Origin of the sequence: Joostella sp. (assembly GCF_048266025.1) — a bacterium.
Taxonomy (GTDB): domain Bacteria; phylum Bacteroidota; class Bacteroidia; order Flavobacteriales; family Flavobacteriaceae; genus Galbibacter; species Galbibacter atrarenae.
On sequence record NZ_JBLXAF010000001.1, the window covers coordinates 1239365 to 1297035 of the forward strand.

Genomic DNA, 57671 nt, shown 5'->3' on the forward strand with positions numbered 1-57671 from the left:
TTAGTAACGGGCAAGAATTAACTTCTAAACAGTTTAGTATTACTCCAAGAATAAGTACAACTTTTAATTATTTGGAACTGATAGAAATTGAGCCAGGGTATGATATTTCATATAACAATACTAAGTATAATATCGATAGGTTAGATGATGTTGAGTTTATATCTCATACAGCTACCTTTAGAACTACAACATATTGGCCAGAAAATGTAGTATGGGGTAATGATATAAACTATAATTACAATGGGAATGTTTCAGATGAGTTTGATAAAGATGCATTGTTTTGGAACATGAGTTTAGGGTATCAATTCTTTAAAAAGAAAGCAACATTCAAGGTGTTAGCTTACGATTTACTGAATCAGAATAATAATGTTAGGCGTACAACGGGAGCAGATTATATTCAAGATTACCAGAGTACTGTACTTACACAATACTTTATGGCTAGTCTGAGCTTTAAGTTTGATCAGTTTGGAGGTAAGCCAGGGCCAGGTGGTGGACGAGGAGGAAGACATATTAGAATGTAGAGTGTGAATTCTAACAAAAAATAAATCCCGAAGACTCAATGAATCTTCGGGATTTATTTTTTTTGAGTTAAGGTAGTTTTACCAGCTTCCGCCAGCACCGCCACCACTAAAGCCGCCTCCGCCGAAGCCACCTCCAAAACCACCGCCGCCGAAGCCACCTCCAGAGGAACTACCGCCTCCAAAGCTTCCGCCACCGCGGCCAAGGTTACTTAGTATTATCATATCCATAAGATCAAAGCCACCGCCTCTACGTCCGCCATTACGACCTCCGCCACGATTGTTTTTTGATAGAATAATCATAATTACAATGAAGATGATGAACAAGAAAATAAAGCCACCGCCACCACCAGAAGAATTGCTTTTTCTTTGTTGCGGTGTTCCTGTATATGTGCCGTTAAAGAGATCTATGAGTTTGTCAGTTCCTTTGTCTAGGCCACTGTAGTAATCTCCTTTTTTAAATTCTGGAAGAATAACATTTCTTATAATTTCTCCATTAATACCAGCTGTTAACTTCTGTTCGAGTCCATAACCTGGAGAAATCCAAATCTTGCGCTCTTGTTCTGCTAATAAGATAAAAACCCCATTATCTTCTTTGCTTTGTCCTATTTTCCACTCATGAGCCCATTTAGGGGTAAGTGTACCAATGTATTCACCATTAATAGTAGGAACGGTAGCTATTACAATTTGAGTGCTTGTTGTGTCTGCATAATTAATGAGTTTCTGCTCTAAAGCAGCTTTCTCTGAGGTAGAAAGTACTTTAGCATAATCATATACACTAGTTTGTACTGCTGGCTTCGCAGGAATATCAAACTGTGCATGTACAGATTGTAACAATATACATCCGAAGAAAAATAGTAGGAATGCTAATTTTTGTTTTTGCATTAAGATTTAGCTTTTGGAGATTTGATCAGAAAGTTCGTTTACATCATCGTGTTGCCAAGGGAAGTGTTTTTGTAATTCTACACCTGCCTTTAATATTCCTTCAACAAGTCCTTCTTTAAAACGGTTGTTTCTAAAGTGAGCTTGTATAATATCTTTTGTGCTGTTCCAAAAACCTTCAGGAACAGCTCTATCAATTCCTTTATCCCCATAAATGGCAAAAGTTTTATCGTCTGTTGCGACATAAAATAAAACTCCATTTTCATCTTTAGTATTGTCCATTTTTAACATGTGAAAAACTTCATTCGCTCTTTTTAAAGGATCTTTTTTGCTAGACGCTTCAATATGAACACGAATTTCTCCTGAAGTTTCTTTTTCAGCTTTACGGATGGCATTTACAATTTCTTTTTCCTCTTCAGGAGAAAGAAAAGCCTCTACTTTAGATGATTTCATGAGATGAGTAACTTAAAGGATTATTAGAAAAAAAGGTGCTGTAATTAAACAGCACCTAATTATTTTATTTGTCAAAATCGAATTCAACATCAACAGGATTTTCAGCTCCTGCTTCAGCATCGAAATAAGGTTTTCCTTCAAAACCAAACCAACCTGCTAATATAGAATTAGGGAATGTTTTTACGTGGTTATTGTAAGGCTTAATAGCTTCATTGAAACGAACTCTAGCAGTCTGGATACTATTTTCAGTGCTGGTAAGTTCATCTTGTAATTTCAAAAAGTTCTGATTAGCTTTTAATTCAGGATAACGCTCCACACTCACTAAAAGTTTACTTAAAGCACCGCTTAATCCACCTTGAACTTGATTGAATTGTGACAGCTGCTCTGGAGTGATATTTTCAGGATTAATATTTACAGAAGTAGCTTTTGCTCTAGCTTCAATAACATCGGTTAGCGTATTTCTCTCGAAATCTGCAGCACCTTTTACCGTATTTACTAAATTTCCGATTAGGTCATTTCTACGTTGATAAGCAGTTTGTACATTACCCCATGCTTCAGAAACATTTTCATTTAAATTGATGGCTTTGTTATTAAAGCCAACAGCCCAATTATAGATTCCGAAACCTAGAACGGCTAATACAATTAAACCAATGATCCACTTTTTCATTTTTAAAATAATTTATTGAGTTGTTAATTTTTATGTTGTAGTCGGGGAATTTATTCTATTAGAATAAAGGATTCAAAATTCATCATTTTAATTGAAATAATGAAATAAATTATAACTGATCTTTAATTTTAATAAGTTCAGCTTTAACTCCTTCTAATTTACGAATAATATCATAATTAGAAAGGGCTTTTTGCTTTTGCTCTTTTAGGTGAAGCTTGGCTCCTTCTAATGTAAATCCGCGTTCTTTTACAAGGTGATAAATAAGACTTAAATTCTTTAAATCTTCTTGTGTAAATTTTCTATTTCCCTTCGCATTTTTTTTTGGTTTAAGGATGTCAAATTCCTTGTCCCAAAATCTAATGAGGGATGCGTTGACGTCAAAAGCTTTAGCGACTTCGCCAATACTATAATATAATTTATCTGGAAGATTTATATGCATTAGTCAAGCGATTGGTTTTCTTGTGATGCTGCATGAAGTAAAGCTTCGTATTCTTCAGCAGATAAACTTCCGTAATAGAAATTTAATGGATTTATTCTGTTGCCATCTTTCCATACTTCGTAATGGCAGTGTGGAGCTTGAGATCTACCTGTGCTTCCAACAAGACCAATAAGGTCACCGCGTTTTACTTTCTGTCCAGGTCTCACCTTATATTTACTAAGGTGTGCATAAAGACTCATATATCCAAAGTCGTGATCTATTCTTATGTGCTCACCATAACCTGAAGAGCGATTGTCTGCTCTGGTAACAATTCCATCTCCAGTTGCATAAACGGGAGTACCGCGAGGGGCGGTAAAATCCATTCCGTAATGCATTTTTCTTGCTTTTGTAAACGGATCAGAACGCCAACCATAACCAGAAGCCATGCGAGTTAAATCTTCATTACTTACAGGTTGTATTGCTGGAATTGCTGCAAGAAGTTTTTCTTTCTCTTTTGCAAGTTCTGTAATTTCATCTAGCGATTTAGATTGTATAACTAATCTTTTCTGAAGCTTTTCTAATTTTTTTGTGGCGTCAATAATCAAATCAGAATTATTAAAACCTTCTAATTTAGTATATCTATTTACACCACCAAAACCCGCAGTTCTCTGTTCTGACGGAATAGGACTAGCCTCAAAATAGAGTCTGTAAATGTTGTTATCTCGATCTTCTATATTTGCAAGAACCTCTTCTATTTGGTTCATTTTATTGTTTAGAATCTCAAATTGAAATTCATAATTTTTTAATTCTCGAGCTTGAGAAAGTTCTTTTGGAGTGTTTACTAAATTTGTATTTAATAAAATAAGCAAGCAAATACCGCCAAAAAGAAAGGCAGCAAATACAAATAAACTAATATTAACAACCTTTTTACCTTTTTTAGGTTCAATCCTTCTATAAGATAAAGTTTCAGAATCGTAATAATATTTTACCTTCGTCATTAGTTTAAAAATTCTATTTTTGCCATGTATATGGACGTGTCGCTCATTTGTGTAACAAACAAATATATAAATTGTTTTATCAGTTAGTGTAATTTTTAGAAAAAGTTAAGAGTTTATGATGAATTCCAGAGAGATAAGAAAGCAGTTTCTGCAGTTTTTTGAAGATAAGAATCATGAGATCGTTTCCTCAGCACCAATGGTAGTTAAGGATGATCCAACACTTATGTTTACGAATGCCGGAATGAATCAGTTTAAAGAATATTTTTTAGGTAATAAAGTGCCAAAAAATAAGCGAGCTACTGATACTCAAAAATGCCTTCGTGTAAGTGGAAAACATAACGATTTGGAGGAAGTAGGTAAAGATACTTACCACCATACTATGTTTGAAATGTTGGGGAATTGGAGTTTTGGAGATTATTTCAAAAAAGAAGCCATTAACTGGGCATGGGAATTACTTACGGAAGTATATAAAATTGATAAAGATATTCTTTATATCACCGTTTTTGAGGGTGCTGAAGCAGAAGGGCTACCAATAGATCAAGAAGCATATGACCTTTGGAAAGAGATTGTGCCAGAAGACAGAATTATTCTTGGTAATAAAAAGGATAATTTTTGGGAAATGGGAGATCAAGGGCCTTGTGGACCTTCATCAGAAATTCATGTTGATATTCGCTCTGCAGAAGATAAGGCAAAGACTCCTGGTGCAGATTTAGTAAACCAAGATCATCCACAAGTGGTTGAAATCTGGAATCTGGTTTTTATGGAATTTAACCGAAAAGCTAATGGATCTCTAGAAAAATTGCCAGCACAACACGTAGATACTGGATTAGGATTTGAGCGTTTGTGTATGGTGTTGCAAGATAAAAAGAGTAACTATGATACGGATGTATTTACACCTCTGATTAGAGAAATAGAAACAATTACCAATTCTAAATATGGTAAGACTGAAGAAATAGATATTGCAATTCGCGTGATTGCAGATCATGTTCGTGCAGTAGCCTTTTCAATAGCAGACGGTCAATTACCTAGTAATACAGGAGCTGGATATGTAATTCGTAGAATTTTACGAAGAGCAATTCGCTACGGATTTACTTTTTTAGATCAGAAGGAACCATTTATCTATAAACTAGTAGATACTTTAATTAAGCAATTACAAGAATTTTTCCCTGAATTGCAGAAAGAGAAGAATATTATTATCAATGTAATAAGAGAAGAAGAAAATTCTTTCTTGAGAACATTAGCACAAGGTTTAGTGCTATTGGATAATATTATAGCTTCTAATTCTGATAAGACGATTTCGGGAAGTAAAGCTTTTGAGTTATACGATACTTATGGTTTTCCAATCGATTTAACAGCACTTATTCTTCAAGAGAAAGGATTTAAGTTGGATGAAAAAGGATTTCAAGAGGAATTAGAAAAACAAAAGAATAGATCTAGAGCCGCTACAAAAATAGAAACTGGAGATTGGGAAGTTTTAATTGATGATCCAGTTGAAGAATTTGTAGGCTACGACACACTAGAAACACAAGTACGAATTACACGCTACCGAAAAGTAGAAAGTAAAAAAGACGGAGAACTTTATCAATTGGTCTTTAATATTACACCTTTTTATGCTGAAGGAGGAGGTCAAGTTGGAGATAAAGGATATTTAGAATCTGCTAACGGCGATGTTATTTATATTATTGATACTAAAAAGGAGAATAATCTAATTATACATTTCTCTAAGAATTTACCTAAGAATATAAACGATCCTTTTAGAGCGGTTGTAGATGAAAAGCAACGTAGTCGATCTGCTGCTAATCATACAGCAACGCATTTGTTACACCAAGCATTGCGTAGTGTATTAGGAGCTCATGTGGAGCAAAAAGGGAGTATGGTTCATAGTGGTTACTTGCGTTTTGATTTTTCCCACTTTGCAAAAGTTACTTCTGAAGAGCTCACACATATTGAAGATTTTGTAAATGCAAGAATTCGCGAACAATTGCCATTGCAAGAAAATAGACATATGCCGTACCAAGAAGCTATAGATCAAGGAGCTGTTGCTTTGTTTGGAGAGAAATATGGAGACTTAGTTCGTGCTGTAAAGTTTGGAGAAAGCATGGAGCTTTGTGGAGGTACGCATGTAGCCAATACCAGTGATATTTGGCACTTTATAATTACAAATGAAAGTGCCGTTGCAGCAGGTGTTCGAAGAATAGAAGCAATTACTTTTGATGCCGCAAAAGAATATTTTGCAAATCAAACAGAAGCTTTCAAGCAAGTAAAAGCATTATTAAAAAATAATAGTGCAGATCCTATAAAGGCTGTAACAGTGCTTCAAGAGGAAAATGCTGCAATGAAAAAGCAAATTGAACAGCTGTTAAAAGATAAAGCAAAAGGTCTTAAAGGGGAGCTGAAAGCTGAGTTAGAGGAGATAAATGGTGTTCGGTTCTTAGCTAAGAAAGTAGATTTAGATCAGGGGAGTATTAAAGACCTCTCTTTTGAGCTTGGGAGTGAGTTTAAAAACTTATTTTTATTATTTGCTTCAGAAAATGAAGGAAAAGTAATGCTTACATGCTATGTTTCTAAAGAGATTGTAAAAGAAAAAGATTTAAATGCAGGACAAGTAGTTCGTGAGCTTGGAAAACTTATTCAAGGTGGTGGCGGTGGTCAGCCTTTCTTTGCAACTGCAGGAGGTAAAAACCCTGCAGGAATTCCTGAGGCATTATTAAAAGCAAAAGATTTTATAGGATAATTTAAGAATAAATTTTAATTAAAAACTCCCAAGCAACAATGTTTGGGAGTTTTTTTATGGTATATTCTGGTGCTTTTTTTATTACTGAGTTTAGTTAAAATATTCATAACAATTAAACCTTATTTCTGTAATGAAGTCTTAGTAGTATAATAATTTTAAAAATTAATAAAATGAAAAAGACAATAGGTTTATTAGCGCTAGTATTAATTACAGCAACTTCATTTGCACAAGAAAGAGGAGGAAGAGAAAATAGAAATGAGGATAGAAAAGAGAAAAGAGAAGATTTTAAAGATATGTATAAAGATTTAACCCCTGATCAAATTGCGGAGTTAAAAACTAAAAAAATGGCATTAGAATTAGATCTTTCAGATGCACAACAAAAGGATATCTTCAGTTTAAATAAAGATATGGCTACGAAGCATAAAGCTAAGATGGAGACTTTTAAAGATAAAAAAGAGAAAGGTGAGAAGCCAAGTTCAGAAGAGCGTTATGAGATGATGAAAAATAGATTGGATGAGCAATTAGCTGTTCAAACTAAAATGAAAAATATCTTAAATGAAGATCAATATAAAATGTGGAAAAGAAGTCAGCATAACAAACACGGTAAACGTGAACATAGAATGGCTGCTAGAAAATAATAAGTTGGTTGGTTAAGTTTATAGCTAAAATCCCCGAGAATTTCGATATGAATTCTCGGGGATTTTTTATTGTAATGATTTTGTGTTCACCACTATTTATATAAGGACACTTTAATTTAGAGTGTTTTAACTACTTTGGCTGCAGCTTCAATAGTTTTATCTAAATCTTCATATGTAAGAGCGTCGTTTAAGAACCAACTTTCAAAAGCACTTGGAGGTAAATAAATTCCCTCTTTTAGCATTCCGTGGAAAAACTTTTTAAAGTAATCGTTATTTCCTTTTACAGAAGTTTTAAAATCATAAACTTCATCTGTAAAATGAACAGAAATCATAGATCCTAGCCTGTTTATAGTATAAGTAAGATCTGTTTCTTCAAGAGCTTTTTCAAGACCGATATGTAAATAAGCTGTCTTATCTGCTAGTTTTTTATAGATGTCTTCATGCTCAAATAATGTTTGAAGCATTGTTAATCCAGCGGCCATTGCAAGTGGATTTCCGCTTAAAGTTCCCGCTTGATAAACTGGACCAATTGGCGCTAGATGATTCATAATTTCATTTCTAGCGGCAAAAGCACCAACAGGAAGTCCGCCACCAATTACTTTTCCAAAAGTAACAATGTCTGCTCTTACGCTTAGTAACTCTTGTGCTCCTCCTTGGGCAAGGCGGAAACCAGTCATTACTTCATCAAAAATTAATAATATTTTATTGTCGTCACATAGTTTTCTTAAGCCTTCTAAGAATCCTTTTTTAGGAACAATACATCCCATGTTTCCGGCAACAGGTTCAATAATGATTGCTGAAATTTCATTTTTATTAGCATCGATAAGAGCTTTTACGCTCTCTAAGTCGTTGTAATTGGCAAGTAGAGTATCTTTTGCAGTTCCTTGGGTAACACCAGGGCTATTTGGACTTCCAAATGTTACAGCACCACTTCCTGCTTGTATCAGAAAAGAATCTGAATGCCCATGGTAACAACCTGCAAATTTGATGATTTTGTCTTTTCCAGTAAAACCTCTTGCAAGTCTAACAGCACTCATACAAGCTTCTGTACCACTATTTACAAATCGAATTTTATCAACATTAGGAACCATAGAAACAGCTAGTTTAGCAATTTCAGTTTCTATTTGTGTTGGCATCCCAAAAGAAGTTCCTAATTTTGTTTTTCTAATAACAGCATTTACAACTGGTTGAAAAGCATGACCTAAAATCATTGGTCCCCAAGATGCTATATAATCAATTAATTTATTTCCATCCGCATCATATAGATATGCTCCTTTCGCCTGCTTAACAAATATTGGATCTCCACCTACAGCATTAAAGGCTCTAACAGGAGAATTTACTCCACCAGGAATATATTTTTTAGCTTCCGTAAAAAGTGCACTACTTCTTTTATATAACATGTTTTCTATTTTAATTTAGATATAATATTTGTCCTATTTTAATATTATTATCTCTTAATCCATTTTTTCGTTTTATAGCATCAACAGAAACATTATAACGTTTCGATATTGAATACAAGGTATCTCCCTTTTTTACTTTGTAGGTCATTTCTGCAACTTGCTTCATCTTTGCAGGATTTGTTCCTAAAACTACCGCATCATATTTATAAAGACCATATTTATCTATCAAACTGATTAGTTTTTCAGGATATCTTCTGTCTGTTGCATAGCCAGCTTTACGGAGTCCTTTTGCCCAAGCACGATAATCGTCTTTATCTAAATCGAACAAAAACGCATACCGACTTCGGGTGGTAAGAAATTCAGAGTGATCTTGATATGAAAGCTCGGGGTACTTATATTTTCTAAAACATTCTCCTCTTGCATCATCATCATGATAAGCTCTCTCTCCTGTCCATCCACTGTGGCATTTTATGCCGAAATGGTTGTTGGCTTTTCGTACCAATTCTCCTTTTCCGGCACCACTTTCTAAAATTCCTTGCGCTAAAATTATACTAGCCGGAATTCCATAGTTCCGCATTTGGCGCTCAGCAATCGGACTAAAAACATCGATATACTCATCTACAGTGGCCGTGTAAACCGTAGTTCTCGATGTTGATTGTAACGTTTCCGTATCTGTGGCATTGTAGCTTCCGTTGGTATTATTCTGGGTATTGGTTGTAGGTTGTTTTCTAGGGTCTTTTTTGCTGGCTGCTGCTTTTTTTTTAGCTCCGCAACTCACTAAAAAGACAATAAGAAATGCAAAAATGAGGCGTTTTATAATCATTTTATTAGGGGTAAATTCTTTTGTTTTAAGCGTTCGTTCATTCCTGAAATACCTTGCAATCCTCCAGTATGAATGGCTAATATTTTTGTGTGCTCCTTAAAATAACCTTCTTTAATTAAGTTTAGTATTCCAAACATCATTTTTCCTGTATAAACAGGATCGAGAGGAATGCCAGTCTCATCTTTAAATTCATTTATAAAATGAATCAACTCCTGATTAATTTTAGCATATCCGCCAAAATGATAATCAGTTTGTAGGTTCCAGTTATCTTGATTCGCAAATTTACGAATTTCTGTTTGTAAAAAGTTGCCTTTCAGCGCAGGAAACCCCAAAACTTGTTGACGAACTTGTGAACAATTAATGAGTCCAGAAATAGTACCTCCAGTTCCTACAGCTGTACAGATATAGTCGAAGTTAAAATCTTCGCCTTCTAGAATTTCTTCACACCCCTTTACGGCCAAGTTATTTGTTCCTCCTTCGGGGACTAAAAAAAAGTCTCCAAACTCCTCTTTTAATTTATTTATAAAAATGGGGTCTTCTTTTTCTCTATAATCAGAACGACTTACATATTTGAATATCATGCCGTGTTTTTCAGCAAAAGTAAGGGTAGTATTTTTTTCGGTTTTATCAGCGAGTTCTTCACCTCTAATAACACCAATCGTTTTTAATCCATTTTCAAATCCTGCATAGGCAGTAGCAGCAATATGATTAGAAAAAGCACCTCCAAAAGTTAAAAGCGTATGGTGCTTTAATTTTTCTGCTTCTGAAATATTATATTTTAATTTCCGGAATTTATTTCCTGAGATAAAAGGATGAATCAAGTCTTCGCGTTTGATGAATAATCGAACGGAAGCTTTTATAGTGTCTTTTAAAACAATCTCTTGATTATGCAAAATAGCATGTTTATTTGTGGTGCTGCAAAGATAAAAATAACAATTACTTTAGGTAATGTAAAAAGCCCCAAATAGAGCGCTTGTTTAGATAGTTTAGGTTTCGCTCGTTTTGATAGGCCTCTTTTTCAAAGCTTATGTTTCTATAAGCTTCATTGAAATTTCTAAACTTTATAATACCAATAATCCATTCAAAAGTATACCAGATATAGAAAGGGATAATCAGTAATTCTAATTGTTGCTTTAAATGAATCCGTTCGTGGTTAATCAATACTTCGTCTTGGCGTAGGTTGTTTTCCTTTAAAATAATTATCGGCCAGAGCGTAAGGCCAACATATCTTTTTGGAAAAATGTATTTAAAAATTAGAATCATAAATCAGCTTTTAGTAGAGCCGTAGTTTTCTGTTATCTTTGTAAAGATATAAGGATTTATAGTTATAAAAGTTTATTAGCCTAGTTTTTAAGCTGATTTATAAAAAAGAACTCCTTAGAAGCAGATATAAAAATGAAAAAAATATTAAAGCCTGAAGAAGGCGATTATTATTTGTCTCCTGAAGGCTATCGCGTTTTTACAGAACAATATCATTTAAAGCGAGGGTATTGTTGCGAAAATGGTTGCAGACATTGCCCATATGGATTTAATAAGAAAAGAAAATAGCGAATTGGCTAAAGTCAATTTTATAAAAAAATAATTTGATGATTGATACACAGAATACTTTTGAAAATCAGATCTTAGAAGGGATTCCAGCGAGTCTTCCTATTAAAAAGGAATATGATGAGCATGTAAATCATGCTCCAAAGCGAAAAGATATTTTAACTGCTGAAGAGAAGAAATTAGCACTTAAGAATGCTTTACGATATTTTGATAAGAGTTTTCATGCAGAGTTGATTGAAGAATTTAAAGAGGAGTTGGATTTATATGGACGGATTTATATGTATCGTTTTCGTCCTGATTACGAAATGTATGCTAGGCCAATAAATCAATATCCTGCAAAGTCTAAGCATGCTGCCGCAATTATGTTGATGATTATGAATAATCTCGACCCAAAAGTAGCACAGCATCCACATGAATTGATTACTTACGGAGGGAATGGAGCTGTTTTTCAGAATTGGGCGCAATATCGCCTAACTATGAAATATCTCGCTGAAATGAATGATGAGCAAACCCTGGTTATGTACAGCGGACACCCAATGGGGCTATTTCCTTCAAACAGAAATGCGCCTAGAGTTGTTGTTACGAATGGAATGATGATTCCTAATTATTCCAGTCAAGACGATTGGGAAAAATTCAATGCACTTGGTGTTACTCAATATGGACAGATGACAGCGGGAAGTTATATGTATATCGGTCCGCAGGGAATTGTTCATGGAACAACTATAACAGTGTTAAATGGTTTCCGTAAGATTAAAAAATCTCCAGAGGGAGGTGTTTTTGTAACTTCAGGATTAGGAGGTATGAGTGGAGCGCAGCCAAAAGCGGGGAATATAGCGGGTTGTATTACTGTTTGTGCTGAAGTAAATCCAAAAGCTATTGCAACAAGACATTCCCAAGGTTGGGTTGATGAGGTTGTTTCTGATTTGGGGGAGTTAACTGCAAGAGTAAAGAAGGCGCAAGCAGCTAAAGAGACTGTTTCTATAGCATATGAAGGAAATGTAGTAGAGGTTTGGGAGAAATTTGATGTCGAGAATATACATGTAGATTTAGGTTCCGATCAGACTTCGTTGCATAATCCGTGGGCAGGGGGATATTATCCTGTGGGATTAACGTTGGGAGAATCGCAAGCGCTAATGGCAAACAATGCTGAAGCTTTTAAAGAAAAAGTACAAGAAAGTTTACGTCGTCATGCGGCGGCAGTAAATAAACATACGGACAAAGGGACATACTTTTTTGATTATGGAAACGCATTTTTATTAGAGGCTTCTCGTGCAGGAGCAGATGTAATGGCTTCTAATGGAATTGATTTTAAGTATCCTAGTTATGTCCAAGATATTATGGGACCTATGTGTTTTGATTATGGTTTTGGTCCTTTTAGATGGGTTTGCGCTAGTGGAGATCCTGAAGATTTAAAGAAGACAGACGCTATTGCTTGTCAAGTTTTAGAAGAGATTAAAGAAACAGCGCCAGAAGAAATTCAGAAACAATTAGAAGATAATATCCAATGGATTAAATCTGCACAAGAAAATAAACTTGTAGTAGGTTCTCAGGCTAGGATTTTATATGCCGATGCAGAGGGTAGGATTAAAATTGCAAAAGCTTTTAATAAGGCGATTGAAGAAAATAAAATTGGTTTTGTAATATTAGGAAGAGATCATCATGATGTTAGTGGAACAGATTCTCCATATCGAGAAACTTCTAATATTTATGATGGATCGAGCTTTACCACAGACATGGCTATACATAATGTTATTGGAGATAGTTTTAGAGGTGCTAGTTGGGTAAGTATCCATAATGGCGGCGGTGTTGGCTGGGGTGAAGTTATTAATGGAGGTTTTGGTATGGTTCTTGATGGTAGTATAGAAGCGGATAAACGTTTGCAGTCCATGCTGTTTTGGGATGTGAATAATGGTATTGCAAGAAGAAGCTGGGCAAGAAATGAAGAAGCAGTATTTGCCATAAAAAGAGCCATGCAAGTAGAGCCAGATTTAAAAGTGACTTTACCGAATTTTGTAGACGAAGATTTGCTATAATAGTTAAATGATATTACTCCACTTAGTAGTCGGAGGAATTTATAATAAACGATAAACTTTAAAGCGAAATAAAATGAAAACAATTAAACTCTTCTCTGGAATGTTACTGGTTGCCTTACTAATGGGGGCTTGCTCTTCAGTGAGCGTAGCAACTGATTATGATAGGCATGTAGATTTTTCGAAATACAAAACTTTTGCATTTTATAAACCTGGAATCGATAAGGCAGGAATCTCTGACTTGGATAAAAAAAGAATTTTACGCTCTATTCAATATGAATTACAGAATAGGGGTTATGTATTATCTGCAAATCCAGATGTACTTGTAAGTATCTTTACCAAAGAAGTTGACCGTGTAAGCGTATACAACAATGTTGGTTGGGGATGGGGTTATTACGGATACCCTTATTGGGGAGGAGGATATAACTCTGTTTCTACAGAAACTGAAGGTTCTCTTTATATAGATATGATTGATGCAGAAAAGAAAGAACTTGTTTGGCAAGGTAAAGGAACTGGAAGCCTAGTAACAAGCGGAGATATGGCTAAAAAGGAAGAGCGTATCACTATGTTTGTAAAAGAGATTCTAGAGCAATTTCCTCCAATTACTACTCAAGTAGCTGCTGTAGATAACGGACAATAAAAACACACCAGATATTATTTAAAAGCCACATTTATGTGGCTTTTTTTATGTTTAAAATTTATAGAATGAGCTTAATCGTTAAACTTTAAAATAATTTAAGATAACGGTTATCGCTAGGTTTTGTATTTTTAAATCATAAAATTTAAGCCTATGCAAACCGGTTATCAAAGCAATCCTTTATTAGATCGTTTACCAAAACATCTAAAGCAATTCATAAAGCCTCAAAACTATGATGATTATACTCCAATTAATCAAGCGGTGTGGCGATATGTAATGCGAAAAAATGTAGACTACTTGAGTAAGGTAGCACATAGATCGTATGTTGAGGGATTGCAGAAAACTGGAATTTCCATAGATCAGATTCCTAGTATGTATGGTATGAATCGTATCCTTCAAGACATTGGATGGGCAGCAGTTGCCGTAGATGGATTTATACCGCCAAATGCTTTTATGGAATTTCAGGCTTATAATGTGCTGGTAATCGCATCAGATATTCGTCAATTAGACAATATAGAATATACACCTGCGCCAGATATTATCCATGAAGGAGCTGGACATGCTCCCATTATTGCAAATCCAGAGTATGCAGAATATTTAAGACGTTTTGGAGAAATTGGTTGTAAAGCCATTTCTAGCGCTAAAGATTACGAAATGTATGAGGCTATTCGTCATTTATCAATAGTAAAAGAAGCCGATGGAGTTCCCATTGCCGAAATTGAGGAAGCTGAAAAACGTGTGGAAGAACTTCAGCAGGATATGGGAGAGCCAAGCGAAATGTCTTTGATTAGAAATTTACACTGGTGGACAGTAGAATATGGTTTAATAGGAACTTTTGATGCACCAAAAATCTATGGAGCTGGATTATTGTCTTCCATTGGAGAAAGTAAATGGTGTATGACAAATGAAGTAAAAAAAGTGCCTTATAATATTCAAGCTACATATCAAGATTTTGATATTACAAAGCCACAGCCACAACTTTTTATTACTCCTGATTTTGCTTATTTAAGTTTGATTTTAGAAGAATTTGCTAATAAAATGGCGCTTCGAAAAGGAGGTTTATCAGGATTCGAAAAGCTTATAAACTCTAATGCATTAGGAACTGTGGAACTGAGTACTGGAATTCAAATCTCTGGTGTTTTTTCTGAGGTGATTGAGTATGAAGGAAAACCAATTTACTTTCAAACAAGTAGTGAAACCGCGCTTTCTTATCGTGATAAAGAGCTGGTGGGGCACGGAATAAAGCAACATCCTCAAGGTTTTGGAAGCCCTATTGGTAAATTAAAAGGGATCAATTTGGCTATAGAAGATATGAGTCCTCGCGACCTAAAGGCTTATAATATTTATGAAGGGCATAATGTGGTTTTAGAGTTTGAAGGTGGTGTTACCGTTTCTGGAACTATTATTACTGGAACTCGAAATCTAATGGGTAAAATTATACTCATCAGTTTTGATAATTGTACTGTTAAATATGAAGATGAGGTTTTATTTGAACCTTCATGGGGTGTTTATAATCTTGCTGTAGGAAAGGAAGCGATTTCTGCCTATAGTGGGCCAGCTGATATAAATAGTTTCGATTTAATAACTCATCGTCAGACGGAGGAAACTAAGAAGCAGGTTAAAAGTGAGGAGACTAAGAAGCTTGAGGCTTTATATCTTCAGGTTAGAGAATATAGAGATGGGAAAAATAAAACAATCTCGAGACATAAAGTGTTCGAACAATTACAAGGGTTTTATCCTGAAGATTGGTTACTTTCTGTAGAACTTTATGAGCTCGCTAAGACAAATGGGGATGATGATTTTGCTACGGAAATTCTTCAGCATTTAGAAAAAGTAAAAAGAGATCGTCCTAAAGTAGGGCATCTTATTGATGATGGTATTTCTTTAGTGGATGAAGCCTTAGTGAAGTAATATAATAATGGACGCTGTAAAAAAGATTTTATATTTTTACCCAAATTCAATTGTCATTTAGTTTGAAAAAATACTTATTTATTCTCGGATTTATCTTTCTATTAGCAAATGTTGCTTGTAAAGATGATGATACACATAAGACGAGGCTTACTACGGAAGCAGACTCTCTAAGACTTTCTCAAAAGCGTCAGCGTGTAATTTCTGATGAGCAACGTATAAAAGATATGTTGAGGGTAAAGAATAATAATCTTTCTACTGAAGATTCTATTTATTATAAAGCGAAAATAAAGAGACCAATAGATTCCGTTTTTTTGGTGATGAATCTTTATGGGAAGGCAAAAAAATCTGGTAAACTTGAAGAGTTTAAGCAAACAGCTGTTATAAAAGATAATAAAACAATAACTTCTAGAATTGATGGAAGCGTTTTTAGGATTGATAAAACAGCAGATAATAGCTATAAAATTTATACTCACAACGTAACTAATAATAGCTTTAGTGCTTATGATATTGATTTTAAATCTACACCAGTATCCATAAGAAAAGCTACACGAACAGCAAATTTCTATTTTGATTTATTGCCGAAGAAAACATTTAATTTCAATATCGATGATGCAGATAAGTTTTTTACCATCAGAAAAGATCGATTGATAAAGGGCGACTCTATCTTGGATACTTTAGCGAGAGGCGCAAATATATATCGTTCTAATGGTTTGCTAGATTTACAAGATGCTACCGCTCTTAATACGTTTTATTTTGTGGATAGTACGCGCATTCTTGAAAAATTGATAATAAGAAACCCTAAAAGGGTGCTTACTAATATCACTTTAAGTGGAGAAGAGAAGGTAGATGGGAAACATAAAAAATATAGCAGCGTTTTTGTAAACGATTCTGTTTTTAAAGCATATGAAATTTCAGAAGAACAAGATAAAAATTCTGAGCATGTGGTGGCTTATAAAGTAGATTCAGTAATAAAAAATTATAGCTATAATAAAGACTTTAGCTTCTCTTTAAAAACGATAGATTCTTTTGACCTTGAATATAGTTATCCTCAGTATTATGAGTCTTTAATAGACACTACTTTTTTTGTGTATAGCAAGCCTTTTGAAATAAACCAGATGCATGCAAAATGGCGTTATTCAGTTAGGTATACAAGAAAGACAAATGCCAATCCTACTAAAGTGGAGGTATCTGTCTCTAAAAGAGATATGATTAGAATAGAAGATACCACTTTTGTTTTCGAAGCTCCTCTTTCTCCGATTAAAAAGCCAATGAATATTGGGAGTTTATCTGAGCAAAATTACGATGTAGCAGATTTTGATATTAATTTTGATGGTTATACAGACCTTAGTTTTCCAGAAGGTTTTGATCTTAATAGAAATACAACCTATGCTGTTTATCTATATCAGCCGGAAACAAATACTTTTATTAAGACTCCTGCTTTTACAGGCCCTTCAATGGCGCCATATATATTAATAGATAAAGATAACAGATCTGCTATTTATACTTCTAGTACAGGAAATAATAATTACAGTGCACGAATTATAAGAATAGGGGACAAAGGTGAGATTTTGTACAAAGAAACTTATTGGAGTACAAATTCAAATGATAAAATTTCTATCCATTATCAGAAAACACAGAATAGTGCCGTCGTTAAAAAAAGTGATGATATTGCAAAAGGTAAAGTGTGGAATAAGGACGACTTTAAGAACGAATTTTTAAGCTGGATTAGAGAGCAAATTATAAAATAAAATGCTTGCCATATTAATAGCTAATATGACAAGCATTAACACAAAACAGCTTATATTCACATTTATTATAGACCCTATAAATGGAGTTTCATAAAAGAAACTATTATTAATTTCTTCTGATTTTTATTTTAAGCTATTAGCAATAATATAAGACGCTAGCGTCCAACCAAAAACCTTATCTTTTCCGTCGCTAATAGGAGTTCCAGTTTCAATATTATACGAAAACGCTATAATTTCACTCTTATGGAATGCTGTTTCAATCATTTTATTCCATTTTTCTGATTCTTTTTCTAATAGACTTCGATATGCAAAGTTTTTAAGTCCTAATAGATAAATAATCTGCTCAGGAGCTTTTACAATAAAGCTATTAAGATCATAATGCAATCCGTTTTTACTAAGATGCTCTTTTTCTAATTTCTTAACAATTACATCAGCACGATTCTCATCTACAGCTTTTGCCCATAAAGCATAAATATTATCTGCCCTTCCAGGATTCAAATATTCATTCTTATATTCATCATAATCACAATAAGATTGTTTTTCATCGTTCCATAGATAACGATCCATTTCTTCTTTTCTCTGTCTAGCTTTAGCTCTCCATTTTTCTGGCGTATGTTCAATATCTTCAACTGTAACCAATCCTTTTTCGGTATGAGCTTCTATAAAATGGGCTATATCCATTTCTGTTTTATATAACATCATATTTAGGCGTACTTCAATAACATGCGGTAATTGAAGTGAGAAACTTAACGATTGCTTGTCTGCAGAATCAATATTAGGGTAAGTGTTTAAGTGGCTAGTTTCACATAAGCATTCAATAGTTTGCCACCTACGGTCATATTCTAAAATAGAACGTTGGATATGAATTTTCAGGAAGTTTCTGCGTTCTTCTTCACTTTCCATACGTTCTGCAATAGCTCTTACCATAGAAGTGTAAAGAGGCAAAGCAGGAATGTGTTGGTGGTAGCTTCTATTGGTTGCTTTTAGTGTATGTACATGTCCAATCATGTAAGAAATATTGCTCAATATTTGCTTAGCAAGTGTGAAGTTCCCTTCTTCAACTAATGCTAGGATATGAAAATATGAAGCCGATACATCAAGCTCTGTGTAAGGGCCACCAAGAGAAATATATGGAGTTCCGCTAACACCTTTATCATTATTAACTAATACAGAACCTACAATACCTGGTTTGTTTTTAACCGAAGCTACAAATGAAGCTGTAGGATTGATAGGCATTTTTTCAACATGAAAGTTCAATTCTGTCTCTTGAGATTCTTTTTTATAGAAATCATAGGCAAAATTGTCATTTTCTTCTATATATATAGTATTGGTTTTGTCTTTTACTTTCGTGTCTTTAAACAGATTTAAATACCCATTTTTATCCGTAGTAACTGTTAATTCGTTCCAAAGGGATGCTATTATCTTTTTTGAAATTCCCGAGCTTTTTTCCATTTCTTATTATTGAATTAAATTCGATGTAAAATAGAAAATAAACTCTTTATAAAAAAGTTAGTTGAGTTAAATTAAAATGTGGGATAGTATTTATCTGAATAAAATGGTAATAAAGAATACAACAAAATTATTGAATGAGTGAAAAAGGACGCTATACCAAAATCCATTTTTAATACGAATATATCCTAAAACTATTCCGTCTAAGAATTGAGGAAAAACAATAAGTGGGATGAAAAATAGATCGGAGTTCGATAATTCATAATTAAAAACATGAAGGAATGCAAACAGTACTACAGAGGCGTAATAAATCCATTTAAAGTGTAGCTTCCAATATTTTTCAATAGCTGTTTTACGGATAATAAAATAGAATATAACTCCAATAATAAGACTTATCCCAATGGAAATGTATATAGAATTGCTATCATCTATAAAGGAGATTTTAGAGCGTAATACTCTTAAAATATAATAAGAGAAAAAGCTTATGGAGGTTGATAAAAATAATGGATTGTATCTTAACGATAATCTAAAAATAAGCTCTTCAACCAAAGGGCCAAATAGAACGATAAGAAAAAATATTTCTGTTTTAGAATGCGTTGCTATTAATTCCTGAATGGAATCATTTTTTATAGTGAGAACAAGACTTAAAAAGATTAAAACTGTAAAAGCTAAAATCATTTTAATAGCATACAATGCTGCTAATTCTTTTATTATTACAAAAAAGCTCTTTCCGTGTTCTTTTTTAAGATTAGGATCTTTAATAAAATTCCAAAGATTAAGAAATAAACTTTCTGAAGCGATAGAATCTGAGACTTCCGTATTGTTTTCCATTTAGAAATCTTCTATTTAATTCTTTATCGTCTGTAATTCTTCGGGAGTATTTATCACCTCTTTATTATAAACTAACTTCCAACCCAATGTATTTGTTAGCACATAAAACCTCGATAATTCGCTCATCAATCGGTTTTCTGCATTGCTTTTTAGATTAGAATTATCAACTCTTTTTCCGATAGCTATATTCACCTGATTTTTAATTTTATTAAAATCGTTCGCATTAAACGGATTTAAATAATCTCCAGAAATGTCGTAGTATTTTAAATCTGGATTAATTTTAATTTCAGGCTCAGGAATGTCAGTAATAAAAAGGGTTTTATTTTCTTGATCTACATTGAAATTTATCTTGCTAAGATCGTAGGCAACCGTTACATCTGCGTTTACTACAACCAATGCTTTTTTTTCAGTAGTTAATAAATTAGCAAATATTTTTTCTGACTGTTTGTAATTAAAAACTTGAGAGAAATGTCCTTCCGTAACAACCAACTTGCTTACATTTTTTATCTCTTGCTGAATTAAAGCAGTGTTCTCTTTTAGGTACTTAGAGCGTTCGTCATACCTTTTGTAAAGTTGATACGTCCATAAAATGAGTAAGGTGATGATAATTCCGAAAAGAACCTTTCGCATATTAGAATTTTATATGTGGATGTTTTTCTGAAAGATACATAATTTTCTGTTGAAGCTTTTCCTGAAACTTTTTAAATTCTTCACTTTCAGGATTAAAAGGACGATGCGATAATCCACTTTGAATTTTTTCAACTTCTTTCATTGTGCTTTCAGAAGCATTAGAAATCCAAGTCTGCTGAAACTTATTCCAAATATAGTTAATCGCTGTATTGTTGGGGTGAATCATGTCTTCCGCATAAAAGCGATAATCGCGTAGTTCGTCCATCATAATCTCGTAAGACGGAAAGTAGGCAATAGAATTCTCTCGCGCTATTGTTTGATGAATTGCAGTTATTAAGTGCGATTTGCTTCGCTGATTCTCTATAAAACCATCTTTTAAATGCCGAACAGGGGAGACCGTAAATACAACTGTTGCTTTGGTGTTTAACTCTTTCAAAAGACTAATAATTCTTTCTAGGCTATCTTCAATTTCAGTTACTCCAAGAAGTTCTTTAGTAAAGTTTTTTTGAGGAACTTTATGGCAATTGGCAACTAATTTTTTTGATTTTTCATAGCGATACCCCCAAGCAGTTCCAAGCGTGAAAATAATATGCGATGCTTGTTTAAGAAATGTATGAGTATTCTTTAAAAGGGAGTTGAGGTCGTTTAATATATTCTCTTTGGAAGGGTTGCTTAATATAGAATGTACTTCAAAGCAATGCCAACGCTCATTAAAGAAAAATATGTCTTCTTCTGTAAATTTGTTATTGCTAACAACTCTAGTAATTAAATTTTCTATCGCTTTCGGATGAAAAATTATTCCAAATGGATTTATAAGCGATTCGAATTTATAATAATCGAGTTTACTTCCTATGTTTTCCACAAAACAAGACCCCATTAAAAACACTTTAGCCTTATAATCTATAGCGTCTTTCTGTGGCTTTAATGGGATCTGAGTTTGTAGTTTCATGTAATTATTTCTTTTCAATAAGTCCAGCTCTCCTTAAAAGCGCATCTGGTTGTGGCTCTTTTCCTCTAAAGCGTTTGTATAATTCCATAGGATTGTCTGTTCCTCCTTGAGAAAGTACATTGTCTTTAAACTTACGCGCTACTTCTTTGCTAAAAATTCCTTTTTCTTTAAAGAACTCAAAAGCATCGGCATCTAAAACTTCTGCCCATTTATAGCTGTAATATCCTGCAGAATATCCTCCTTGGAAAATATGAGAAAATGCGGTGCTCATACATGTTTCTGGAGTCTCTGGATACAGGCTTGTAATCTCAAAAACTTTATTTTCATGAGTTTTTACATCCTCAATATTGCTAGGGTCAATACCGTGCCAGCTCATATCTAGCATTCCGAAACTTAATTGGCGTAGGGTTTGCATCCCCTCCATAAAAGTGGCAGATTCTTTTATTTTTTCTACATATTCCATCGGAATCACTTCATTAGTTTCGTAGTGTCTAGCAAAAATTTCAAGCGCTTCTTTTTCATAACACCAGTTTTCTAACACCTGACTCGGTAATTCTACAAAATCCCAATACACACTCGTTCCGCTCAAGCTTGGATATGTTGTATTAGCTAGCATGCCATGTAATGCATGTCCAAATTCATGGAATAACGTGGTCACCTCGTTAAAAGTTAATAAAGATGGTTTTGATCCAGTTGGTTTGGTGAAGTTACATACAATAGAAATATGTGGTCTAGAATTGTCTCCATTTCTCTGCCATTGCGATTTGTAAACAGTCATCCAAGCGCCATTTCTTTTTCCTGGGCGAGGGTGGAAATCGGCATAAAAAATAGCAGTTAATTCACCATTTTCATCCAATACTTTATACGTTTTTACATCTTTATGGTATTTATCGATCTCTTGAGTTTCTTCGAATTGTAAACCATATAATCTTTCTGCAATAGTAAAAACACCACCGATAACATTCTCCAATTTAAAGTATGGTTTTAGCTTTTCATCATCTAAGTTAAAAAGCTTTTGCTTTAATTTTTCAGTATAAAAAGCACTATCCCATTTTTGAAGTTTATCAAGGTTATTTTCTTCTTTAGCAAAACTTTCTAGTTGCTTAAATTCTCTTTCAGCAGCAGGCTTTGCTTTCTCTAAAAGTTCTTCTAAAAAGGAATTTACTTTTTCTGGTGTTTTTGCCATGCGCTCTTCCAAAATAAAATGAGCATGAGTTTTATAGCCTAATAATTCTGCTCTCTGTTGGCGCAAACGAACAATTTGTTTTACATGCTCACGATTGTCGTGTTCATTTCCTTGAAAAGCTCTACTTCCAAAGGCAAGCGACATTTTTTTACGCAACTCACGGTTTTCTGCATAAGTCATTAAAGGAATGTAACTAGGATAATTTAATGTAAAAACCCACCCTTCTTTTTCACGAGATTTTGCTTCATCGGCAGCAGCTTCTAAAGCACTTTCTGGAAGCCCTTTTAATTCTTCTTTGTCCGTTATATGAAGTTCAAACGCATTAGTCTCTGCAAGAACATTCTCTCCAAATTTTAAGCTCAGTTGCGATAATTTCTTATCGATATCTCTTAAAATTTCTTTTTTATCTTCAGGGAGATTAGCTCCATTTCTAGAAAAACTTTTGTAGTTTTTCTCTAAAAGCATTTTCTGTTCTTTATTTAGCGAAAGATTTTCTCTATTGTCCCAAACTGATTTTACTCTTTTAAAAAGAGCTTCGTTTAAACGGATGTCATTTCCAAATTCTGATAATAGCGGAGATATTTCTTGTGCTAATTTCTGAATCTCATCATTAGTTTCTGCGCTATTAAGATTAAAAAAGATTGATGTAATTCTGTCCAATTGAGCTCCCGAAAATTCCAAAGCTTCAATTGTATTTTGAAAATCAGGAGCATTTTTATCTGCTGTTATAGCATCAATTTCTTCTTTTGTTTTTTTTATCTCCTCTTTAATTGCAGGAAGGAAATCTTCATTTTTAATAGAAGAAAAGGGTGCTGTTTGATAAGGGGTATTAAATGTATGTGTAAGCAAATTTGCCATGTTTTATTTTTTATAATGTAATTGAATTACAAAGTAAGAAACTTTCTCTAGAATAGAGAAAGCGCTTAAAGAATGATTAACATTTTTAAGCGCTTTTTATAATGTAGTGTTTTTATTAGTGCTTTATTGTTTTACACTTTCTGCACCTTTAATAACTTTCTCTTTTAAAGATTCTTTATAAGCGACAATCTTATCTTGAATAGATAAATCTGCGGATCCTATAATCTGAGCAGCTAAAATACCTGCATTCTTTGCGCCATTTAATGCAACCGTAGCTACAGGAACACCGCCAGGCATTTGCAAGATGGAAAGCACAGAATCCCATCCGTCGATAGAATTACTACTTTTTACAGGAACTCCAATTACAGGAAGAGGCGATAGAGAAGCCACCATTCCTGGAAGATGTGCAGCACCACCAGCACCTGCAATAATTGCAGAAATACCATTTTTATGTGCATTTTTTCCAAATTCGTACATTTTTTCTGGCGTACGGTGCGCAGAAACAATATCTACAGTTACTTCAACTCCTAATTCTTTTAAAACGTCTATTGCGTCTTGCATTACTGGGAGGTCGCTTGTGCTTCCCATAATAACTGCTACTTTTGCCATGCTTTTGTTATATGAAATTATTAAAAATACTCTTGATTTCTGTTTTAATATTATAATTAGCTAAACTAAAAGTAGCTAGATTATAAAGTTTAAACAGGGTATCAAAAATATATTATTCGCTTATTACCTTAATACTTTTCTTTACTTCTTCCGCAATAACTCTTGCTTTAGCCACATCTTCATTTACAATAGTTACGTGTCCCATTTTTCGGAATGGACGTGTTTCACGTTTCCCGTAAATATGTGGTGTTACGCCTTCCATCGCCATTATTTTTTCAATATTCTTATAGACAACGGCACCAGTATAATTTTCATCACCAACTAAATTTACCATTATTCCAGCAACCTTACTTTCTGTATTTCCTAAAGGAAGACCTAGAATAGCACGGATTTGTTGTTCAAATTGATTGGTGTAGCTGGCTTCAATGCTATAATGACCGCTATTGTGTGGTCTTGGAGCTACTTCGTTTACAAGAATTTTGTCATCCTCAGTTTGGAACATCTCTACTGCAAGAAGTCCAACATGTTCGTATGCTTCAGAAACTTTTAAAGCAATTTCTTGAGCTTTATCAGCTACCTTTTTATCAATTCTTGCTGGGCAGATTACATATTCAACCTGATTGGCTTCTGGATGAAATTCCATCTCTACAACTGGATATGTTTTTACATTTCCATGAGGATCACGAGCAACAATAACAGCCAACTCATTTTTAAAAGGAATCATCTTTTCGGCAATGCATTCACCATTTGGTAATCCTTCTATATCAGCAAAAGATCGAATTACTTTTACCCCTTGTCCGTCATAACCAAAACGAGCACTTTTCCATACAAAAGGAAAGGATAACGACTCATTTTTTATAGCATTCTCCATTTCATCAGAATAAGCAAAGCGAGCAAATTCTGCGGTTGGAATATTGTGATCTATATAAAATAATTTTTGCGTTGCCTTATTGTTTATAGTCTTAAGGGTTTTTGCAGATGGATAAACAGTAATCCCTTCTTTTTCTAACTGCTGAAGGGCATCAACGTTTACATTTTCAATTTCAAAAGTAAGCACATCAACTTTTTTACCGAATTCATAAACGGTATCATAATCCATTAAATCCCCTTGAAAAAACTCATTACATGCAATTTTACATGGAGCTTCATTACTTGGGTCGAGCACAAGAGTTTGAATATCGTACTTACGAGTTTCATAAAGCATCATTTTACCAAGTTGACCTCCGCCTAAAATACCGAGTTTAAAATCAGATGAAAAATAGTTCATGTTGTAATTTTTTTAAAACTGAATGTTTCTGCTTCCAATTGCAAATACTACAATTTGATTTTGCAAAAGTATGGCTAAATATGAAATCTACATAATAAATCAAAGTTGAGGATGACTATTTATCTATTCAAAAGGAAATCAATTGGAATACTTTTAGCCTTCAGCATAAATAGATTCAAAATTAATAATTAGTTTAAAGGGAGGTTGCCTTGTTTGTAGCGTAAAAATTAGAGCAATTTGAAACTAACTATTTGTTTGTTAACGTACAAAAGGAGGTTTTTTTTGTGAAAATTGCTTATTTATTGCCGAAAACGACTAAATTTAAAGGAAAACAAAAATCTAAATGGTATCTTTGCCTCTTTAAAATTTTTTAGAATTGATTAAGCTTCACGATAAATATTTTGAACCTTTTATTTCTGCTGAAGAAATAGATGCAGCCATTAAAAAAATGGTAGAAAAGGTAAAGGCGGACTTTAAGGATGAGACACCTATTTTTATATGTGTTCTTAATGGAGCTTTTATGTTTGCTTCTGATTTTATTAAGAAATACGACCAAGACTGTGAGATTTCATTTGTGAAAATGAGTTCTTATCAAGGGATGTCTTCAACAGGAATTGTGAAAACACTTATTGATGTTCCTGATACAGTAGAAAATCGTAGTGTTGTAATTTTAGAGGACGTTATCGATACAGGAAATACGGTGAAAGAATTAGTGTCGATATTTTCAAGAATAAATGTGAAGAGGTTTAAAATTGCATCAATGTTTTACAAGCCAGAAATATATAGTGGTGAGTATAATATTGATTATGTTGGAATTGAAATTCCAGACAAGTTTATTGTGGGTTATGGGCTTGATTATGATGAATTAGGAAGAAATTTACCAGAAGTATATAAAATAAAAGAATAACTATATGATCAATTTAGTGCTGTTCGGAAAACCAGGAGCAGGTAAGGGTACACAAGCTAATTTTTTAAAAGAGAAATACAACTTAAAGCATATATCTACCGGCGATGTTTTCAGATTCAACATCAAAAATGGTACTGAATTAGGTACATTGGCAAAATCTTATATTGACAAAGGGGAATTGGTTCCCGATGAAGTAACCATTAATATGCTTAAAGCTGAAGTGGAGAAAAACCCAGAAGCTAGTGGTTTTATTTTTGATGGCTTTCCTAGAACAAATGCTCAAGCAGAAGCTTTGGATCATTTGATGGAAGAGAAAGACATGAAAATACATGCTACTATTGCTTTAGAAGCAGATGATGAAGTGCTTATAAAACGTTTATTAGAGCGTGGGAAAGTAAGCGGAAGAAGCGATGATCAAGACGAGAGTAAAATTAGAAATCGTTTTGATGAGTACAATGAAAAAACAGCTCCTTTAATGGAGTATTATAAAGAACAAAATAAGTTTCATAGCGTAAACGGAATTGGAACTATTGAAGACATAACAGAGCGATTGAGTAAAGTTATTGCAACTCTTTAAGCGGGTTGATTTGTTTTTAAATAATTTATTACATCAAAAATAAACTCTAATTGGGTTTATAAAGCTTTATAAATAATAAGCGCTCTCTGAATTTAAGAATGATGGGAGCGTATTTTTTTGAAAAAGAATGTTGGAGGATTTTCAGAGAATAATTATTCAACAATAAAAAACATATTTAAATGACAGAAGGAAATTTTACAGACTATGTAAAGATTAAGGTGACATCTGGAAAAGGAGGGCAAGGTTCTGCTCACCTACGCAGGGAAAAATATGTAGCCTTTGGAGGGCCAGATGGAGGAGATGGAGGCCGTGGAGGTCACGTTATTATTATTGGTGATAAAAACCTATGGACTCTTTTTCATTTTAAATTTAAAAGACATTATCAAGCTGGTCATGGCGAGCATGGTAGTAAGCAAACAAGTACAGGAGCAGATGGTGCAGATGTTTATATGCGCGTGCCTCTAGGAACTCAGGTTAAAGACCCTGAAACAAATGAAGTATTGTTTGAAATTACCGAAGATGGAGAAGAAAAAGTTGTAGCCAAAGGAGGTAAAGGAGGTTTAGGAAATTCACACTTTAAATCTTCTACCAATCAGACGCCACGTTATGCTCAACCTGGAATGCCAGGGGAGGAAGTAGAGGTTCTATTAGAATTAAAACTTCTTGCTGATGTTGGTTTAGTAGGATTTCCTAATGCTGGGAAATCTACACTACTTTCTGTAATTACTTCAGCAAAACCAAAAATTGCTAACTACGAGTTTACAACATTAAAACCTAATCTGGGGATTGTAGAATATCGAGACTACAGAACCTTTGTAATGGCAGATATTCCTGGTATTATTGAAGGAGCTGCGGAAGGAAAAGGTTTGGGGCATTATTTTTTACGTCATATAGAACGTAATTCTACATTGCTTTTTCTAATTCCTGCGGATGCAAAAGATATTTATAAGGAGTATGAAATCCTTTTAAATGAATTGCAGAAGTATAATCCAGAACTGCTAGATAAAGAGCGACTTGTTGCGATTTCTAAGTCTGATATGTTGGATGAGGAGTTAAAAGCGGAAATGAAAGTTGAGCTTGATAAAATATTCGTAGATGTTGAGTATATGTTTATCTCTTCGGTAGCCCAACAGGGAATCCAACCGCTTAAAGATAAACTTTGGGATATGTTGAATAAAAATGAGGATGCTTAATAATGATTTATTTTGCTTAATTTTAGCAAAAAATAAACATTATGTATCCCAAATATATAGGCCTTCTTTGTTGTTTACTTCTTTTTTCTTGTACAAGCGTGCAGGTTGCTTATGATTACGACAAGAAGGTTGATTTCTCTCAATTTAAAAGTTATGACTATTTTCCAAATATGGAAAGTGGCTTAAGTGATTTAGATACCAAAAGATTGTTTCGTAACATAGATAGTTTGTTGCAATCTCGTGGTTATAAATATTCTTCAACACCAGATATTTATATCAATATAAAAACTTCAAATAGACCGAAACCAAGCAATAGCTCTGTAGGTATAGGAATTGGGGGAACTGGCAGGAATATTGGCGGAGGTGTTTCTGTTGGGGTTCCTTTAGGAGGAAACGAATCGTATCGTGAAATAATTTTTGATATTGTAGATGCCGATGAAGATGAATTGGTGTGGCAAGCGGTAAGTGAAGGTACAGTCTCAGAGCAAATGACTCCAGAAATGCGTAATGCAAAGCTAAAAGAGGTTGTGGAAAAAGTATTTTCTAGCTATCCTCCGAAACAGAAATAATCAGTTTTAATGAATGCTTTTTGTAAACCTATTATTGCTATTTTAATGTTGATTGGTTATTGCCTTTCAGCACAGAATGTAGCTTTAGAGCAGGCAAATACTTTCATCAAAGAAAATAAGATTACAGAAGCGGAACAAGTTCTTCTTTCAGCCTATAAAAAAAATCCTACTCCAATTATTACAGAACGTTTAGGAGATGTTTATGGAATAGAAAAGAAATGGGATGATGCTGCTACCTATTATAAGATACTTGTAGATGAGTATCCTAAAAAGGCAAATTACCATTATAAGTATGGGGGAGTGCTCGGAATGATTTCCTTAGAAAATAAAATAAGAGCATTGTCTCTTTTGGGAGATGTTAAAAAGCATTTCGAAATTGCTGCTAATTTAGATGATGAGCATCTTGGTGTCCGTTGGGCATCGATCGATTTATATTTAAAGCTTCCAGGGATTTTGGGTGGCAGTAACGATAAAGCCTATAAATACTCCAAAGAATTGGAAGCTATTGCGCCTATAGAAGGATATCTTTCTCGAGGGTTTATAGAAGAAGAACGCAATAATAAAGAGCTCGCTGCAACTTATTATAAAAGAGGCTTGGATGTTGTTTCTCAAAATACGTATCCTGATAAAAATTACAGGAGACAAGATATCCATTATCAAATCGGAAAATTAGCTGCTCAATATAACTACAAAGTGAATAGTGGAATCTCACATTTATTAATCTTTGAGAATTTATATACACCAGAGAGTACGATTCCTTTGGAGGATGTATATTATCAGTTGGCAGTTTTATATAGATATCAGAAAAATAAAGAGAAGGCAAATTATTATATCGACAAAGCCATTAAAATACATCCAAATTCAAAAGATTTTAATTCAGAAAAGGAAAACATTAATGGCCTTTAGTTCTTTTATTTACGATTGATGGTTCAATTAATATATTCCTAAGAAGGTTTGTCTATAGCAAATTGTCCTTTTATCTTTACAGTCTGAATACGTTTTAAAAATTACAACATTGAAAATACATTTCATTGCCATTGGCGGAAGTGCGATGCACAACCTGGCACTTGCTTTACATAATAAAGGATATATCATTACAGGAAGTGACGATGTTATATTTGAGCCTTCTAAATCGCGATTAGAAGCTAAAAATATCGCTCCTGAAACTTTTGGGTGGTTTCCAGAAAAGATAACAGCAGATTTAGATGCCGTTATTTTGGGAATGCATGCAAAGGCAGATAACCCTGAGTTGGTAAAAGCAAAAGAAATGGGCTTAAAAATATATTCTTATCCTGAGTTTATTTTTGAGCAAAGTAAATATAAAACCAGAGTTGTAATTGGAGGAAGTCATGGGAAAACAACCATAACTTCTATGATTCTTCATGTTTTGCATTATCATGATATTGATGTAGATTATATGGTGGGCGCACAACTTGAAGGTTTTGATACGATGGTGAAGCTGACTGAAGAGAATGATTTTATTGTCTTAGAAGGCGATGAATATTTATCTTCTCCAATTGATAGACGTCCTAAATTTCATTTATATCAGCCAAATATTGCATTATTAAGTGGGATAGCTTGGGATCATATTAATGTATTTCCAACGTTCGAAAACTATGTAGAACAGTTTAAGATTTTTATTGATTCTATCGTTGAAGGCGGAAGCGTAACCTATAATGAAGAAGATGTAGAGGTGGTAAAAGTTGTAGAAGCTTCTGAAAATCAGATTCGTAAAATCCCGTATGCAACACCTGAATATACGGTTGAAGACGGTCAAACTTATCTGGAAACTCCAGAGGGAGCAATGCCGATTGAAGTATTTGGAAAACATAATTTAAACAACTTAGCGGGAGCAAAATGGATTTGCCAACATATGGGAGTCGATGAAGATGATTTCTACGAAGCTATTGCAAGTTTTAAAGGAGCTTCAAAGCGCTTAGATAAGTTGGCAGAAAATGGTAACCGTGTTATTTATAAAGATTTTGCGCATGCGCCAAGTAAGGTTGGAGCTACATTAACAGCGGTTAGAGAACAATTTCCAACCCGTAAAGTTATTGCTTGCCTTGAGCTACATACTTACAGTAGTTTAAATGCTACTTTTTTGAAGGAATATAAAGGGACTTTAGATAATGCAGATGAAGCCGTGGTTTTTTTCTCTCCAGAGGCAGTAAAAATCAAGCAGCTAGAAGCGGTATCTGCTTCTCAAATCGAAGACGCTTTTAATCGTGAAGATCTTATTGTTTACACCAATCCAGATGAGTTTAAAGAGTATTTATTTAAGCTGAAGTTAGATAATTCTGCATTGCTATTAATGAGTAGTGGGAATTATGGTGGTCTTGACTTTGAGGAAGTTAAAAGTTTAGTGGATTAGAGGTTTTTTATTTCTGAACTTCTTAAGTTCGTTTTTTATTATAATTTCTTTTCTGTAGCGTTCTAATTTGCTAAATGTAACGTTGTCTATTATAATTCGTTATATTTAGATGATGAAAGAAAAATCTACTTCATTTTCGATTAAAAACTGGAGCATAACAGATCGTCCTCGAGAAAAATTACTTGCAACAGGTAAACAAATTCTGTCTGATGCTGAGTTAATAGCTATATTAATAGGGAGTGGAAGTAGAGATGAAAGTGCTGTCCAATTATCTAAACGGATATTAGCTTCCGTAGATAATAATCTAAATAAATTGGGGAGACTTAGTGTAGGTCAACTTATAAAGTTTAAAGGCATTGGAGAAGCTAAAGCTATTAGTATTGTTGCTTGTTTAGAATTGGGAAGGAGAAGACGGGGAGAGGATATTCCAGAAATAAAGAAGATAAAAAGTAGTAAGCATGTTTTTGAATTAATGCAACCAAAAATAGGGGAGCTTGAACATGAAGAATTTTGGATTTTATATGTGAATAATTCAAATTCTGTTATTAAAACACTACAACTTAGTAAAGGTGGAATTACAGGAACCTTAGTCGATGTAAGATTAGCGCTGAAGAAAGCCTTAGAGCTTAATGCAACTGCTATGATATTGGCACATAATCATCCTTCTGGTGGATTGAAGCCAAGTAATGCCGATAAAGAAATAACGAATAAAATTAAAAATGCTGGAGCGGGGATGGATATTAAGCTCTTAGACCATCTTATTGTAACTGAAAAATCTTACTTTAGCTTTGCAGACGAAGGAATTTTATAAAAATGCTATTAGTTTACACGTATAAAATTACACCTAGGTTAACATATATCATGCGGCACATTTTTTCCAAAATGATGCTGATAGATATTAGTATGACAACCAAAGTAGAGGATTTTATTGCTCATAAAGGGCCTAAGATTACCTATACAAAACAACCACTACAAAGTGAGTTTTTTGTAAAGAGTAATGAGTTGCTTTTTGAGCAAGGAATTTCTGATGTAGAAATTAATATTCAGAAGTGGGATGGTGTTCCATGCTTCTTTCCTACCAACGATAAATGTGCATTACCATTCGATATATTTGCCGCTAGTTTTTATTTATTAAGTAGGTACGAAGAGTATTTACCTCATGTAAAAGATGAACATGGGAGGTTTCCTGTGGAGGAGAGTTTGGCATATCAAGAGAATTTTTTAGAAATTCCTGTGATAGATATTTGGGTAAAGAAATTAAAAGAGGCTTTACAAGAGCGTTATCCAGAAATGCATTTTCCTAAAAAGAGTTATAAGCAAACTTCAATCATGGATATTTCGGTTGCTTATGCCTATTTAAAAAAAGGGTTTGTGCGTACTCTTGGAGGTACTTTATTAGACTTATTTCATTTTAGAATTAGAAGAGTTGTAGAAAGATATTTAGTTCTTTTACGCTTTAGAAGAGATCCTTTAGATTTTTTTGATCAAGTAACAGCGCTTCATAAAAAATATGATGTGCCAGCAATATTTTTCTTTTTGATGGCAGATTATTCTGCTTACGACAAGAATATATCGGTTATAAATCCTCAATTCCGATCCCTTGTAAAATCAGTAGCAGATTATAGTATAGTTTCCCTAATGGCTTCTTATAAATCGTTAAGCAATCTTTCTAGTCTTAAAAAAGAACGAAAGCGACTTATAGATTATATCAACAGACCAGTAAAAAGAGTACGTCAGCGCTATAATAGGTTAAATATTCCAGATGCATACCGATTAATGGTTGATGCTGGTTTTAATGAAGACTATACAATGGGATACACTGGGCAGACTGGATTTAGAGCTGGAACTTGTAGTCCTTTTTATTTTTATGATATCAGCTTTGAAGAGCAAATACCGATTCAGATTAATTCTTTTTGTATTCAATACACCGCATTGTATCAATATAAAAGTATTAAGCAGGCAGAAGATAAAATCCTAGAATTATCAAATCGAATTAAAGAGGTAGATGGCGATTTTAATATTGTTTTTTCTAATGAAGTTTTAAATCTGAATGATAGTAGTGAGTGGGAAAAACTATATGTTAATTATTTGAAAATGAGTAGTACTAATGAAATTGAATAATGAAGTAATAACCGATGTTTTTTTTGATTTAGATCATACGTTATGGGACTTTGAAAAAAATTCTGAACTTACATACAACAAAATATTTGAAGAGAATAATATCGATGTTAACCTCGCGGAGTTTTTTGATTTCTATATTCCTTATAATTTCAAGTTGTGGAAATATTATCAAGAGGATAAGATCACAAAAGAAGATCTTCGTTATAAACGTTTAAAAACGACTTTCAATGCCTTAAAAGTAGATGTTGCTGAGGATATGATTTTTAAACTTAGCGATGATTATATTAAAAATCTTTCTACATTCAATCACCTTTTTATAGATACAATAGAAATCCTCGATTACCTGTCTCCAAAATATAAACTCCACATTATTACTAATGGTTTTGCTGAAGTCCAAACCGGAAAACTTAAGAATTCTAAAATTGATCATTATTTTCAAGTGGTTATGAATTCTGAGACTGCTGGCGTAAAAAAACCAAATCCATTGATATTCGAAATCGCATTAAAAGAAGCAAATGCGAAACCTCAAAATTCTGTTATGATTGGCGATAGTTATGAGGCTGATATTCTAGGAGCTCAAAATGTTGGGATGCATACACTTTTTTATAAGCCTAGCGATGAAAATATAAATGTTAATACACATAAAATTAGTGAGTTAAAGCAAATAAAAAACTATCTTTAAAGAACAATACAATTTTCTTTATTACGTTTTTATATTAATGCTACCACCAACCAAAACATACTACCACTATTGTCTTCTTATTTTAAGTAGCTTTTTGCTGTTCTCATGTGTTAAAGATGTTGATTTTAATCAAGCTGAAGAGTTAGAAATTGAGCCTTCTGTAGCAGTGAGTTTATTATATTTTGATTTACAAGCTTCAACAATAGGACTTATCCCAAATAATGATGTGGATGGGGATTCAGTTGAAGATATTACAGAGTTAGATATTTTTTCAGAACCTTTTCTAGAAGAAAATTTAGAGGGAGCTACTTTTAATTTTGAGTTTTTAAATTCGACTCCACGTGTTTTCAATGCCAAGATTTCTTTATATGATGATATGTATAATGTATTGGATTCTGAAGATGTTTTAATAGATGTGCCAAAAAAATCAGTTAGCCTTATTTATAGTGACTCAAATGTCCAAACATTAAAGAGCATGGCATATATGGGAATTGAGTTGGAATTAATTCCTGGAAGTCCTTTGCTTACTCCTAATTCTACAGGAGAATTACTTTTAAAATCTTCTGGAACCTTCTTTATGTCGATAGATGCAGATTAGGCAAGTGTTTCTATACTTGTTTTTTTTTATCAGCGTTTTCGTAAATGCTCAGAATAAACAATTGCTTTATAATTTTACAGATATCCCTCAATCTTTGATGGTAAATCCAGGTGCTGAAATCCAAAACAGTGCTTATTTTGGAATTCCTGCTTTGTCTGGAATTTATGCTGGAGCTGGATCTAGTGAGATTTCCTTATATGATCTTTTTTCTGATAATGGTGTTGATTTTAATATTAAGGTGAAAAATGCTATTTATAGCTTAAATAAAAGTGATATCCAGCGGGTAAATCAAGAATTGGAGATTTTAAATGGGGGTTTTAAACTGGGAGGTCTTTTTAACAAAGATTACATTAGCTTTGGGATTTATCAGGAGCTTAATTTTTTTAATTACTGGCCAGAAGACCTTGCTATTCTAGCTTATGAAGGGAATGCTACAAATATTGGTCGTCCTTTTGATCTCTCTCATTTAAGTGCTAAAGGAGAATTATTAACCGTTTTTCATGTTGGGTTTCATAGAAAAGTAGATGATCACTTTAGTTTTGGGGTAAGAGGGAAGTTGTATTCTGGGGTTATAGATGTTTCTTCAAGAAGCAATAGTGGTAGTTTCATTACTTCTTTAGGAACGGATAATACTTATAGACATACGCTAATATCTGATGTTGAAATACGAACTTCTGGAATCGCTAGCTTGAGAGAAGATGATGTTGATGGAGCTACAGATGTGCTGAATATATTAAAGAATAAAGCTCTTTTAGGAGGTAATCTTGGTGTAGGTTTTGACTTTGGAATCACTTACAAGCCTAGTAAAGAATGGACGCACACAGCAAGTATCCAAGATTTAGGCTTTATAAAACAAAATAAAGATATTGAAACCTATACTTTAAAAGGGGCATACTCCTTGGAAGGGATTAACCTTCCGTTTAATAATATTGTAACTGGGGGTGGTTTGTCTGATAACTGGCAAGAATTAATTGACGATATTGAAGAGGCGTTGCCTTATGAAATTGTGAATAGCTCTTATACAACAATGCGACCTTTGAAACTTAATTTAGCATCTATTTATAATTTTGGAGAGCGAAGGAGTAGTAAAGAATGTAATTGTGCTACAGATGATAATTCATATATCAATTCTGTAGGAATCCAGTTTTTTGCTGAAACGCATTCGCGATATCCACAAGCAGCATTGACTGCTTTTTATTACACAAGAATAGGGGAATGGCTAAAGTTAAAAACGACGTATACAGTTGATAAATTCTCGAAAACAAACATAGGACTTGGATTATCAACACATTTTGCTAACTTTAACTTCTATTTGCTAGCTGATAATTTAATAGAATATTATAATTTAGCAAATATGAATAATGCATCTTTACAATTTGGATTTAATTATATATTTCCATTAAGACACTAAAACTTTTATTCAATGAAAAAATTACTATTTCTAGGATTGTTTTTGGTAACAATTGCTATGAGTGCCCAAGAGAATGTTAACAACTATAAATATATTGTTGTCCCTAAAAAGTTTGATTTTCTTAAAGAGAAGAATCAGTATCGTGTAAATACTTACACTAAGTTTTTATTCGAGAAAGCAGGATTTAATGCAATTTATGATGATCAGAAACCAGCAGATCTTCAAGCAAATCCATGTTTAGGATTGAAGGCAGAAATTGTGGACGACTCAAATCTATTTACTACCAAATTAAGAGTCTCTTTGGAGAACTGTCAAGGTAATATCGTTTATACTTCCGATGAAGGTAAAAGTAAAGAGAAAGATTATGAAGAGGCATACCAAGATGCAATAGAGAATGCTTTTGTATCAGTAAAAGAATTAAATTATAAATATGAGCCTGGGTCTACTAATACTAAATTTGTATTGGGAAGAGCTGTGGTTGAAGAGCCTGCTCCAGTATCTACAGCAGCTATAGCATTAGGAGGAGTTACTTCAGTGTCAAATGAAACACAGAAAGTAGCAACACAGGCTGCTGCTCCAGTGGCAGCTGTATCTACTACAGTAGAAGATAATGGAACAACATTATTTGCACAACCTACAGCTACAGGATTTCAATTAGTAGATATGAGTCCTAAAGTTGTGTTTAAAATCACAAAAACTACACAGCCTAATTATTTTATTATCAAGGATAAAAATGGCTTCCTTTATCAAAAAGATGGAAAATGGATTGCAGAATATTATGAAGGAGATGTTTTAAAACAAGAAGTTTTAAATATCAAGTTCTAAGAAAAATTAGAATATAAAAGAAAAAGCTTACTCATGTAATTTGAATAAGCTTTTTCTTTTTTATAAAATTGTCCCGTCCTAAAATGAGTAGTTAATCTTTAATGATCTTATAAGATTTAATCCTATTCTCACCTTCAACGATTTCAACAAAATATATTCCTCTAGAAACATTGAAAGCAAAACTGTAAATGTCATTTTCAACTTTAGGTTTATTATGTACAATTTTACCACCACTATCATATATGTTTATTGTTAATGGACTCTCATGAGAGCCAAGATATATATTTAAATTTCCCTTGGTAGGATTAGGGTATATTAAAATCTCATCATAAAAACCAGCTATTATCGAAGAGTCAGAAATTGTAAAGTCAATACATTCTGAAACTTCTGTACAGTTATTCATTGTAACTTCTAATGCATAAACACCATTTCTTGTAGGTGTAAAAGTTTGATTCGTTTCCCCTGAAATAGGAGTGTTACCCTCGTTACAATTAATCCATTGATATGATGCTCCGTTATAGTTTGCAACCATCGTGTTTTCTGTAACGGTAACACTTGCGTTAATTTCTACGATTGAGATATTAAACGAGCTTGGAGTGTTGCATGAGTCTTGTGTGGTATAGGTTATTATGTGTTCTCCAACTTTTGAAGCTGAAATATTAACGACACCTGTTTGTTCATTAATAATTAATCCTTCAGAACCAGAGAACGTACCGTTTGCGTTTCCTGTAATTGATGGAAATGCATTGGAGTCGTTAGAACAGTAGCTTTCAGAATCATATGAAATGAACGTTTCTTCAGAGTTATTAATATTAATTGTTACGGCAAGCCTTTCTGTACTTTCACAAGTACCATCTGTTTGAGTTGCATAGTAAGTTGTTCCGTCTATTAAATTAGTATTTTCTTGGATTAAATTTCCATCAGTTGGACTGTCATACCAAACGATGTTTGTTTCATTAAGTTGTAGGTCAGCAATTGTAGCGTTTGTGCAGAAACTTTGAGTCGTCATTCCTGTAGGCGCTAGGATATCACTAATACTAACAGTTACAGCAAGTCTTTCTGTACTTTCACAAGCATCAACAATTTGAGCTGCATAATAAGTTGAACCGTCTATTAAACTAGTATTTTCTTGAATTTGATTTCCATCAGTTAGACTGTCATACCAAACAATGTTTGCTCCATTAAGTTGTAGGTCAGCAATCGTAGCATCTGTACAGAAACTTTGCGTTGTCATTCCTGTAGGAGCTAGGATATCACTAATACTAACTGTTACGGCAAGTCTATCTGTACTTTCACAATCATCAATAATTTGAGCTGCATAGTAAGTTGAGCCGTCTATTAAACTTGTATTTTCCTGTATTAGGTTCCCGTTTGTTGAGTTGTCATACCAAACGATGTTTGCTTCATTAAGTTGTAAGTCAGCAATCGTAGCATTTGTACAGAAACTTTGACTCGTCATTCCTGTAGGCGCTAGAATCTCTCCAATACTTACCGTTACCGCTAGTCTTTCTGTACTTTCACAATCATCAACAATTTGAGCTGCATAGTAAGTTGTTCCGTTTGCTAAACTTGTATTTTCCTGTATTAGGTTCCCGTTTGTTGAGTTGTCATACCAAACGATATTAGTTTCATTAAGTTGTAATTCAGCAATCGTAGCATCTGTACAGAAACTTTGAGTTGTCATTCCCGTAGGAGCTAGAACCTCACCAATACTAACTGTTACGGCAAGTCTATCGGTACTTTCACAATCATCAATAATTTGAGCTGCGTAGTAAGTTGTTCCGTCTACTAAACTTGTATTTTCTTGAATTTGATTTCCATCAGTTAGACTGTCATACCAAACGATGTTTGCTTCATTAAGTTGTAGGTCAGCAATCGTAGCATCTGTGCAGAAACTCTGATTCGTTATTCCTGTAGGCGCTAGAATTTCTCCAATACTTACCGTTACCGCTAGTCTTTCTGTACTTTCACAATCATCAACAATTTGAGCTGCATAGTAAGTTGTTCCGTTTGCTAAACTTGTATTTTCCTGTATTAGGTTCCCGTTTGTTGAGTTGTCATACCAAACGATGTTTGCTTCATTTAGTTGTAATTCAGCAATCGTAGCATTTGTACAGAAACTTTGCGTTGTCATTCCTGTAGGCGCTAGGATATCACTAATGCTAACTGTTACAGCAAGTCTATCTGTACTTTCACAATCATCAACAATTTGGACTGCGTAGTAAGTTGAACCGTCTACTAAACTTGTATTTTCTTGGATTAGATTTCCGTTAGTTGGACTGTCATACCAAACGATGTTTACTTCATTTAGTTGTAAGTCAGCAATCGTAGCGTTTGTGCAGAAACTTTGAGTCGTCATTCCCGTAGGAGCTAGAATCTCACCAATACTTACCGTTACCGCTAGCCTCTCGCTTTCGCAGTTATTTATCGTTTGTGTGGCATAATAGGTAGCCTCGTTCGTTAGTGTTAGGTCGCTATTTAATGATTCGTTACTTGTTTCAGTTTCGTACCAATTTATGTTTTCACCTGTAACAATAATATCTGCAATGGTTGCAGCGTTGCAAAAGTCTTGTGTAGTCTCAGCTGTTGGAGTAGTAACCTCTTGAATTGTTGTGGTAACAGCAAGTCGTTCTACACTTTCAACTCCATTTATTGTTTGTGAAGCATAGTATGTAGTTCCATTTTCTACAGCAGTATCAATTGGTAATACATCAGTGTCAGTTTCTGTAGTATACCACTTGATATCATTACCGTCAATAATGATATCTTCTAGTGTAGCAGTATTACAGAAAGATTGAGCAACTTCTCCAGTGGGAGCAGGAACATCACTTTCAATTGAAAAATTATCAATAGCGATGTCATTTCTAAATGTGCTTCCTCGAATTACTCTAAAACGAATATTCACAATCATATCTGTATATGTTGATAAGTTTACTTCAGCATCAATATATACTTCATCAGAACTGCTATTTTGCGGTGGTCCATCGATTACTAACAAATCTTCAATAAAGGAGTTTCCGTTGTCTGTACTGATGTCAACACGAAGTGATCCAATAAGACTTTGACTTGTATCAAAACGATGATATTTAAATTTAAGTTTAGGATTTTCGCCTAATTGAATACAGGGGGAAATAAGTTGTGTTACATCTCCTTCTGAAAAAGTTTGCCCAGATCCCTTACTCCCTTCTGTAAAAACATAATTAGAAGTGGTGCTTCCATCACCATCCGTAGAAGGACCTGTGTTAGGAGTTGGAGTGCCGCCAGAGTTTGTAGCCCATGTAAAGCCACTTGCTGCTGGGATAGTAGTCCAGCTATCTTCGTTAATTACGCTTCCCGCAGCGAAGTTATTGAAGTTTTCCTCGTAAGGAGCAGTTTTTTCTGCACCAACAATTATTGGTGTTTCAGTAAATGTTTTTGAAAGTGATTCATTAGCATTAGAAACAGTTAATTTTACGACGTAGGTGCCGCTACTTGTATAACTAAACGTTGGGTTTTGCTCAGTACTATCAGTAGTTCCATCTCCATTAAAATCCCATTCCCATGATGTAACAGGGCCAGATAATAAGATGCTTTGATCCGTGAATGTTACATTTTCTAGAGCGGGCGCACAAGATGAGGAGTAGCTACTTGCATTGAATTTAACTTCTGAAATATCTTCAAATGTAATGTTATCTATAGCGATATCAGAAAGTCGAGTATCTCTAATTGCTCTAAAACGAATTATAGCAGTTTCATTTGCATATGCAGAAAGGTCAACCTCTTGTGTTTTATAGGATTCATCAGCACTACTTTGTTGACCATCTTTAAGAGGAGGTGTGATGTCTTCTGTGAATGTTTGCCCATTGTCTATGGAAATATCTATGTGTAGTTCTCCTTGCCAGCTAGGGATGCTGGCAAACATGTGATATGAGAAATTCAGCTTTGTATTAAGACCTATGGGGATGCATGGTGAAAGAAGTTGCGCTTCATCTCCAGAGTTAAAAGGTAGGTTGCCTGTAGGATCTCCTTCTGTGTAAAAATATACGCCACCGCCGTCTGCATCGTCGGTAGGACCACCAGAATCAGAATCATCTGATGATCGTGTAGGGCCAGTCATGCTGTTCCAAGAATAGCCAGAAGCAGCGGGGATAGATTGCCAACCTCCGTCATTAGTAGATGTGTATGTATCTAAATTATCGTTAATAGGAAGTGAAAGTTGTACCCCAACATTAACTGGAATCTTATAAAATGTTTTTGAAATACTTTCACTCCCATTAGAAATAGTTAGTGTAGGTGTGTAATTTCCACTTTGGTATGTGTGTGTTGGGTTTTGTTCATTACTATCAATCGTTCCATCAGTGTCAAAATCCCATTCCCAAGTTGTAGCACCTGTACTTAGATCTGTAAATGTTACCTGAAGCGTATTGTTACATGTATTAGTAGCAGAGGTAGCAATGTCAATGCTAAGATTAGGACAAATAAAGTCACCTCTTAACGTTTTTAATATCGCATAGGAGCGGGCTAATTGTTCTACTGAAAATTTATCTCTACAGTTACGTGTAGCGTAAGACATGAGGTTTGTAACATCGGGATTGTAAAAATCCCCATTAGGATCTTGAACAGTGCCTGTATATTCGCATCCGCTCATTTTTCCTGTTAAATCGGGGTCTGCAGGGGTGTCGCAAATTTTATCTCCAGCTGTACTGCAATTACTTCCATCAACAAGCTCTATGGTTTCAGGACCATCATTTCCATCAGCATTTTCGTGAGTGTGGAGAAGTCCGTAAAAGTGACCCATTTCGTGAACAATAGTCGTGCCGTTAGCAGCAACACTATTTCTCATAACGATTAAATCTTTTCCGCCAGGGTAATATGCATATCCGTTAAGAGGCTGTAAATCTGTGAATACTAAATTCACAATATTATCTTTTATGTATCCTCCATCATAAAGTAGTACTTCATCATCATCTTCTTCAGTATCCTCTCTAAAGGTATATAAGTCATCGTCATCGATTACTGTGTTGTTTCCACAAACAAAAAAATCAATGTTAATTTGATTGAAATAAAAATTTAAAGATTCAATAGCAGTATTGATATCTTCTTGAGAAATACCACCAGAGCCATCAGATTTTCTAATGGTAATAATATTTATTGGGACAGATGTCTTTTCATTAGGATTACGTGACCTATTCCTAGTATTAATACGATTTTTAATTTCCTCTTCATACGAAGTTATAATCTCTTTGTTTTGCTGAAGAAGCTTTTGGTATTCATTTAAGCCATAGGCATCTGTTTTATTTTTTTCTTGTGCATGGCTGCTAAGGTGGAAGAAAAATAAGCTAAAGAGTATTAATGTTTTTATGTAGGCGTATTTTCTTACCATAACAATTAGTTGAAATATAGGTGTTTACAGTAAAAATACGCTTTATAATGATTATTTCATATAAATATTTAATATTGATATTTATTTTGCCATCTATTTTTTAAAAAGTCACGTAAAGCATTTTCTCGTTGATTATTTCCTGGATTATAGAAAGTAGTATTTTCTAATTCCGTAGGGAGATATTCTTGTGGAGCAAAATTATTCTGATATGCATGCGAATATTTATAATCCTCTCCATAGCCAAGTTCTTTCATTAATTTTGTTGGAGCATTTCTTAGATGGATTGGAACTGTTAAATTCCCTGTTTGTTTTACTGCTGTAATCGCTTTATTTATTGCTTCATAAGAGGCATTGCTTTTTGCCGATGTTGCTAAATAAATTGCGCATTGACTTAATACGATTCGAGCCTCTGGATATCCGATTGTTGTAACGGATTGAAAGGTATTATTCGCGATAACTAGCGCTGTTGGATTTGCGTTACCAATATCTTCGGATGCAGAAATAAGCATTCTCCTTGCTATAAACTTAACATCTTCACCGCCTTCTATCATTCTAGCTAACCAATAAACTGCTCCATTAGGATCGCTGCCTCGTATAGATTTTATAAATGCCGAGATGATATCATAATGTTGTTCCCCTGTTTTGTCATAGAGAATTGTATTTTTCTGAACTTTTTTCATTACTAAATCATTAGTAATGGTTACTTTTTCAGTCGCTTCAGAATTAATTACAAGCTCAAAAATATTTAATAATTTTCTTCCATCACCACCAGATAATCTTAGCAATGCTTCCGTTTCTTTTAATTCGATGTCTTTTTTAGAAAGGTAAGTATCTTCAACTAAAGCTCTTTTTAATAGCGACTCTAAGTCCTCTTTGTCAAAGGGATTCAATACATAAACTTGGCATCTAGAAAGTAGTGCAGGGATAACCTCAAAACTTGGGTTTTCAGTTGTAGCCCCAACCAATGTTATCCATCCTTTTTCTACAGCGGCAAGAAGTGAATCTTGCTGAGATTTGCTGAATCTATGAATTTCATCAATAAATAAAATAGGGTTTTTTGCTGTGAATAGACCACCACTTTGTTTTGCTTTTTCGATAACCTCGCGGATATCTTTCACACCACTATTTATGGCGCTAAGAACATAGAATGGACGCTTACTCTCATTGGCAATAATGTTAGCCAATGTAGTCTTTCCAGTTCCAGGAGGACCCCATAAGATTAATGAGGGAATAGTTCCTCTTTTAATCTGTTCAGTCAGAGAGCCATCATCACCAATTAAATGTTTTTGACTGATGTATTGTTCTAAATTTTTCGGACGTATTCTTTCTGCTAACGGTTCATTCATAATTCAAAATTACAATTTTCATCGTAAGTAGTTTGATGCATTTCTGACAAATTATCAGTAAATTGAAATTGGAGCTATATTTGTTAGTTTAGTCTTATGAGAAAAGATGAGTCGCTTGATTTTTCCCTTTGGATGCTTATTTATCCTTTGTTTTTTGGGTTAACCATATGGACTGTATATTGGTTTGAGCTTACTTTTGGATTTGATTTTACACATTATGGAGTGTATCCTAGAACATTAAGTGGATTAAGAGGTGTTGTTTTAAGTCCTTTTATTCATAGTTCTGTAGAACATCTCTATAGTAACACATTACCATTAATGATTTTGAGTTCAGCCCTTTTTTATTTTTATAATAAAATAAGTTGGAAGGTGTTGCTGTTAGGAGTTTTGTTAAGTGGATTCTTTACTTGGTTAATAGGTAGGCCTGCATATCATATTGGAGCAAGTGGACTTATTTATGTACTAGTCAGTTTTATATTTTTTAAGGGTATTTTTGCTAAAAATCGTAGATTAATAGCACTTTCTTTAGTAACCGTCTTTGTTTATGGGAGTATGTTTTGGTTTATTTTCCCTGTTGAAAATAAGATTTCTTGGGAAGGACATTTATCGGGTTTTCTTGTAGGTCTTTTCCTTGCGATTATATTTAAGAGTGAAGTTTTAAGGAAAGAAAAATATGATTGGGAGCGTGATGATTATAACGAAGATGAAGACCAATTTTTAAAACATTTTGATGCTGATGGTAATTTTATAGAACAGTTAGAAGACGATCTTCCTATAGATGATGGAGTTCCTTCCATTGAAATAAAATATCATTATGTGGAAAATGATAAATCTATAAATTGATTATTTCAGAAATATTACAAGTTAGCATTTAAAGCATAAAGTTTCTTGCTAATTATCAATATTCTTCGATTAGCATGCATAAAAAATGTATTATTTAGTGAGCTACTAATTTATATAAAAATAGTGCTGCAAATAATCCATAATGATTTAAAATTATAGTGAAGGCTGTAATTACAGACGTTGTCTTACAGCTTCATATAAAAAAGCACCACAAGCAACAGAAACATTAAGCGACTGTATTTCACCTAAAAGGGGAAGTTTTGCTTTTTGATCTACTATTTTTAAGATAGAAGGTGAGATTCCTACATCTTCAGATCCCATAATTATAGCTGTTGGACCACTAAAATCTGCATCATAAACAGTATTATCGGTTTTTTCTGTAGCAGCGACCACTTGAATTCCTGAGGCCTGCATATGAAAAACAGCATCTTTTATATGATCCACTTTGCAAATGGGTACTTTAAAGGCAGCTCCAGCTGAAGTTTTTACAGTATCTGCAGTAACAGGAGCAGCTCCTTTTTTCTGAATAATTATTCCGCTTACACCAGTACATTCTGCAGTTCTAATTATTGCTCCGAAATTTCTTACATCAGAAAGTTGGTCTAATAATAGAAAAAGGGGAGTAGTATCAGACTCTAAGGAGTTAGAAATAAGTGTTTCAATTTCATGGAATTCAATAGGAGAAATATTTGCAACAACTCCCTGGTGATTATTTTTTGTAAGTCTATTAAGTTTTTCAACAGGAACATAAGATGTGTTTATTTGCTCCTTTCTCAATAAGGTATCTAGTTCTTTGAATAAGCTTCCTGATAATCCTTTTTGGATAAATACTTTATCTATCGTTTTTCCTGCTTGTATCGCCTCAATAATAGAACGAATTCCAAATATCTGGTAGTTGTTTTCCATGGTGACAAAGGTACATAAAAAAACCACCTCAAAATGAGGTGGTTCTTTATAAAAATAAGATTTATGGTGTGGTTAGTTAGTTTTTAACAAGGCTAACTTTTACAGTTCCACCAAAACATCCAATACTTACACATCTTTTAAATTCTAATACCATAGAATTGTCACAAGAATTATAGCTAGACAATTCAGGACTAGATGTTGTTGCCCATACATTTCCGTAGCTTGAATGCACATAAAGTGCTGAATCATACTCTTGACTTAAATATGTGATTGTTGGGTCTGTAGGATCAGAACTCAATTTGATAATTGTATTTCCGTCCTTACCATATAAACCTGTTACGTTAAGTGAATTTGCTTCAGGTCCCATTGTAACTTCAGAGGTGTATGTTGAACTTCCTTCTGTTGCTGTATACGAACCTACAAAGCTTGATAAATCAAGTTCACAAACTGCTTGTAACTTAACATCAATTTTATCATCTTCTGATATAGTTTTAGATGCTGAGTCTATTTTCAGAACTAATGTCTTAGGATCAAATGGATCTGCTGGTTCAGAGATAATATCAATTGTTATATTAGTTGACATTTCTCCAGCTGGTATCGTAACAGTGGTTTCTCCATTGAAATTATAATCTACCCCTTCAACAGCTGTAGAGCTTGGATCAGCACTTATAACTACTTCGACATCCTCGCCAATAGGTTGATTTTCACCCCCTATTATAACAACTGGGATATCGTAGCTGTATACAGGGTTTTCAGGAGTTTGTATAAAGTTAGCTGTTATAGACTGACTTTCAAACTGTGCAAGGACTGGTGTTGCACCAAAGTCTGTTACATCGTCATCTAAGAGGCATGAACTTAGGGTAAGACTACTTACCAGAACAGCCATAATTATTTTTATATTTAATGCTATTTTTTTCATAACTATACTTATAATATTTTATTTCCAAAAAGGATTCTGGGTAAAGGCATCTTGTTTTGTTTGCTTAGGAACATTTGCACTGTTTCTTGAAACTTCAGAAGCTGGGTATAGCAATCTAACAGGTCTTGTTCCTCCAGACTCTGCTGGTACAGGTACGTTAGAAGGATATCCTGTTCTTGTTAATTCAATCCATGATTCAATTGTAGAAGTGCCAATAAGAGCTAGCCATTTCTGAGTAATTATAGCTTCTACTTTGTTAGTAGATGCAGCCCATGATATGTTTGGAGTTGCTTGGCTATAATAAGTTTGTGCTTCAGTGATAGCGTCTTCAACTTCTAAATAAACAAATGACTCTTCAATAGCTTCTTCATATAAAGCTTGCGCATCTCCACTTAGGTAACCTCTTTGAACAGCTTCAGCTTGTGTGAATAAGCTCTCAGAAAGTAACATAATGATTTGATCCTGTTCCGAACTTTGTAAAAGAGCAGGCCCTACTTTAGATAAATCATTGTTTGTAAATCCTGTACCAGGCAATGAGCTTGACTGAGGAGCTCCTTTGTATGCACCGCCATTTTGAGCAGGCTTAAATAAACTCTCTAACCTTGGATCAGATGTATTGTTTAAATAATTAATAACATAATCAGTAGCAACTGTATAGTCATTTCTATCCTGTTGAACACCAGTTGAAGGTTGAAAGAAATATCCGTAAAATGGACTTTGCTTTTCTAAAGCATCTGAATAACCAGGATTAACGGTAACATTAGAATCAATATATCCTAAACCATTTTGATTTATTAAAGCTATTTGATCTTTAATATATTGATCTTGTCCTGTATTGCTTAATCTAACTAGCATACGTAGCTTAATTGAATTAGCAAACTTTCCCCAACTTTGCATATCTCCTCCAAAGAAAATATCTTGACTTCCTGGATCTTCAGCGTTATCCGGAAGATTTTGAGATTGTGTAGCAGCTTGAGTTAATTTGTCAATTAAATCTTTATAAATTGTTTCAGCATCATCATAGGCTGGAGTTTGATTCTCTGCTCTTAAGTTGGCTTCAGAATAAGGAACGTCACCATAAAGATCTACAACATATTGGTACTGATATGCTTTCATTGTAGTCGAAATAACTTTATATGCAGTATAATCAACAGCACCAGAAGCATCTTCATAATTCTCAACATAAGTTAAGTTCTTAAATATAGAAGCATAAGAATCTTCAAATATGTTAGAAAGAAAAGTGGTAGTAATGTTATATCTGAAATAATCTTGGTTAGCAGACCAGTTTGAAGGTGTTGCCCAGTTGTACACCAAGTAGTTCCCAGCGTATGTCATTGTCGTACCATTTATTTGAGCTAATCCCTGTTGAGCAACTGGAAGCGTAATACTTGGTGTTGATATAGAAGGGTTGTTAGGATTATCGTTGACATCTAAATAATCATCACAACTTACACTTACTAACGCTGTGGCTAAAAGTATAAATGTTGATTTAAATATATTTTTTGCTTTCATGAGTTTTTTTATTAAAATTTAGCACTTAAGGTAATACCGTACTGTCTAGTAGGAGGTGTTTGTGCTTGATTACCAACACCAATTGCATTCCCTGTTGTGAAATTAAATTCAGGATCTGTGTATACGTTATCTTTTGGTCTGAAAGTAAATAAATTTCTTCCAAACAAACCAATAGATAAATTTTCCATACCTATTTTATCCATTAAGTCTTTGTTGAAATCGTATGTTAAAGAAATCTCTCTTATCTTTAATGTTGTAGCATCAGTAACGTAGTTTTCTTTTACTTCATTATATGCATCCCAGAAAGCGTTTCCTCCACCTGTAGTTAAACGATTTGTATTTTCAACATATCCTCCATTTCCATCTGAATATGATGAATTAGGGAATACAAATGGTTGTCTACCAGAAGTAACACTGTGTTGAGTAAATCCTGTAAACTCTAGTGCGTCAACAATATTGTTATAGAATACATGTCCTGTTCTATAATCCGCAACTGCATATAAACTAAAGTTTTTAAATCTAATATTAGTGTTTAATCCTAAAATATAGTCAGGAGTAGTTTTTCCTTGAGTTACTAACTCACTGCTTTGAAGAGGATCTCCGTTAGCTCCAACAATAACTCTTCCTTGTTCATCTCTTTCGTATGCCGTAGTTCTTAATTGAGGATAAGGTTTTCCAACCTCTGCAACTACTTGTGCGCTAGCATAACCACCAAGATCTACCATGTCAACTCCGTCAGATAATTCTAGTACTTCAGATCTATAACCTGTATAGTTTATTCCTAAATCCCAAGCAAAGCTTTCTGATTGTATTATTTTACCATTTAGGTCAACCTCAACACCTTGATTTTGAATTTCTCCAATGTTTGTCCAAATACTTGTTGCTCCTGAGCTAGGGGCAATGTTAATTGGTACAATTTGGTCGGTAGTATTAGTTTGATATAAAGTGAAGTTTCCACTTAATCTACTGCCAAACATACCGAATTCTAAACCAACTTCCATTGCTGTTGTAAATTCAGGATTTAAATCAGGAGCAGATTCTCTGTATGATTGTGCTAAACCTACAGCACCTGTATATGGAAAACTATAGCTTTCTCCATTGTAACCAGCACTATTGTCATTAGGAGCATAAAATACTTGGTTTGTAACGTAAGGTCCTGGGTCATTACCAGTCTGTGTGATATTAAAACTAGCCTTTAAATAACTGATCCCTTTATCTCCCTTGATTCCAGGAAATGCTTCACTTGCAATAAAAGAGATACCTCCACCTGGATAGAAATAAGACCTACTTCCCTCTGGAAGTGCTGAAGACCAATCATTTCTTGCTGTACCATTCAAGAAGATAAAATCATTGTATCCAATAGTTAAATCTCCATATACACCAAGCTTTCTATATAATTCTGTGTATTCACCACCTGTTAAATCTCCAGTTCTTGTTGATACATTATAGAAATCAGGAATAATTAAATTTTGTCCTTCAACATTGATTTGTTTGGAAGTAGTAAGTCTTACGTTTTGACCTATGTTAGCATTGATTGAGAAATGCTCCCCTAAATCTTTAGTGATATTCATGATAACATCACTATTAAATCTCGAAGTAATCTCAGATTCATCTTCCACACTCGCACCGTATGGGTCCATGTTAGAGTATGCATCGTCTAAGGTAAAAGCGTATTTAAATTCACCTAATTCTCTTTTTCTAGTTCTTGCTCCACCAGTGTAACCACCTCTCCAGTTTAAGCTCAACCAATCAGTAAATGAATACTTCATATGAGCAATAAGATTGAATTCTTGATAATCTCTTTTCTCTCTTTGAGTGTCAACTATAAAATATGGGTTTTCGTAAAAACGATAGTATGATACTTCATTTCTAGTGAATTCTCCAGTTCTCCAATTTTTCATTTCTGTAATAGGGATATGTAAAGGAGTATTCAAAACATTCCAATATACTGGACGTCCTTGTCTTCCAGCTTCAGGAGAAACAACATTAGAGTGATCTCTAAAGAAAGAAAAATTTCCTCCTACCTCAAACTTGTTGAACTGTCTGCTAGCTTTTAATCGAACGTTAGTTCTGTTGTATTGATCTTTTGGAACAACACCAGTAACGTTAGTTTGATCGATTGAGAAAAGAAAGTCACTAGTGTCATCACCTCCATTAATTGTGATACCATGACGTATAGTTGAACCTGTGTTGAAAAAACTTTTATGATTATCTTTTATTGGAGAATATGGAACTTGCCATACACTTCCATCAGGATACGTCTCACTAGCATCTACTAACTGACCATCAAATCTAGGTCCCCAGTTTACATTTTCCAATGGATATAATGTTCCATCAGGAAATCCACCAGCTCCAAACTCATCTTGAACTTCTGGCATGTAGGCAACGCTTTCTGCTTGATAAGATGTATTGTAGGTTACATTTAATTTACCTTTACCCTTTTTGGTAGTGATTAAGATAACTCCATTAGCAGCATCCGATCCATAAAGAGCAGAAGAGTTTGCTCCTTTAAGTACGCTAATGTCTTCTATGTCGCTAGGGTTAATTCTATCTAACGCATTTCGGTTTGAAGGGTATCCATCAACAACAATTAGTGCTTGATTATTTCCTAACAGAGATCTATTTCCCCTCAATACTACTCGGGTGTTAGGATTTACTCCATTCCCTGTAGTATTAACTTGAAGTCCAGATACTTTACCAACCATAACTGTAGCAGCATTAACTGCTTTTGTCTTGTTTACAGCATCACCATCAACTTCTTGTACTGAGTAAGATAGTTCTCTTGGTTTTCTTTCAATACCTAAAGCTGTAACAACAACTTCATCTAATGCTTGTGCATCTTGTTGTAATGAAAGATTAATTGAATTAGAAGCGCCTACAGTACGTTCTTCTGTTTTTTGCCCTACAAAAGAAAATGTTAAAATATCTCCTGTATTGGCTTTGATGGAATAATTACCATCAAAATCTGTTTGAGTACCATTACTGGTCCCTTTTACTACGACACTCGCACCAGGTAGCGGTAGACCATCTTGGTCAGTAATCACACCTGTTACGGTCTTTTCTTGTGCAAAAGTAATCTGCACAATTAACGCTAGAATCAGCGTCAAAAATCCACTAAACTTTGTTCTCATTTTATACATTTATTTGAATTAGCTGACGCGAAAATGATAAATTCATGTTAAATTTGCAACTTTTCTTGCTTAAAGTTTGAGTAAAATCATAAATATATGTAGATTTTTACATATTTAATATTGTAGGGTTAATGTAGGTGCGAATACATTAATTTTAATGTACTTAATATCTGCTTTTATAAGAATTCAATAATTTTATGAGTTTTGGTCTAGTTTTATGTTAGCTTAACTTGTTAGAGTTGTAGTAGGTAGGTAGCTGTTTTTAATTGTGAAGTCTTTGGATTTTTTCTAGCGATTAATTTTTTCAATTTATATACATTGCCTTTGTAGTTTTTTTACATGTGTTTGTATGATTTTTGGATTTGATACACGTATGGTGTTATTTTCTGTTTTCAATGTTTAATAGTTTTGTAGTTTTCGTTGTAAGATTGAAAATTTTATAACCATTTTAATGATATTGTTCGTAGTGTCGGTTATTTTTAAAATGAATACTAATTATTGTTTTCTCGTTCTTTTCGAGATCTTCAAAATCCTATCTTAGTGATTTAGAGGTAATTTTATTGAAAATTAATTGATTATGATTTGATTAATTAATATTAATTCTTACCTTTGCCACCCTTTTAAACGAGAGGTCTGCTTATTTATGAGCTGAATTTCAAAGATTTAAAAGGAAATTTTAATTAATAAAACATAATTATTGTTTAGTAGATTATGCCAACAATTTCACAATTAGTACGAAAAGGAAGAGCCACAATTACTAAGAAGAGTAAATCGGCTGCTTTAGATTCGTGTCCTCAAAGAAGAGGGGTTTGTACGCGTGTTTATACTACGACGCCTAAGAAGCCTAACTCTGCTATGCGTAAAGTAGCAAGGGTTCGTCTTACGAACGGAAAAGAAGTAAATGCTTACATCCCTGGAGAAGGTCACAATTTGCAAGAGCACTCGATAGTATTAGTAAGAGGCGGAAGGGTAAAAGACTTACCAGGAGTTAGGTATCACATTGTTCGTGGTGCTTTAGATACTGCTGGAGTTCAAGGAAGAACGCAACGTAGATCAAAATACGGAGCAAAACGCCCTAAAAAGTAAATTAACACTTACAACAAGAAGAAATGAGAAAAAGACAGGCTAAAAAGAGACCTCTTTTACCAGATCCAAGATTTAATGATCAGTTAGTGACGCGTTTCGTTAACATGATGATGTGGGATGGTAAGAAGTCCGTAGCGTTTAAAGTATTTTACGATGCGATTGATATCGTAGAAGAGAAGAAACAAGACGATGAAAAAACTGGTTTAGAGTTATGGAAGGATGCATTATCTAATGTTATGCCACACGTAGAGGTGAGAAGCCGTCGTGTAGGTGGAGCTACTTTCCAAATTCCTATGCAAATTAGACCAGATAGAAAAGTATCTATGGCTATGAAGTGGTTGATTAGTTATTCTCGTAAGAGAAATGAAAAATCAATGGCTCAGAAATTAGCTGGCGAAGTTCTTGCTGCTGCTAAAGAAGAAGGTGCAGCTGTTAAGAAAAGAGTTGATACTCATAAAATGGCTGAAGCAAATAAAGCATTCTCTCACTTTAGATTTTAGTAAAAAAATAAAATGGCACAAAGAGATTTAAAATATACAAGAAATATAGGAATTGCGGCTCATATTGATGCTGGTAAAACAACAACAACTGAGCGTATCCTTTTTTACACAGGAGTTTCTCATAAAATAGGAGAAGTACATGATGGTGCTGCTACTATGGACTGGATGGAGCAAGAGCAAGAAAGAGGTATTACAATTACTTCTGCAGCTACAACTTGTACATGGCAGTTTCCTATGGAAAATGCAGAACCAACTCCAGATACTAAAGGATATCACTTTAATATTATTGATACTCCTGGACACGTTGATTTTACTGTAGAGGTAAATCGTTCTTTACGTGTTCTTGATGGTTTGGTATTCTTATTTAGTGCAGTTGATGGTGTTGAGCCTCAGTCTGAAACTAACTGGAGATTAGCTGATAATTACGGAGTTCCAAGAATTGGTTTTGTTAATAAGATGGACCGTCAAGGGTCTAACTTCTTAGCTGTTTCAAACCAAGTTAAAGAGATGTTAGGTTCTAATGCAGTTCCAATTGTATTACCTATTGGTGATGAGGCTGACTTTAGAGGTATCGTTGATTTAGTTAAGAATAGAGCAATCGAATGGCACGAAGATAACTTTGGTTCTACTTTTGATGTAGTAGATATTCCTGAAGAAATGAAGGATGAAGTTCGTGAGTATCGTGCGAAACTTATAGAAGAAGTTGCTGAGTATGATGAAAATCTACTTGAAAAATTCTTCGAAGATGAGAATTCTATTACTGAAGAAGAAGTGCATGCGGCTCTTAGAGCAGCGGTTATGGATAGAGCAATCATTCCTATGATTTGTGGTTCTTCATTCAAAAATAAAGGTGTTCAGTTCTTATTAGATGCTGTATGTCGTTACTTACCTTCTCCAATTGATAAAGATGGTGTTGTAGGTACTAATCCTGATACAGGATTGGAGGAGCGTCGTAAGCCAGATGTAGATGCGCCTTTTTCTGCTTTAGCATTTAAAATTGCTACAGATCCTTTCGTAGGTCGTTTAGCATTTTTCCGTGCATATTCAGGAAGATTAGATGCTGGATCTTATGTATTGAACAATAGATCAGGTAAAAAAGAAAGAATTTCTCGTATCTATCAAATGCATTCTAATAAACAAAATGCAATTGAGTATATAGAGGCTGGAGATATTGGAGCGGCTGTTGGATTTAAAGATATTAAGACTGGTGATACGTTATCAGCTGAAAAATCTCCAATCGTTCTTGAGAGTATGGATTTCCCAGATCCAGTAATTGGTATTGCTGTGGAGCCTAAAACAAAAGCAGATGTTGATAAAATGGGTATGGCTTTAGCTAAATTAGCTGAAGAGGATCCTACTTTTACAGCTAGAACTGATGAGGCTTCAGGTCAAACAATTATTTCTGGAATGGGTGAGCTTCACTTAGATATTATTGTAGATCGTCTTAAGCGTGAGTTTAAGGTGGAAGTTAACCAAGGTCAACCACAAGTAGAGTACAAAGAGTCTGTTACGCAAAGCGCTAACCATAGAGAAGTTTATAAGAAACAATCTGGTGGACGTGGTAAATTTGCGGATATCGTATTTACTCTTGAGCCTGCTGAAGAAGGTAAATTAGGTCTTGAGTTTATCTCTACAATTAAAGGTGGTAACGTTCCTAAAGAATTTATTCCATCTATTGAAAAAGGTTTCAAAGAAGCAATGAAAAATGGTCCTTTAGCGGGTTATGAAGTAGATGCTATGAAAGTTACTTTAACAGATGGTTCTTATCATGATGTGGATTCTGATCAGCTTTCTTTCGAGTTGGCTGCAAAAATGGGATTCAAAGCTGCTGCTAAAGCTGCAAAAGCTGTAATTATGGAGCCTATCATGAAATTAGAAGCATTAACTCCAGAAGAGTACATGGGGGATATAGTAGGTGACCTTAACCGTCGCCGTGGTCAAGTTACTAATATGAGTGACAGGGCTGGTTCTAAAGTGATAAAAGCAACTGTACCATTATCAGAAATGTTTGGTTATGTTACATCATTGCGTACATTGTCCTCTGGTAGAGCAACTTCTACTATGGAATTTTCACATTATGCTGAAACACCTTCAAATATATCTGAAGCGGTGATAAAAGAAGCAAAAGGAGTTGAAGCTTAAATCTTAAGAAAATGAGTCAAAAAATTAGAATAAAACTTAAATCATACGATTATAATTTAGTAGATAAATCTGCTGAGAAAATCGTAAAGACAGTAAAAACAACTGGAGCTGTAGTAACTGGACCAATTCCGTTACCAACTCATAAAAAAATATTTACTGTTCTTCGTTCTCCACACGTAAACAAAAAGTCTAGAGAGCAATTTCAATTGAGTTCTTACAAAAGACTTCTTGATATTTACAGTTCTTCATCAAAAACAATTGATGCTTTGATGAAACTGGAATTACCAAGTGGAGTAGAAGTAGAGATCAAGGTTTAATTTCCTTGAACCTGTTGTAGATTTATAATGGGTAACATGTCCTGAGCTTTATGCGAAGGAAAAACGGAAAAATACATTCAGGGTTGGAAGTGTTTTTTCAGCCCTGAAGTTTTTTAAATAAATAGTATTAATAACAATTAGATGGAAGGTTTGTAATAGTTACAAATTGTACATCGTAAATTAAATTAGAATGTCTGGGTTAATAGGAAAAAAGATTGGCATGACCAGCATCTTCGACGAGAATGGGAAAAACATCCCATGTACAGTAATCGAAGCTGGACCATGCGTGGTTACCCAAGTCAGAACCACTGAGGTTGACGGGTATGAAGCTCTTCAGCTTGGTTTCGATGACAAGGCAGAAAAACATGCTAACAAGGCCGAATTAGGTCATGCTAAGAAAGCAGGTGGATCTCCTAAAAAGAAAGTCGTTGAATTCCAAGATTTTAAAGGAGAGTACAAATTAGGTGATGCTGTTACAGTAGAACAATTTGTAGAAGGTGAATTTATAGATGTTTCAGGAACATCAAAAGGTAAAGGATTCCAAGGGGTTGTTAAGCGTCATGGTTTTGCCGGTGTAGGTCAGTCTACTCACGGTCAACATAACCGTTTAAGAGCGCCAGGTTCTATTGGTGCTGCATCTTATCCTGCACGTGTATTTAAAGGTATGCGTATGGCTGGACAAATGGGAGCAGAAAAAGTAACAGTACAAAACTTAAGAGTGTTGAAAGTAGTTCCGGAGAAAAATCTTTTAGTAGTTAAAGGATGTGTTCCTGGGCACAAGAATGCTTATGTAATCGTTCAGAAGTAATGGAAGTAGCAGTTTTAGATATCAACGGAAAAGAAACTGGAAGAAAGGTAAGCCTTTCAAAATCAGTTTTTGGTGTAGAGCCTAGTACTCATGCTGTTTATTTAGATGTTAAGCAGTATTTGGCGAATCAACGTCAAGGTACGCATAAAGCTAAAGAAAGAGCAGAGATCTCTGGTAGTACACGTAAGATAAAGAAGCAAAAAGGTACTGGTACTGCGAGAGCAGGTAGTATTAAATCTCCTGTTTTTAGAGGAGGAGGTAGAATTTTTGGTCCTAGACCGAAAGATTATACTCAAAAGCTTAACAAAAACGTAAAGCGTCTTGCAAGAAGATCTGCGTTAACAATTAAAGCAGAAGAGAAATCAATTATTGTTTTAGAAGACTTCAATTTTGAAGCTCCAAAAACAAAAAATTTCACTAATGTTTTGAAAGCTTTAGGGTTAGAAAATAAAAAATCCCTCTTTGTCTTGGGTGATTCAAATAATAATGTATATTTGTCGTCACGCAATTTAAAGACTTCTGAAGTTGTAACTAGCTCAGAATTAAGTACTTACAAAATTGTTAATGCAACAAGTGTAGTGCTTTTAGAGGGGTCTATTGAAGGAATTGAGTCGAATTTAAGTAAATAAGAAACAATGAGTGTATTAATAAAACCTATTATTACCGAAAAAGCAACTGCTGATAGCGAGTTGAATAATCGATATGGTTTCATTGTAGATACTAAGGCAAACAAGTTACAAATAAAGGATGCCGTTGAAGCAACTTATGGAGTTTCTGTTGAAAAAGTTCGTACAATGAATTATGGTCCTAAAAGAAGTACTCGCTACACGAAGACTGGTATTCAGCATGGTAAAACCAATGCAATTAAGAAAGCCATCATTCAGGTAGCTGAAGGGGATATTATTGATTTTTATAATAATATATAAGCTAAAGACAAGAAATGTCAGTAAGAAAATTAAAACCAGTAACTCCTGGACAGCGATTTAGAGTAGTAAACGGATTTGACGCGATTACTACTGACAAGCCGGAGAAGAGCTTGCTCTCTTCGTTAAAAAAGTCGGGAGGAAGAAACGGTCAAGGAAAAATGACTATGCGCTACTTAGGTGGTGGTCATAAGAAGAGATATCGTATGATTGATTTTAAAAGAGCTCAAGCTAATGTGGAGGCTACTGTAGAATCAATACAATACGATCCAAACAGAACTGCGTTTATTGCATTAATTACTTATAAAGGTGGAGAGAAGAGTTATATTATAGCTCAAAATGGTTTGCAAGTTGGTCAAACTGTTGTCTCTGGATCTGGAGTAGCTCCTGAAATAGGAAATGCAATGCCTTTAAGTGAGGTTCCATTAGGTACTATTATATCTTGTATTGAATTACGTCCTGGTCAAGGAGCTGTTATGGCTCGTTCGGCTGGTGCTTTTGCTCAGTTAATGGCAAGAGAAGGTAAGTATGCTACCGTGAAACTTCCTTCTGGTGAAACAAGATTAGTGTTAGCAGGTTGTTTAGCTACAATCGGAGCTGTATCTAATTCAGATCATCAGTTAGTGGTTTCTGGTAAAGCGGGTAGAAAACGTTGGTTAGGAAGAAGACCTAGAACAAGACCAGTAGTAATGAACCCTGTCGATCACCCAATGGGAGGTGGAGAAGGTAAATCTTCTGGAGGTCATCCAAGATCAAGAAACGGAATACCTGCTAAAGGATTTAGAACAAGAGCTAAATCTAAAGCGAGTAATAAGTATATTATAGAACGTAGAAAGAAATAAAGTATTAAGAGATGGCACGTTCACTAAAAAAAGGACCTTACGTTCACTATAGTTTAGAGAAAAAAGTTCAACAAAATGTTGAGTCTGGTAAGAAGACAGTTATTAAGACCTGGTCTAGAGCATCTATGATTACTCCAGATTTTGTTGGTCAGACAATAGCTGTACATAATGGTCGCCAATTTGTTCCTGTTTATGTAACAGAGAATATGGTAGGGCATAAGTTAGGAGAATTTTCACCAACAAGATCTTTTAGAGGTCATGCAGGTGCAAAAAATAAAGGAAAAAAATAATAAGTAGCCATGGGAGTTCGTAAAAGAGAAAGAGCAGAGCAAATAAAAGAAGCTAAGAAGAGTCTAGCGTTTGCAAAGTTGAATAACTGCCCAACTTCACCTAGAAAAATGAGGCTAGTAGCTGATTTAGTTCGAGGGGAGAAAGTTGAGAAGGCGCTTGCTATTTTGAAATTTAACCAAAAAGAAGCATCTCGTCGTTTAGAGAAGTTGTTAGTTTCTGCAATAGCAAACTGGCAGTCTAAAAACGAAGAAGCAAGCTTAGAGGAGGCAGATTTATTTGTACAAGAGATTCGTGTGGATAGCGGAAGT

Annotated in this window: 53 protein-coding genes (2 of these 53 running past the window's edge); 31 read left to right on the forward strand and 22 right to left on the reverse strand. The window is 34.2% G+C overall.

Annotated elements, in window-relative coordinates:
* Nucleotides 1–521: the 3' portion of an outer membrane beta-barrel protein gene (locus ACN0TY_RS05160; RefSeq protein WP_417443631.1), read on the forward strand. Its footprint begins 2248 nt before the window's first position; 521 of the gene's 2769 nt are visible here — the last part of the coding sequence; its start codon lies beyond the left edge, outside the window; it ends in the stop codon at nt 519–521.
* Nucleotides 522–599: 78 nt separating this feature from the next.
* Here the strand turns inward: ACN0TY_RS05160 and ACN0TY_RS05165 are convergent, their stop codons facing one another.
* The 5 genes from ACN0TY_RS05165 to ACN0TY_RS05185 all read right to left on the reverse strand — a co-directional run bounded on the left by ACN0TY_RS05165 (nt 600) and on the right by ACN0TY_RS05185 (nt 3936).
* Entirely contained in the window at nt 600–1403 is an 804-nt protein-coding gene (locus ACN0TY_RS05165) for a TPM domain-containing protein (protein ID WP_417443632.1), read from the reverse strand.
* A gap of 6 nt (nt 1404–1409) precedes the next feature.
* Nucleotides 1410–1853: a TPM domain-containing protein gene (locus tag ACN0TY_RS05170; protein ID WP_417443633.1), complete on the reverse strand. Its 444-nt coding sequence runs from the start codon at nt 1851–1853 to the stop codon at nt 1410–1412.
* A 64-nt stretch (nt 1854–1917) separates the two neighbouring features.
* Nucleotides 1918–2520, reverse strand: a complete 603-nt coding sequence (locus tag ACN0TY_RS05175; protein WP_236957959.1) for a LemA family protein — start codon at nt 2518–2520, stop codon at nt 1918–1920.
* Between the two features lie 109 nt (nt 2521–2629).
* Entirely contained in the window at nt 2630–2959 is a 330-nt protein-coding gene (locus ACN0TY_RS05180; RefSeq protein ID WP_236957960.1) for a MerR family transcriptional regulator, read from the reverse strand.
* Nucleotides 2959–3936: a M23 family metallopeptidase gene (locus ACN0TY_RS05185; protein WP_236957961.1), complete on the reverse strand. Its 978-nt coding sequence runs from the start codon at nt 3934–3936 to the stop codon at nt 2959–2961. Before ACN0TY_RS05185 ends, ACN0TY_RS05180 begins: the two co-directional genes overlap by 1 nt.
* Nucleotides 3937–4054: 118 nt before the next feature.
* Here ACN0TY_RS05185 and alaS point away from each other — a divergent pair, with 118 nt between their 5' ends.
* Both alaS and ACN0TY_RS05195 read left to right on the forward strand, forming a co-directional pair.
* Nucleotides 4055–6670 (forward strand): alanine--tRNA ligase, encoded by a 2616-nt coding sequence (gene alaS, locus ACN0TY_RS05190; RefSeq protein ID WP_417443699.1) that lies wholly within the window; start codon nt 4055–4057, stop codon nt 6668–6670.
* 170 nt (nt 6671–6840) lie between these two features.
* Nucleotides 6841–7308, forward strand: coding sequence for a hypothetical protein (locus ACN0TY_RS05195; RefSeq protein WP_417443634.1), 468 nt, complete (start codon nt 6841–6843; stop codon nt 7306–7308).
* Between the two features lie 116 nt (nt 7309–7424).
* Here the strand turns inward: ACN0TY_RS05195 and hemL are convergent, their stop codons facing one another.
* From hemL to ACN0TY_RS05215, 4 genes are read right to left on the reverse strand one after another with little or no spacing between them, the layout of a single operon-like run.
* Complete coding sequence (gene hemL / locus ACN0TY_RS05200) at nt 7425–8708, reverse strand: glutamate-1-semialdehyde 2,1-aminomutase (protein ID WP_236957963.1); 1284 nt, start codon at nt 8706–8708, stop codon at nt 7425–7427.
* A gap of 10 nt (nt 8709–8718) precedes the next feature.
* Nucleotides 8719–9531 (reverse strand): glucosaminidase domain-containing protein, encoded by an 813-nt coding sequence (locus ACN0TY_RS05205; RefSeq protein WP_417443635.1) that lies wholly within the window; start codon nt 9529–9531, stop codon nt 8719–8721.
* Nucleotides 9528–10424 (reverse strand): 1-aminocyclopropane-1-carboxylate deaminase/D-cysteine desulfhydrase, encoded by an 897-nt coding sequence (locus ACN0TY_RS05210; RefSeq protein WP_417443636.1) that lies wholly within the window; start codon nt 10422–10424, stop codon nt 9528–9530. The genes ACN0TY_RS05205 and ACN0TY_RS05210 overlap by 4 nt, the downstream gene beginning before the upstream one ends.
* 43 nt (nt 10425–10467) lie before the next feature.
* Nucleotides 10468–10794 (reverse strand): hypothetical protein, encoded by a 327-nt coding sequence (locus tag ACN0TY_RS05215; RefSeq protein ID WP_236957966.1) that lies wholly within the window; start codon nt 10792–10794, stop codon nt 10468–10470.
* 132 nt (nt 10795–10926) lie between these two features.
* Between ACN0TY_RS05215 and ACN0TY_RS05220 the strand changes: the two genes are divergently transcribed.
* The 5 genes from ACN0TY_RS05220 (at nt 10927) to ACN0TY_RS05240 (ending at nt 17402) form a co-directional block, all read left to right on the forward strand.
* On the forward strand, nt 10927–11079 hold the full coding sequence (locus ACN0TY_RS05220) for a DUF5522 domain-containing protein (protein WP_417443637.1): 153 nt from the start codon (nt 10927–10929) through the stop codon (nt 11077–11079).
* A 38-nt stretch (nt 11080–11117) separates the two neighbouring features.
* Nucleotides 11118–13109 (forward strand): urocanate hydratase, encoded by a 1992-nt coding sequence (locus ACN0TY_RS05225; protein ID WP_417443638.1) that lies wholly within the window; start codon nt 11118–11120, stop codon nt 13107–13109.
* Nucleotides 13110–13182: 73 nt separating this feature from the next.
* A complete protein-coding gene (locus ACN0TY_RS05230) occupies nt 13183–13746 on the forward strand; it encodes a DUF4136 domain-containing protein (RefSeq protein WP_236957969.1) in 564 nt (187 codons plus the stop codon).
* Between the two features lie 150 nt (nt 13747–13896).
* A complete protein-coding gene (locus ACN0TY_RS05235; protein ID WP_417443639.1) occupies nt 13897–15654 on the forward strand; it encodes an aromatic amino acid hydroxylase in 1758 nt (585 codons plus the stop codon).
* Nucleotides 15655–15716: 62 nt separating this feature from the next.
* Nucleotides 15717–17402: an XAC2610-related protein gene (locus ACN0TY_RS05240; RefSeq protein WP_417443640.1), complete on the forward strand. Its 1686-nt coding sequence runs from the start codon at nt 15717–15719 to the stop codon at nt 17400–17402.
* Between the two features lie 123 nt (nt 17403–17525).
* Here ACN0TY_RS05240 and ACN0TY_RS05245 read toward each other — a convergent pair whose 3' ends face one another.
* The 7 genes from ACN0TY_RS05245 to ACN0TY_RS05275 form a co-directional block, all read right to left on the reverse strand.
* A complete protein-coding gene (locus ACN0TY_RS05245; protein WP_417443641.1) occupies nt 17526–18854 on the reverse strand; it encodes a trehalase family glycosidase in 1329 nt (442 codons plus the stop codon).
* 90 nt (nt 18855–18944) lie between these two features.
* Nucleotides 18945–19682 (reverse strand): type II CAAX prenyl endopeptidase Rce1 family protein, encoded by a 738-nt coding sequence (locus ACN0TY_RS05250; protein WP_417443642.1) that lies wholly within the window; start codon nt 19680–19682, stop codon nt 18945–18947.
* A 15-nt stretch (nt 19683–19697) separates the two neighbouring features.
* Nucleotides 19698–20312 carry a DUF4230 domain-containing protein gene (locus ACN0TY_RS05255; protein ID WP_417443643.1) on the reverse strand — a complete coding sequence of 205 codons (615 nt, stop codon included), beginning with the start codon at nt 20310–20312 and terminating at the stop codon, nt 19698–19700.
* 1 nt (nt 20313) lies between these two features.
* On the reverse strand, nt 20314–21261 hold the full coding sequence (locus ACN0TY_RS05260; RefSeq protein ID WP_417443644.1) for a GSCFA domain-containing protein: 948 nt from the start codon (nt 21259–21261) through the stop codon (nt 20314–20316).
* Between the two features lie 4 nt (nt 21262–21265).
* Nucleotides 21266–23305, reverse strand: coding sequence for a M3 family metallopeptidase (locus ACN0TY_RS05265; protein ID WP_417443645.1), 2040 nt, complete (start codon nt 23303–23305; stop codon nt 21266–21268).
* A 123-nt stretch (nt 23306–23428) separates the two neighbouring features.
* On the reverse strand, nt 23429–23914 hold the full coding sequence (gene purE, locus ACN0TY_RS05270) for a 5-(carboxyamino)imidazole ribonucleotide mutase (protein WP_236957977.1): 486 nt from the start codon (nt 23912–23914) through the stop codon (nt 23429–23431).
* A gap of 112 nt (nt 23915–24026) precedes the next feature.
* On the reverse strand, nt 24027–25181 hold the full coding sequence (locus ACN0TY_RS05275) for a 5-(carboxyamino)imidazole ribonucleotide synthase (protein WP_417443646.1): 1155 nt from the start codon (nt 25179–25181) through the stop codon (nt 24027–24029).
* A gap of 376 nt (nt 25182–25557) precedes the next feature.
* Between ACN0TY_RS05275 and hpt the strand changes: the two genes are divergently transcribed.
* The 12 genes from hpt to ACN0TY_RS05335 all read left to right on the forward strand — a co-directional run bounded on the left by hpt (nt 25558) and on the right by ACN0TY_RS05335 (nt 36435).
* Nucleotides 25558–26088, forward strand: coding sequence for a hypoxanthine phosphoribosyltransferase (gene hpt, locus ACN0TY_RS05280; protein ID WP_317207849.1), 531 nt, complete (start codon nt 25558–25560; stop codon nt 26086–26088).
* 4 nt (nt 26089–26092) lie between these two features.
* A complete protein-coding gene (locus tag ACN0TY_RS05285; protein WP_317207850.1) occupies nt 26093–26665 on the forward strand; it encodes an adenylate kinase in 573 nt (190 codons plus the stop codon).
* Nucleotides 26666–26844: 179 nt separating this feature from the next.
* On the forward strand, nt 26845–27858 hold the full coding sequence (obgE, locus tag ACN0TY_RS05290; RefSeq protein ID WP_236957979.1) for a GTPase ObgE: 1014 nt from the start codon (nt 26845–26847) through the stop codon (nt 27856–27858).
* 41 nt (nt 27859–27899) lie between these two features.
* A complete protein-coding gene (locus ACN0TY_RS05295; RefSeq protein ID WP_417443647.1) occupies nt 27900–28427 on the forward strand; it encodes a DUF4136 domain-containing protein in 528 nt (175 codons plus the stop codon).
* A gap of 9 nt (nt 28428–28436) precedes the next feature.
* Nucleotides 28437–29333, forward strand: coding sequence for a tetratricopeptide repeat protein (locus ACN0TY_RS05300; RefSeq protein ID WP_417443648.1), 897 nt, complete (start codon nt 28437–28439; stop codon nt 29331–29333).
* A 109-nt stretch (nt 29334–29442) separates the two neighbouring features.
* Nucleotides 29443–30798, forward strand: a complete 1356-nt coding sequence (locus tag ACN0TY_RS05305) for a UDP-N-acetylmuramate--L-alanine ligase (RefSeq protein ID WP_417443649.1) — start codon at nt 29443–29445, stop codon at nt 30796–30798.
* Nucleotides 30799–30910: 112 nt separating this feature from the next.
* On the forward strand, nt 30911–31609 hold the full coding sequence (gene radC, locus ACN0TY_RS05310) for a RadC family protein (RefSeq protein ID WP_417443700.1): 699 nt from the start codon (nt 30911–30913) through the stop codon (nt 31607–31609).
* 92 nt (nt 31610–31701) lie between these two features.
* Nucleotides 31702–32919, forward strand: a complete 1218-nt coding sequence (locus tag ACN0TY_RS05315) for a polysaccharide deacetylase family protein (protein WP_417443650.1) — start codon at nt 31702–31704, stop codon at nt 32917–32919.
* On the forward strand, nt 32906–33601 hold the full coding sequence (locus ACN0TY_RS05320) for a YjjG family noncanonical pyrimidine nucleotidase (RefSeq protein WP_417443651.1): 696 nt from the start codon (nt 32906–32908) through the stop codon (nt 33599–33601). The genes ACN0TY_RS05315 and ACN0TY_RS05320 overlap by 14 nt, the downstream gene beginning before the upstream one ends.
* Before the next feature lie 94 nt (nt 33602–33695).
* Entirely contained in the window at nt 33696–34199 is a 504-nt protein-coding gene (locus ACN0TY_RS05325) for a hypothetical protein (RefSeq protein WP_417443652.1), read from the forward strand.
* 61 nt (nt 34200–34260) lie between these two features.
* Nucleotides 34261–35610, forward strand: a complete 1350-nt coding sequence (locus tag ACN0TY_RS05330; protein ID WP_417443653.1) for a DUF5723 family protein — start codon at nt 34261–34263, stop codon at nt 35608–35610.
* A 12-nt stretch (nt 35611–35622) separates the two neighbouring features.
* Nucleotides 35623–36435, forward strand: coding sequence for a hypothetical protein (locus ACN0TY_RS05335; RefSeq protein ID WP_417443654.1), 813 nt, complete (start codon nt 35623–35625; stop codon nt 36433–36435).
* A 91-nt stretch (nt 36436–36526) separates the two neighbouring features.
* Here the strand turns inward: ACN0TY_RS05335 and ACN0TY_RS05340 are convergent, their stop codons facing one another.
* Nucleotides 36527–41797, reverse strand: a complete 5271-nt coding sequence (locus ACN0TY_RS05340) for a PKD domain-containing protein (RefSeq protein ID WP_417443655.1) — start codon at nt 41795–41797, stop codon at nt 36527–36529.
* Between the two features lie 68 nt (nt 41798–41865).
* Nucleotides 41866–43143 carry a replication-associated recombination protein A gene (locus ACN0TY_RS05345; protein WP_417443656.1) on the reverse strand — a complete coding sequence of 426 codons (1278 nt, stop codon included), beginning with the start codon at nt 43141–43143 and terminating at the stop codon, nt 41866–41868.
* Nucleotides 43144–43239: 96 nt separating this feature from the next.
* On the opposite strand from ACN0TY_RS05345, the gene ACN0TY_RS05350 reads away from it, so the two are divergent.
* Complete coding sequence (locus ACN0TY_RS05350; protein WP_417443657.1) at nt 43240–43986, forward strand: rhomboid family intramembrane serine protease; 747 nt, start codon at nt 43240–43242, stop codon at nt 43984–43986.
* Between the two features lie 171 nt (nt 43987–44157).
* Here ACN0TY_RS05350 and rlmB read toward each other — a convergent pair whose 3' ends face one another.
* The 4 genes from rlmB to ACN0TY_RS05370 all read right to left on the reverse strand — a co-directional run bounded on the left by rlmB (nt 44158) and on the right by ACN0TY_RS05370 (nt 50454).
* A complete protein-coding gene (gene rlmB, locus ACN0TY_RS05355; protein ID WP_417443658.1) occupies nt 44158–44892 on the reverse strand; it encodes a 23S rRNA (guanosine(2251)-2'-O)-methyltransferase RlmB in 735 nt (244 codons plus the stop codon).
* Between the two features lie 76 nt (nt 44893–44968).
* Nucleotides 44969–45811, reverse strand: coding sequence for a hypothetical protein (locus ACN0TY_RS05360; protein WP_417443659.1), 843 nt, complete (start codon nt 45809–45811; stop codon nt 44969–44971).
* Nucleotides 45812–45829: 18 nt separating this feature from the next.
* Nucleotides 45830–47323: a SusD/RagB family nutrient-binding outer membrane lipoprotein gene (locus ACN0TY_RS05365; RefSeq protein ID WP_417443660.1), complete on the reverse strand. Its 1494-nt coding sequence runs from the start codon at nt 47321–47323 to the stop codon at nt 45830–45832.
* Between the two features lie 11 nt (nt 47324–47334).
* Complete coding sequence (locus tag ACN0TY_RS05370) at nt 47335–50454, reverse strand: SusC/RagA family TonB-linked outer membrane protein (RefSeq protein WP_417443661.1); 3120 nt, start codon at nt 50452–50454, stop codon at nt 47335–47337.
* Between the two features lie 711 nt (nt 50455–51165).
* Between ACN0TY_RS05370 and rpsL the strand changes: the two genes are divergently transcribed.
* The 10 genes from rpsL to rplV form a co-directional block, all read left to right on the forward strand.
* Nucleotides 51166–51540 (forward strand): 30S ribosomal protein S12, encoded by a 375-nt coding sequence (rpsL, locus tag ACN0TY_RS05375; protein WP_143954394.1) that lies wholly within the window; start codon nt 51166–51168, stop codon nt 51538–51540.
* A 23-nt stretch (nt 51541–51563) separates the two neighbouring features.
* The gene (gene rpsG, locus ACN0TY_RS05380) at nt 51564–52040 is read left to right on the forward strand and encodes a 30S ribosomal protein S7 (protein WP_236957993.1); all 477 of its coding nucleotides are present in this window, start codon (nt 51564–51566) and stop codon (nt 52038–52040) included.
* A 12-nt stretch (nt 52041–52052) separates the two neighbouring features.
* Complete coding sequence (fusA, locus tag ACN0TY_RS05385; protein WP_236957994.1) at nt 52053–54182, forward strand: elongation factor G; 2130 nt, start codon at nt 52053–52055, stop codon at nt 54180–54182.
* Nucleotides 54183–54193: 11 nt separating this feature from the next.
* Entirely contained in the window at nt 54194–54499 is a 306-nt protein-coding gene (gene rpsJ / locus ACN0TY_RS05390) for a 30S ribosomal protein S10 (RefSeq protein ID WP_008613600.1), read from the forward strand.
* 190 nt (nt 54500–54689) lie between these two features.
* Entirely contained in the window at nt 54690–55307 is a 618-nt protein-coding gene (gene rplC, locus ACN0TY_RS05395) for a 50S ribosomal protein L3 (RefSeq protein WP_236957995.1), read from the forward strand.
* Nucleotides 55307–55936 (forward strand): 50S ribosomal protein L4, encoded by a 630-nt coding sequence (gene rplD, locus ACN0TY_RS05400; protein ID WP_417443662.1) that lies wholly within the window; start codon nt 55307–55309, stop codon nt 55934–55936. The genes rplC and rplD overlap by 1 nt, the downstream gene beginning before the upstream one ends.
* Before the next feature lie 6 nt (nt 55937–55942).
* Complete coding sequence (rplW, locus tag ACN0TY_RS05405; RefSeq protein WP_236957997.1) at nt 55943–56233, forward strand: 50S ribosomal protein L23; 291 nt, start codon at nt 55943–55945, stop codon at nt 56231–56233.
* Nucleotides 56234–56247: 14 nt separating this feature from the next.
* The gene (rplB, locus tag ACN0TY_RS05410; protein ID WP_236957998.1) at nt 56248–57072 is read left to right on the forward strand and encodes a 50S ribosomal protein L2; all 825 of its coding nucleotides are present in this window, start codon (nt 56248–56250) and stop codon (nt 57070–57072) included.
* An 11-nt stretch (nt 57073–57083) separates the two neighbouring features.
* Entirely contained in the window at nt 57084–57362 is a 279-nt protein-coding gene (gene rpsS, locus ACN0TY_RS05415) for a 30S ribosomal protein S19 (RefSeq protein WP_008613595.1), read from the forward strand.
* A 9-nt stretch (nt 57363–57371) separates the two neighbouring features.
* On the forward strand, nt 57372–57671 hold the 5' portion of the coding sequence (gene rplV / locus ACN0TY_RS05420; protein WP_417443663.1) for a 50S ribosomal protein L22. It continues 108 nt past the right edge of the window; only the first 300 of its 408 coding nucleotides appear in the window; its start codon is at nt 57372–57374; its stop codon lies off the right edge, out of view.

What these genes read in the sequence shown, in the direction of transcription:
- ACN0TY_RS05165 (WP_417443632.1), bottom strand. Translation starts at nt 1,403, where the DNA reads ATGCAAAAACAAAAATTAGCATTCCTACTATTTTTCTTCGGATGTATA.
- ACN0TY_RS05170 (WP_417443633.1), bottom strand. Translation starts at nt 1,853, where the DNA reads ATGAAATCATCTAAAGTAGAGGCTTTTCTTTCTCCTGAAGAGGAAAAA.
- ACN0TY_RS05175 (WP_236957959.1), bottom strand. Translation starts at nt 2,520, where the DNA reads ATGAAAAAGTGGATCATTGGTTTAATTGTATTAGCCGTTCTAGGTTTC.
- ACN0TY_RS05180 (WP_236957960.1), bottom strand. Translation starts at nt 2,959, where the DNA reads ATGCATATAAATCTTCCAGATAAATTATATTATAGTATTGGCGAAGTC.
- ACN0TY_RS05185 (WP_236957961.1), bottom strand. Translation starts at nt 3,936, where the DNA reads ATGACGAAGGTAAAATATTATTACGATTCTGAAACTTTATCTTATAGA.
- alaS (WP_417443699.1), top strand. Translation starts at nt 4,055, where the DNA reads ATGAATTCCAGAGAGATAAGAAAGCAGTTTCTGCAGTTTTTTGAAGAT.
- ACN0TY_RS05195 (WP_417443634.1), top strand. Translation starts at nt 6,841, where the DNA reads ATGAAAAAGACAATAGGTTTATTAGCGCTAGTATTAATTACAGCAACT.
- hemL (WP_236957963.1), bottom strand. Translation starts at nt 8,708, where the DNA reads ATGTTATATAAAAGAAGTAGTGCACTTTTTACGGAAGCTAAAAAATAT.
- ACN0TY_RS05205 (WP_417443635.1), bottom strand. Translation starts at nt 9,531, where the DNA reads ATGATTATAAAACGCCTCATTTTTGCATTTCTTATTGTCTTTTTAGTG.
- ACN0TY_RS05215 (WP_236957966.1), bottom strand. Translation starts at nt 10,794, where the DNA reads ATGATTCTAATTTTTAAATACATTTTTCCAAAAAGATATGTTGGCCTT.
- ACN0TY_RS05220 (WP_417443637.1), top strand. Translation starts at nt 10,927, where the DNA reads ATGAAAAAAATATTAAAGCCTGAAGAAGGCGATTATTATTTGTCTCCT.
- ACN0TY_RS05225 (WP_417443638.1), top strand. Translation starts at nt 11,118, where the DNA reads ATGATTGATACACAGAATACTTTTGAAAATCAGATCTTAGAAGGGATT.
- ACN0TY_RS05230 (WP_236957969.1), top strand. Translation starts at nt 13,183, where the DNA reads ATGAAAACAATTAAACTCTTCTCTGGAATGTTACTGGTTGCCTTACTA.
- ACN0TY_RS05235 (WP_417443639.1), top strand. Translation starts at nt 13,897, where the DNA reads ATGCAAACCGGTTATCAAAGCAATCCTTTATTAGATCGTTTACCAAAA.
- ACN0TY_RS05245 (WP_417443641.1), bottom strand. Translation starts at nt 18,854, where the DNA reads ATGGAAAAAAGCTCGGGAATTTCAAAAAAGATAATAGCATCCCTTTGG.
- ACN0TY_RS05250 (WP_417443642.1), bottom strand. Translation starts at nt 19,682, where the DNA reads ATGGAAAACAATACGGAAGTCTCAGATTCTATCGCTTCAGAAAGTTTA.
- ACN0TY_RS05255 (WP_417443643.1), bottom strand. Translation starts at nt 20,312, where the DNA reads ATGCGAAAGGTTCTTTTCGGAATTATCATCACCTTACTCATTTTATGG.
- ACN0TY_RS05260 (WP_417443644.1), bottom strand. Translation starts at nt 21,261, where the DNA reads ATGAAACTACAAACTCAGATCCCATTAAAGCCACAGAAAGACGCTATA.
- ACN0TY_RS05265 (WP_417443645.1), bottom strand. Translation starts at nt 23,305, where the DNA reads ATGGCAAATTTGCTTACACATACATTTAATACCCCTTATCAAACAGCA.
- purE (WP_236957977.1), bottom strand. Translation starts at nt 23,914, where the DNA reads ATGGCAAAAGTAGCAGTTATTATGGGAAGCACAAGCGACCTCCCAGTA.
- ACN0TY_RS05275 (WP_417443646.1), bottom strand. Translation starts at nt 25,181, where the DNA reads ATGAACTATTTTTCATCTGATTTTAAACTCGGTATTTTAGGCGGAGGT.
- ACN0TY_RS05285 (WP_317207850.1), top strand. Translation starts at nt 26,093, where the DNA reads ATGATCAATTTAGTGCTGTTCGGAAAACCAGGAGCAGGTAAGGGTACA.
- obgE (WP_236957979.1), top strand. Translation starts at nt 26,845, where the DNA reads ATGACAGAAGGAAATTTTACAGACTATGTAAAGATTAAGGTGACATCT.
- ACN0TY_RS05295 (WP_417443647.1), top strand. Translation starts at nt 27,900, where the DNA reads ATGTATCCCAAATATATAGGCCTTCTTTGTTGTTTACTTCTTTTTTCT.
- ACN0TY_RS05300 (WP_417443648.1), top strand. Translation starts at nt 28,437, where the DNA reads ATGAATGCTTTTTGTAAACCTATTATTGCTATTTTAATGTTGATTGGT.
- radC (WP_417443700.1), top strand. Translation starts at nt 30,911, where the DNA reads ATGAAAGAAAAATCTACTTCATTTTCGATTAAAAACTGGAGCATAACA.
- ACN0TY_RS05315 (WP_417443650.1), top strand. Translation starts at nt 31,702, where the DNA reads ATGACAACCAAAGTAGAGGATTTTATTGCTCATAAAGGGCCTAAGATT.
- ACN0TY_RS05320 (WP_417443651.1), top strand. Translation starts at nt 32,906, where the DNA reads ATGAAATTGAATAATGAAGTAATAACCGATGTTTTTTTTGATTTAGAT.
- ACN0TY_RS05335 (WP_417443654.1), top strand. Translation starts at nt 35,623, where the DNA reads ATGAAAAAATTACTATTTCTAGGATTGTTTTTGGTAACAATTGCTATG.
- ACN0TY_RS05340 (WP_417443655.1), bottom strand. Translation starts at nt 41,797, where the DNA reads ATGGTAAGAAAATACGCCTACATAAAAACATTAATACTCTTTAGCTTA.
- ACN0TY_RS05345 (WP_417443656.1), bottom strand. Translation starts at nt 43,143, where the DNA reads ATGAATGAACCGTTAGCAGAAAGAATACGTCCGAAAAATTTAGAACAA.
- ACN0TY_RS05350 (WP_417443657.1), top strand. Translation starts at nt 43,240, where the DNA reads ATGAGAAAAGATGAGTCGCTTGATTTTTCCCTTTGGATGCTTATTTAT.
- rlmB (WP_417443658.1), bottom strand. Translation starts at nt 44,892, where the DNA reads ATGGAAAACAACTACCAGATATTTGGAATTCGTTCTATTATTGAGGCG.
- ACN0TY_RS05360 (WP_417443659.1), bottom strand. Translation starts at nt 45,811, where the DNA reads ATGAAAAAAATAGCATTAAATATAAAAATAATTATGGCTGTTCTGGTA.
- ACN0TY_RS05365 (WP_417443660.1), bottom strand. Translation starts at nt 47,323, where the DNA reads ATGAAAGCAAAAAATATATTTAAATCAACATTTATACTTTTAGCCACA.
- ACN0TY_RS05370 (WP_417443661.1), bottom strand. Translation starts at nt 50,454, where the DNA reads ATGAGAACAAAGTTTAGTGGATTTTTGACGCTGATTCTAGCGTTAATT.
- rpsL (WP_143954394.1), top strand. Translation starts at nt 51,166, where the DNA reads ATGCCAACAATTTCACAATTAGTACGAAAAGGAAGAGCCACAATTACT.
- rpsG (WP_236957993.1), top strand. Translation starts at nt 51,564, where the DNA reads ATGAGAAAAAGACAGGCTAAAAAGAGACCTCTTTTACCAGATCCAAGA.
- fusA (WP_236957994.1), top strand. Translation starts at nt 52,053, where the DNA reads ATGGCACAAAGAGATTTAAAATATACAAGAAATATAGGAATTGCGGCT.
- rpsJ (WP_008613600.1), top strand. Translation starts at nt 54,194, where the DNA reads ATGAGTCAAAAAATTAGAATAAAACTTAAATCATACGATTATAATTTA.
- rplC (WP_236957995.1), top strand. Translation starts at nt 54,690, where the DNA reads ATGTCTGGGTTAATAGGAAAAAAGATTGGCATGACCAGCATCTTCGAC.
- rplD (WP_417443662.1), top strand. Translation starts at nt 55,307, where the DNA reads ATGGAAGTAGCAGTTTTAGATATCAACGGAAAAGAAACTGGAAGAAAG.
- rplW (WP_236957997.1), top strand. Translation starts at nt 55,943, where the DNA reads ATGAGTGTATTAATAAAACCTATTATTACCGAAAAAGCAACTGCTGAT.
- rplB (WP_236957998.1), top strand. Translation starts at nt 56,248, where the DNA reads ATGTCAGTAAGAAAATTAAAACCAGTAACTCCTGGACAGCGATTTAGA.
- rpsS (WP_008613595.1), top strand. Translation starts at nt 57,084, where the DNA reads ATGGCACGTTCACTAAAAAAAGGACCTTACGTTCACTATAGTTTAGAG.